Consider the following 55888-nt stretch of genomic DNA (forward strand, 5'->3'; position numbering starts at 1 on the left):
CGTCGCAATCCACACCGAACCGGAAGGCCCTCACCTGTTTCAAGATCCCTCAGCCGAGACCTGCCTCACCGTCCACAACCTCCCAGGACAGAACAGCTAGCGCGCCGAGCCGACCTGGTCGGAGATTTTCGCGGGCTCCGGCCGGGACGAGGTGACCACCTCGGAACGGCGGGTGCCGCGGTCCATCACCCCGCCGGTGACGGCGAGGGCGAGACCGGCCACGGCGAGCGCCGCGCCGACCAGGTTGGGCGAGGTCCAGCCCCAGCCCGCCGAGATCGCCAGGCCGCCGAGCCAGGCGCCGCCCGCGTTGGCGAGGTTGAACGCGGAGTGGTTGGAGGCGGCCGCCATGGTGGGGGCGTTCTCCGCCTTGGCCATGAGCAGCATCTGCACGGGCGTGGTGATGAGGGAACCCATCGCGCCGATGAAGGTGATGGTCACCAGCGCGGGCACCGTGCTGTGCACCGCGAAGTAGAACGTCACCAGGGCCACGGCGAGCAGGGCCATCCCCGCGTAGAGCGTCGGGCGCAGCGCGCGGTCGGTGAGCGGGCCCGCGACGAGCGTGCCGAGGGTCATGCCGACACCGTAGAGCGCGAGGACCAGGGTGGTCGAGGTGTCGGAGACGCCGGTGACGTGCGTGAGCATCGGCACGAGGTAGCTGTAGACGGCGAAGAAGCCGCCGAAGCCGACGACGGCGGTGGCCAGGCCGATCATGACCTGCTTGTTGCCCATGGCCCGCAGCTCGTGCCGGATGCCGGACTGCTTGCCGCGCGGCTGGTGCGGGACGAACAGGGCCAGCGCGACGAGCGCGAGGACGCCGATGACGGCGACCGCCCAGTAGGCGGCGCGCCAGCCGAGGTGCTGGCCGAGGGCGGTGCCCGCGGGGACGCCGACGATGTTCGCGACGGTGAGGCCGAGGAACATCTTCGACACCGCGCGGGCGGCGCGCTCGGGCGCGACCAGGCGGGAGGCGACGACCGCGCCGACCCCGAACAGGGCTCCGTGCGGCAGGCCCGCCAGGAAGCGGGCGGCGAAGAGGAGACCGAAGCCCGGGGCGAGAGCGGACGCGACGTTGCCGACGACGAAGAGGCCGGACAGGAGCAGCAGCAGCCGCTTGTGCGGGACGCGCGCCCCGATGCCGGTGAGCACGGGGGCGCCGACGACGACGCCGAGGGCGTAGGCCGACACGAGGTTCCCGGCGTGCGGCACGGAGACGTCGACCCCGTCGGCGATCTGGGGCAGCAGCCCCATCGTGGCGAACTCGGTCGTGCCGATGCCGAACGCGACAACAGCCAGGGCCAGCAGGGCCAGCGGCATGGTGCAGGAGACCTTTCGAAGACAGCGGTCCGTGGAGAGGGGAGAACCCGAGCCCCGTTGCCCGGCGCCACCAGGTGCGGAGGCGAGCCCACCAGCATGCAGCATCCGGGGAGCGGACCCGCATTCCAAGATCGGCGCCTGCGCCGTCGTGACCTCCGTCACCCCTCGCCGTACGCCCCTGTCACCGACGGGTTCTCAGGCGGTCCGCGCCCGCTCCCGGCACTCCTCGACCACGCTCTTGTCCAGCGCCGCCCGGACCAGGGCCGCCGCGACCCCGGCCCGCGGGGCGTCGCCCGCCAGGCGGACCAGCGCGGCCGGGTCCTTCGGCAGCCCGAGGCGCTCGGCGCCCTGCAAGGTCTTGGCGTCCAGGAACGGCGCGTACTCGGGCCAGACGTCCTGCACCTCGCGCAGGAAGATGTCGGCGCCGGTCGGGCCGAGCCCGGGCATCCGGCGCAGCTCGGCGCGGAGGGCGTCCGCGTCGCCGCCGGCCCGCTCGCGCACGGTCCGCAGGTCGCCGCCCCACGCGTCCAGGACGAGGCGGGCGCCGTCGCCGAGCTGGGTCGCGGTGCGCTCGTCGTAGCGCCGGTAGCCGCCCTCGCCGAGCGCGTCGACGCGCTGCTGCCAGGTGGCGTCGGCCATGCGGCGGGGGTCGCGCAGCCCGGCGTCGTACAGGGCCCGCGCGCTCGCCACCGCGACGGAGGCGCGGATACGGGCGCTGAGCAGGCTGGCGAGGACCAGCGTCCGGTAGAGCGGCTGCGGGGTGTCCTTCAGGCCGATGCCCGCCTCCGCCGCGTAGGTCTGCCCGTGGCCGTCGAGCAGGGCGCGCATCACGGTCTTCTGGTCGGTCATGACTCCGGCTGCTCCCTGACGACGTCGGCGGGCTGCTTGTCGTCCCGCACTCCCTGGTAGCGGGGGTGGCGCAGCATGCCGTCGCGTGTCCACTCCGCGAAGTCGATCTGCACCACGAGGGCGGGGCGCACCCAGTGGGCGGTGCGCTGAGCGAGGCGGCCCGCGAACGGTGAGCGGTCGACCTCCAGCGCGTCGAGCCGCTGCCGCAGGTCCAGCAGGGTGCGCCGGTCGAATCCGGTGCCGACCTTGCCCGCGTAGCGCAGCTCCCCGGCGGCGGTGTCGTCGTAGTAGCCGACGAGCAGGGCGCCGAGGCCGGTGCGGCTGCCCGCGGGTTCGGTGAAGCCGCCCACCACGAACTCCTGGCCCTGGCTGCACTTCAGCTTGAGCCAGTCGTCCGAGCGGCGCGGCTGGTAGGTGCTCTCGGCCCGTTTGGCGATCAGCCCCTCCCAGCCCCGGCGGCAGGCGTCGGCGAGCAGGTCGGGGCCGCCCGCGTTGCGGTGGGTGCTCAGGCGCACCGGCGCCCGGAAGGTCAGCGCGCGGCGCAGCAGGGACTTGCGGTGGCGCAGCGGCAGCCGGCGCACGTCGACGCCGTCGAGACGCAGCAGGTCGAAGACGTAGTAGGTGACGGCGACCTTGCTCGCCGCGACATCGGCGCGCCGGGTGAGTCCCATGCGCTGCTGGAGGAGGCCGAAGTCGGTGCGGCCGTGCCGGTAGGCGACGATCTCGCCGTCGAGGGTGAAGTCCGCGCGGTCCTGGGCGGCGAGCGCCTCGATGATCTCGGGGTACGTGGCGTCGAGGCGGCGGCCCGAGCGGGAGCGGAGGGTCACCTCGCCGTTCTCGCGCACCGCGAGCACCCGGATGCCGTCCAGCTTCCGCTCGAAGACCCAGCCCTCGGGGAACTCGCGGCGGTCGGTGAGCGTCGCCAGCATCGGCGAGGCGGCGAGTTCGACGCCGGGCGCCGCGGGGCGCGTCCGGCTCTCCAGTCCGGGCGGCAGGCCGTCCAGCAGGCCGCTCACTTCTTCTCCTTGCGGTCCGACTCCCAGGTGGGGGTGTCCGGGGCGGCGGCGACCTGGCGCAGGGTGCGGCCGCTGCGGGCCGAGCGCGCGCGCCGGGGGTCGGTGGTGCCGCCGCCCGCCGCTCCCCCGGACCCCGCGGTGCGCACCAGCAGCCAGGTCGGCTTCCGGGCCGCGCCGCCGTCCTGCTCCTCGCGGCCGTGGAACCGGGTGAGGGCGTACTGCCCGCGCAGCTTGCGGCCGTGCAGCTCGAAGGTGACGTGGCCCTTCTCCAGCGCCTCGGCGAACGGCACGGGGCGGTGCCGCTTGTCGTGGCTGGTCGGGGTGTAGGTGCCCTGGTCCCAGACGATCACCGTGCCACCGCCGTACTCGCCCTGCGGGATCGTTCCCTCGAAGTCCCGGTACGCCATGGGGTGGTCCTCGGTGGGGATGGCGAGGCGCTTGTCGTGCGGGTCGGTGGAGGGGCCCTTCGGGACCGACCACGACTTGAGGACGCCGTCGACCTCAAGACGGAAGTCGAAGTGCATCGTGCTGGCGTCGTGGATCTGCACCACGAAGACGGGCTCGTCCGCGGTGCCGCCCTCGTCGTGGCGGCCGGGCCCGCCGCTCGGCTCGTCGGTCCGGTCGAAGTGCCGCTTGCCGCGGTAGGTCCGCAGTCCGTCCTCGTCGCCCACGACGGGCTCCCTTCGCTGGTTCAGGCGGGCTGCTCGTGCCGGGCGGTCCGGGCGGCGTGCTCGCGGACCGAGGCGCAGCTGCGGGTGATGAGCCGGGAGACGTGCATCTGGGAGATGCCGATGACCTCAGCGATGCGGGCCTGCGTCATGTCCTCGAAGAACCGCAGGTAGAGAATGGTGCGTTCGCGTTCCGGCAGGTGCCGCAGGCCGGCCTTGGCGGCCTCGCGGTCGGCGACGAGCTCGTAGCCCGCCTCGGCCGCTCCGAGGGTGTCGGCCAGGCTGTACCCGTCGTCCGTCGCGCCCGTGCCGGCGTCCAGGGACAGCGCGCTGTAACTCTCCAGGGCCTCCAGGCCGTCGCGTACCTCGTCGCAGGTGAGGCCCGTGTGCGCGGCGAGTTCGGCGGCGCTGGGCTCGCCCACGCCGCCCGAGCGGTCCAGGAGGTCGCGGCGCGCGGCGCGGACCTTGTTGCGCAGGTCCTGGACGCGCCGGGGCACCCGCACGTCCCAGGTGTGGTCCCGGAAGTGGCGGCGCAGTTCGCCGGTGATGGTGGGGACCGCGTACGGCTCGAAGGCGCCGCGCCCGACCTCGTAGCGTTCGATGGCTTTCACCAGGCCTATCGCGGCGACCTGTTCGAGGTCCTGGATGTTCTCGCCCTTGTTGCGGAACCGCCGGGCGAGCCGCTTCGCCATCGGCAGCCAGGCCTCCACCAGCTCCTCGAAGAGCAGGTCGCGTTCGCGTCCGGCCGGGCAGCGGGCCATGCGGGAGAAGGCCTGGTCGGTGTCCGGGGCGTCATGGTGCGGCTGGTGCGTGGCCATGGCGATCTCGCTCCTCAACGCGCAACGAACGTCGGAACGCGAGGAGCGGACGCACCCGCCCTCGGGTGTACGGCTCCCCGCGGACGCGCCTGTGGTCTCAAGCACTCGCATCCGGCTGCCCGTCGTCCCCGGGGACAAACAGTGGTGCTTCGCTCACGCTAAGCGCGGGCCGGGAGCTTCGCACGCCGAGCCCAAGCCCGGCGAGGAGCGGCTCGACGTGCCGCCGGGCGTCGCGCTGCCTAGGCTGGCGTCCTCGGGGTCCGACCAGGGAGGTTCGTCATGCCCCGACCCGTGTGGACCGGCGCCGTCTCGTTCGGGCTTGTCACCATTCCGATCCGGGTCATGACCGCCACCGAGGACCACAGCATCCGGTTCCACCAGTACCACCTCGACGACATGGGCCGGGTGCGCAGCCGCAAGGTGTGCGAGCTGGAGGACCGCGAGGTCAGCCAGGACGAGATCGGCAAGGGGTACGAGATCGCCCCCGGCCAGGTCGTCGCGGTCTCCGACGAGGAACTGCGCGAGATCCCGCTGCCAACCGCGAAGGCCATCGAGATCGTCGCCTTCGTGCCGTACGAGTCGATCGACCCGATCCAGATCGGCGAGGGCTACTACCTGGAGGCCGGCGGACAGGCCGCCGCGAAACCGTACGTCCTGCTCTGCAAGGCGCTGGAGCGCAACGCGAAGGCGGCCGTCGCCAAGTTCGCCTGGCACGGCCGGGAGCGGCTCGGGCTGCTGCGCGTCAAGGAGGACGTCATCGCGCTGCACGCCCTGAAGTGGCCCGACGAGATCCGCTCCCCCGAGGAACTGGTCCCCGCCGAGGTCGACATCACCGACGCGGAGATCGACGAGGCCCTGCTGCTCGTCGACTCGATGACGCGCGAGGAGCCGCTGGAGGAGGCCGAGTGGGCCGCCGACCGGTACACGGCCGCCCTCGAAGAGGTCATCCACGCCAAGGCCGGCGGCAAGCAGCCGCCCGCCGCCGAGCCGCGGGAGGCGCCGTCCGGCCGGGTCCTGGACCTGATGGCGGCGCTGGAGCAGTCCGTGCAGCAGGCGAAGAAGTCCCGCGATCCCGACTCGGGCTCCGACTCGGCCGGGAACGCGACCGTGCACGAGATGCCGCAGAAGAAGACCGCGAAGAAGACGGTGCGCAAGGCCCCCGCCAAGAAGACGGCGGCGTCCCGGTCCTCGGCGTCCCGGTCCACGACGGCGCAGTCCACGACGCGGTCCGCCGCCAAGAAGGCCGCGAAGCAGCCGGCGAAGAAGAGCGCCGGGCGGACTCCGCGGTCGGCGTGACGTGCGGGTCAGTGCAGGACGCTCACCGCGCGGGCGATCACCAGGAGCGAGGTCAGCAGCGCCGACACGCTCTGCACGCTCATCAGCAGCTTGGCGCGCGGCGACAGCGGCATGGTGTCCGTCGGGCTGAACGCCGTGGAGTTGGTGACGGAGACGTACAGGTAGTCGACCAGGGTGGGCACCCAGTCGGACGCACCGCTGGCGCCCTCGCTCACTTCCTGCACGGCGTCGTCGTTCTCGTCCTGCGAGAAGCGGAAGTCGGCCAGTGGCAGTTGCGCGCGCGGTAGCTGCGTCCGGCTGACCGGGCCACCGCGGTCCAGCTCCCAGTAGGCCAGGCCGAAGACGATGATGTTCGTCAGCCACACCTGGAACGCGGCGGCGAGCAGGGACCGCCCGTCCTGGACGCCGGCGAAGACCAGCGCGTGGATGAGCAGCCCGAGGGCGAAGAGATTGCTCGCCGCGATGACCGCCACCAGAGTGAGCGACAGGGCGCGGAAGGTCCTGGTCTGCCGGGTGAGGCGGCGCGGGTTGATCGCCACGAGCGGGATCAGGAGGACGAGTTCGAGGGCGGGCACCACGTAACGCGGAGCGATCAGCAGCCGCTGCGGCAGGAAGAGGTAGAGCGCGATCGCGGTGACGGTGGCCACCGCGGCGGGCAGCCGGGCCTCACCCCGCCGCTGGTGCCGGGGGTGCCTGGTCCGGGCCTCCGCCCGCGTACGCGGCATGGGTCGTCCTCCTGTCGCCGGGCCCCGTGAGCAGCTTCTCGCACAGCGCGGCATGCGGGCTCGGGGAGCCGGTACCCAGGAACGCGGTCGGGTCACTTCGTCCGTTCCGTCCGGCGTACGGGGGGTACTCGCCGCCGGGCCAGGTCACCGCATGACCTGCGTCGGGCCCGGGCCCGCCTCCGGTGCACGCCCGGCCCACGACCCCGCGATCCGTTCCGGAAGGCGACCCATGACGACGTACGGCTACTTCCTCTCCTCGGAGGAGTTCACCCCGGCCGAGCTGCTCTCCCAGGCCCGGGCCGCCGAGCAGGCCGGATTCCAGGCGCTGGCCATCTCCGACCACTTCCACCCGTGGAACGACGAGCAGGGCCAGAGCGCCTTCGTCTGGTCGATGATCGGGGCCCTGTCCCAGGTGACCTCACTGCCGGTGACGACCCTGGTCACCTGCCCCACGGTGCGGATGCACCCGGCCCTCAACGCGCAGGCCGCCGCCACCTCGGCCGTCCTGACCGAGGGCCGGTTCCGGTTCGGCATCGGCACCGGCGAGGCCCTGAACGAGCACGTCCTCGGGGACGCCTGGCCCGAGGCGCCCCGGCGCATGGAGATGCTGGAGGAGGCCGTGCACGTGATGCGGCGGCTCTTCACCGGCGAACAGGTCACCCACCGCGGCGCGCACTACACCGTGCAGAACGCGCGGCTCTACACCCGCCCCGACAGCCCGCCCCCGCTCTACGTGTCCGGCTTCGGACCGCAGGCCGCCGCACTGGCGGGCCGGATCGGCGACGGGTTCGTGACGATGAGCCCGGACGCCGACCTGGTGGGGCAGTTCCGCCGGGCGGGCGGCGGGCAGAACCCGGTGATCGGCGGGCTGAAGGTCTGCTGGAGCCACGACCGGGCGCAGGCCGTGAAGACCGTGCACCGGCTGTGGCCCAACGAGCAGCTGCCCGGCGAGCTCGCCCAGGTGCTGCCCACGCCCGCCCACTTCGAGCAGGCGTCCACCCTGGTCACCGAGGAGATGGTGGCCGACGCCGTGGTCTGCGGCGACGACCGGGACGCACACGTCGGCGCGGTGCGGGAGTTCGCCGACGCGGGCTTCGACGAGGTCTACGTCAACCAGATCGGCCCCGACCAGCAGGGGTTCTTCGACTTCTACCGCGCCGAGGTGCTGCCCCGGCTGCGGGAGGCCGGCACCTCCTGAGCCGGTCCGCGCCCCGTCCGGGCATGGGCGCCCCGAAGGCGGACACCCGGAACCCGATGTACCGCACCGAGCCAGAAAGGACGTACCCGTGACGCAGAAGGTCTCCGACCACATCCTCGAGCGCCTGCGCGAATGGGAGGTCGAGCACGTCTTCGCCTACGCGGGCGACGGCATCAACGGCCTTCTCGCCGCCTGGGGCCGCGCCGACAACAAGCCCGAGTTCATCCAGGCCCGCCACGAGGAGATGGCCGCGTTCGAGGCCGTCGGCTACGCGAAGTTCTCCGGCAAGGCCGGTGTCTGCGCGGCCACCTCCGGGCCCGGCGCGATCCACCTCCTGAACGGTCTGTACGACGCCAAGCTCGACCACGTGCCCGTCGTCGCGATCGTCGGGCAGACCAACCGCAGCGCCATGGGCGGCTCCTACCAGCAGGAGGTCGACCTGCTGAGCCTCTTCAAGGACGTGGCCTCGGACTTCTGCGAGATGGTCACCGTCCCCGAGCAGCTCCCCGCCGTCATCGACCGGGCGTTCCGCACCGCCTACGCCCGCCGCACCGTCACCGCGATCATCGTCCCGGCCGACGTGCAGGAGCTGGACTACTCGCCGCCCACGCACGCCTTCAAGATGGTCCCCTCCAGCCTCGGCATGGCGTCCTACGCGCCCGTCCCCGCCGACGAGGACCTGCTCAAGGCGGCGGAGATCCTGAACGCGGGCGAGAAGGTCGCCGTCCTCGTCGGCCAGGGCGCGCGCGGCGCCCGTGCCGAGGTCGAACAGCTCGCCGAGACGCTGGGCGCGGGCGTGGCCAAGGCGCTGCTCGGCAAGGACGCGCTCCCCGACGACCTGCCCTATGTCACCGGGTCGATCGGGCTGCTCGGCACCCGTCCCTCGTACGAGCTGATGCAGGAGTGCGACACCCTGCTCGTCATCGGCTCCAGCTTCCCCTACAGCCAGTTCCTGCCGGAGTTCGGACAGGCGCGGGCGGTCCAGATCGACATCGACCCGCACATGATCGGGCTGCGCTACCCCTTCGAGCTCAACCTCGTCGGCGACGCCCGGGCCACCCTGGCCCGGCTGCTGCCGCACCTGGAGAAGAAGAAGCACGGCAAGTGGCGCAAGAAGATCGAGAAGGACACCGCGCGCTGGTGGGAGGTGATGGAGCGGCGGGCCGCCGTCGAGGCCGACCCGATCAACCCCGAGTACGTCGTGCACGCGCTCGACGCCCTCCTGCCCGAGGACGTGATCCTCGCCGCGGACTCCGGCTCGGCCGCCAACTGGTACGCCCGGCACCTGCGGCTGCGCGGCTCGATGCGCGGCTCCCTGTCGGGCACGCTGGCCACGATGGGCCCGGGCGTCCCGTACGTGATCGGGGCGAAGTTCGCGCACCCGGGGCGGCCCGCGATCGCGCTCGTCGGGGACGGGGCGATGCAGATGAACGGTCTGGCCGAGCTGATCACCGCCGCCAAGTACTGGCAGGAGTGGGAGAACCCGCAGCTGATCGTGGCCGTCCTCAACAACAAGGACCTCAACCAGGTCACCTGGGAGATGCGGGCCATGTCCGGGGCACCGCAGTTCCTGCCCTCGCAGGCGCTGCCCGACGTCCCCTACGCCGACTTCGCCCGCTCCATCGGCCTCGACGGCGTGCGGGTCGAGAAGCCCGGTGACGTGGAGGGCGCCTGGCGGCAGGCGCTCGCCGCCGACCGGCCCTTCGTCCTGGACTTCCGTACGGATCCGGCGGTGCCGCCGATCCCGCCGCACGCCACGCTGGACCAGATCGAGGCGGCGGCCACGGCGATCCTCAAGGGCGACAGCGACGCGGCGGACGTCATGAAGCAGGGCTTCAAGGCGAAGGTGCAGGAGATGCTGCCCGGCGGTCGCCGGGACGGCTGACGCCGGTGCGCGCCGCCCGGCGGCAGGACCGGGCGGCGCGCACCGGACCGGGGCCCGGGCCGCGCCCGAGGGGGACGCGGCGCCGGGCCTTCGCGCGCCACCGGGTGCCTTCTCGCAGGTGGTGACCGGTGGCCGGGACGTGTGCTCCGTACGACGACGGGTACCCAGGCCCGCATCGCCGATCCAAGGAGCACTCCGTGTCCCACCCTCGCCGCAATGTCTTCGTCCTCGGACTCGACGAGGCGAACCTGCCTGCCCTGCAGGCCGTCCCCGGCGCCGGCGACCTGAACCTCCACCCGCTGCTCTCCATCGCGGAGTTGCAGGAGGGCGAGGTCAGCGTCCCGGACCTGATCGACCGGGCCTGCCGGGTGCTCGACGCGTTCGACGGCCGGATCGACGCGATCGTCGGCTACTGGGACTTCCCGGTCAGCACGCTGGTGGCCGTGCTCGGCGAGCGCTACGGCACCCGCGCCCCCAGCCTGGAGTCGGTGGTCAAGTGCGAGCACAAGTACTGGAGCCGGCTCGTGCAGGCGGAGGTCGTCCCGGACCACCCGAACTTCGGCCGGGTCGATCTCGACGCCTCCGAACCACGCCCGCCGGACGGCGTCTCGTTCCCGATGTGGCTCAAGCCGGCCCTGTCGTACTCCTCCGAACTGGCCTACGGCGTCAAGGACATGGCCGGGTTCGAGGAGGCCGTCGGGCACATCCGCGACGGCATCGCGCGGGTCGGCCGGCCCTTCGAGTACATCCTGGACCAGCTCGAACTGCCGCCGGAGATGGCCGGGGTGGGCGCCCAGGCCTGCCTTGCCGAGGAGGCCCTCGAAGGCCTGCAGGTGGCGGTCGAGGGTTACGTCCACGACGGTGAGGTCACCGTCTACGGCGTGCTGGACTCCATCAACTACCCGGACTCCACCAGCTTCCTGCGCCACCAGTACCCCTCTGCGCTGCCCGCGCCGGTGCAGCGGCGGCTGCGGGAGACCTCCATGCGGGTCATGGAGCACATCGGCATGGACGGGGCGACGTTCAGCATCGAGTTCTTCTACGACCCGCACGCCGACTCGATCGCGATCCTGGAGATCAACCCGCGCCACTCGCAGTCGCACGCCGAACTGTTCCAGTTCGTCGACGGGGTACCCAACCACCACTGCATGCTGGCGCTCTCCCTGGGCGAGGACCCCGCGCTGCCGAACCGGCAGGGCCCCTACGAACTGGCCGCCAAGTGGTACTACCGCTGGTTCACCGACGGGGTGGTGCGCCGCATCCCGTCGCCGGACGAGGTCGAGAAGATCGCCGACTCGATCCCCGGTGTCCGCATCGACGTCGTCCCCGACGAGGCGCAGCGCCTGTCGGAGATCGGCCAGCAGGACAGCTACAGCTACGAAGTGGCGCACATCTTCACCGGCGGTGACAGTGAGGAGGAGCTGCGTGAGAAGTACGACCGCTGTGTGGCGGCCCTCCGCCTGAACTTCGACAGCCCGACCGCCCACTCCTCCTGAGAGAGCCATGCGATACGTCGACAACCTCCCGCACGCCACCAAGGAAGAGGACAACGTCAGGATCCCGATGTCGGACGGCATCCACCTGTCGGCCAAGATCTGGCGTCCCCTCTCCTCCGACGGCACCCCGGTCCCCGCCGTCCTGGAGTACATCCCCTACCGCAAGCGGGACCTGAGTTCGGTCCGCGACTCCCTGCACCACCCCTATATCGCGGGGCACGGTTACGCCTGCGTCCGCGTCGACCTGCGGGGCACCGGTGACTCGGAGGGCGTGCTGACCGACGAGTACCTGGAGCGCGAACAGGCCGACGCCGAGGACGTCCTCGCGTGGCTGGCGGCTCAGCCCTGGTGCGACGGCAGCACCGGGATGATGGGCATCTCGTGGGGCGCGTTCGCCGCGCTCCAGGTCGCGGCGCGCCGGCCGCCGAGCCTGCGGGCCGTCGTGCTGTCCTCGTTCACCGACGACCGGTACGCCGACGACATGCACTACATGGGCGGGGCGCTGCTCTCCGACAACCTCGGCGAGGCGGGCACCATGTTCGCCTACTCCACCTGTCCGCCCGACCCGGCGACGGTCGGCGACGCGTGGCGGGCGATGTGGCACGAGCGCCTGGAGGCCGTCGAGCCGTGGGTGCTGAACTGGCTGCGGCACCAGCGGCGCGACGCCTACTGGCGGCACGCCTCGGTCTGCGAGGACTACGCGGCGGTCCGCACGCCCGTGCTGGCCTCCAGCGGCTGGGCGGACGGCTACTCGAACGCGGTGACCCGGCTCCTGTCCCACCTGGACGTGCCTCGCAAGGGGCTCATCGGCCCGTGGTCGCACAAGTACCCGCACCTCGGCGAGCCGGGCCCGGCGATCGGCTACCTCCAGGAGGTCGTGCGCTGGTGGGACCACTGGCTCAAGGGCGTGGACAACGGCGTGATGGACGGCCCGATGCTGCGCGCGTGGATGCAGGAGAGCGTGCCGCCGTCCACGGCGTACGAGGAGCGACCGGGGCGCTGGGTGGGTGAGAACCTGCCGTCGGGCCACGTCGAGGAGACGGCCTACCAGCTGGGCTCGGGCCGGCTGTCGTCGCCGGCGCAGAAGGCCGGGCCGCCGGTCGACTCCGGCATCCAGTCCCCGCTGTCCGTCGGGCAGTTCGCCGGGAAGTGGGCCTCCTACAACGCCCCGCCGGACCTCCCCTACGACCAGCGCGAGGAGGACGGCGGTTCCCTCGTCTACGAGACGGAGCCGCTCGCCGAGCGGCTGGAGATCCTCGGGGTGCCGCGCGTCGAGGTGGAGGTGAGCGCCGACCAGCCCGTCGCGATGGTCGCGGCCCGCATCTCCGACGTGGCGCCCGACGGCAGGGCGACCCGGGTGACGTACGGCATCCTCAACCTGACGCGCCGGGACTCGGCCGACGAGCCGGAGCCGCTGGAGCCCGGCGAGCGCTACCGGGCCGTGGTCAGCCTGAACGGGGTGGCCCAGGCCTTCCCGCCCGGCCACCGCGTGCGGCTGTCGCTGTCGACGTCGTACTGGCCGCTGGCCTGGCCGGCGCCGGCGCCGTCCCCGGCGCGGCTGACGGTGCACGAGGGCGCCTGCCGCCTGGTGCTGCCGGTGCGGCCCACCGAGAGCGACGACGACCCGGCGACGGCGGTGGCGCCCTTCGAGGCGCCGGAGGGCACCCGGCCGCTGGCCACGCGCTCCGTCACGCCGCCGGAGGAGCGCTGGGACGTCACCCGCGACCTGATCGACTACGGCTCCCGGCTGGAGGTCGTGAAGGACCGGGGCATCCAGCACTTCGACGCGATCGACCTCGACGTGGGGCTGCGGGCCGTGGAGCGGTACACGTCCACGGCCGACGACTTCACCTCGCCGGCGGGCGAGTCCACGTGGACGATGCGGTTCCGGCGGCAGGACTGGGACGTGCGGATCCACACCAGCACGACGCTGCGCTGCGACGCCGACTCCTTCCACGTCAACGCCGAGCTGGACGCCTACGAGGGCGACCGCCGGGTCTTCTCGCGCACGTGGAACGAGTCGCTCCCGCGCGACGCGCTGTAGGTCGGTGCCCCGGCCCGGACCCGTCCGGGCCGGGGCAAGCCACCGTCCCGCGCCCCCGGCGTGCCCCTTACTCCCCCGGGACACGCGTCTGCCGCCGCCCCGGACCGGGGCGGCGGCAGCGACGGGAGCGCTCCGGCTCAGGCCTTGTGCTGCATGCTGCTGCGGGCCGGGTTGGCCTGCTCAGCGGCCTTGGGGTCCTTCTCGTCCGCCTTGGCGCGCACACCTTCCTTGATGCGCTCGCCGATGGACTTGTCGATGTTGGACCAGTACTCGAAGGCTCGCTGGAGCACCGGCTCGGTCACCCCGTTGAGCAGGTGGCCCACGACGTTGTCCACGAGCCGGTCGCGCGCGGCGTCGTCCAGGACCTCGCGGACCATCGTGCCCGCCTGGCCCCAGTCGTCGTCCTCGGCGTGGTCGACGTAGGCGGCGCGGGTGATGTCGCCGTCCGCGTACCAGCTCGGCGAGGTGTTGTTGGTGTCCGCGGCCGGGCCGCCCTTGGAGTTCGGCGCGTAGACCGGGTCCTGGCGCTTGTGGTACGCCATGGCCCCGTCCTTGGAGTACGTGTGCACGGGCACGACCGGCGCGTTGACCGGGAGCTGCTGGTAGTTGGCGCCGATGCGGTAGCGGTGCGCGTCGGCGTAGGAGAACAGCCGGGCGAGCAGCATCCGGTCGGGGCTCGGGCCGATGCCGGGGACGAGGTTGTTGGGCTGGAAGGCCGCCTGCTCGATCTCGGCGTGGTTGTCCGTGGGGTTGCGGTCCAGCGTCATCTTGCCGACCTCGGTCAGCGGGTAGTCGCCGTGCGGCCACACCTTGGTCAGGTCGAACGGGTTGAAGCGGTAGTCGGCCGCGTCCTCGTACGGCATGACCTGCACGTACAGCGTCCAGCTCGGGTACTCGCCGTCGCGGATGTGCTCGAAGAGGTCACGGGTGTGGTAGTCCGTGTCCGCCGCGGCCATCTGGTCGGCCTCGTGCTGGGTGAAGCACTCGATGCCCTGGTCGGTCTTGAAGTGGTACTTCACCCAGAACCGCTCGCCCTGCGCGTTGATCCACATGTACGTGTGCGAGGTGTAGCCGTTCATGTGGCGCCAGGTGCGCGGAATGCCGCGGTCCCCCATCAGCCAGGTCACCTGGTGGGCGGACTCGGGCGAGAGGGTCCAGAAGTCCCACTGCATGTCGTGGTCGCGCAGGTTGTTGTCCGCGCGCCGCTTCTGGGACCGGATGAAGTGCTGGAACTTCATCGGGTCCTTGACGAAGAAGACCGGGGTGTTGTTCCCGACCATGTCGTAGTTGCCCTCGGAGGTGTAGAACTTCACCGCGAAGCCGCGCGGGTCGCGCCAGGTGTCCGGGCTCCCGCGCTCGCCGGCGACGGTGGAGAACCGGGCCACCAGCTCCGTCCGGGTCCCCGGCTGGAAGAGCGCCGCCTTCGTGTACCGGCTGACGTCCGCGGTGACCTCGAAGTGGCCGAAGGCGCCGCTGCCCTTGGCGTGGGGCTGGCGCTCGGGGATCCGCTCCCGGTTGAACTGCGCCATCTGTTCGATCAGATAGGAGTCCTGGAGGAGGATCGGTCCGCCGGGTCCCACCGTGAGCGAATGTTCGTCGCTCTCGACCGGAGCACCGGAATCCGATGTGGTCGCTTTGCCTGTGACGTCACTCATGGGTTACGCGTGCCTTTCGGAGTTGTCGTTCTGTAGGCCGCCGAGGGGGACTCTGTCCATCCTGCGGCCTCTGTGCCCGCACGGCCATTTGTCCGGTGCGGGTCATCCCACGGCGAACGTGTCCGGGTCGGCCGCCTTCCAGTCGGCGGCCCAGCTCTCGGGCGGGGCGGCGAGCAGTTCGCCCGGTGAGAGCCACTCGTACAGTTCGGCGTAGGAGCGGAACCTGCCGTCGGTCTCCCGGCGCCGCAGCAGCCGGGGGCCGAGTTCGGCGGGGGTGCTGACGCCCATCGCCGCCATGATCTGCAGCGCGCTGTCGACGGTGGCCCGCTGGTAGCGGGTGACGCGCGCGGCCTTGTCCCCGACGTCCAGGGCGCGGGCGCGGCGCGGGTCCTGGGTGGTCACGCCGGTCGGGCAGTGGTTGGTGTGGCAGCGCTGCGCCTGGATGCAGCCGACGGCGAACATCATCGCGCGGGCCGCGTTCGTGTAGTCGGCGCCCATGGCGAGCCGTTTGACGATGTCGGAGCCGGTGGCCACCTTGCCGCTGGCGCCGATCCGTATCCGGTCGCGCAGTCCCGCGCCGGTGAGGGCGCCGTGCACGGTGAAGAGGCCGTCGGTGAGCGGCATCCCGAGGTGGTCGGCGAACTCCAGCGGGGCCGCGCCGGTGCCGCCCTCCGCGCCGTCCACCACGATGAAGTCCGGGGTGATCCCCTCGGCCGTCATCGCCTTGCACACGGCGAGGAACTGGGTCCGCGACCCCGGGCACAGCTTGAAGCCGACCGGTTTGCCGTGCGTGAGCTCCCGCAGCCGGGCGAGGAAGCGGACCAGTTCGCGCGGGGTGGAGAAGACGCGGTGGTAGGGCGGTGAGATGACGGTCTCGCCCGCGGGGACGCCGCGTACCGAGGCGATCTCGGCGTTGACCTTGGCACCGGGCAGGACGCCCCCGATGCCGGGCTTGGCGCCCTGGGACAGCTTCAGCGAGACGCAGCGCACGGACGGGTGCGCCGCCTTCTCGGCGAACTGCTTCTCGTCGAAGCCGCCGTCCGGGGTGCGGCAGCCGAAGTAGCCGGTGCCGATCTCCCAGACGAGGTCGCCGCCGGGCTCCAGGTGGTAGCCCGAGAGGCCGCCCTCACCGGTGTCGTGGGCGAAGCCGCCGCGGGCCGCGCCCGTGTTCAGGGCGAGGACGGCGTTGGCCGAGAGCGAGCCGAAACTCATCGCGGAGACGTTGAGCAGCGCCATGTCGTACGGCGCGGCGCAGTCGGGGCCGCCGATCCGGACGCGGGGCGGCTCCTTGGCCACGTCCACGGGCGCCATGGACGGTACGAGGAACTCGTAGCCGTGCTCCTGCATGTCGCGCTCGCTGCCGAACGGCTCCTCGGCGTCGACGCCCTTGGCCCGTTCGTAGACGATGCTGCGGGTGTCGCGGTCGTAGGGCCTGCCGTCGTAGTTGCGCTCGACGAAGTACTGCTGGAGCTCCGGGCGGACCTTCTCCATCAGGAAGCGCAGCCGGCCCAGGACCGGGTAGTTGCGCAGGACCGAATGGCGCCGCTGCACGAGGTCGTGCAGGGCGGTCGCCGCCAGGGCCAGCAGGGGCCCCGCGGCCGCCCACCACCACGGGTCGACCAGCAGGGCGAGCAGCGTGCTGCCCACTCCGGCGGCCAGCAGTACGCCTACTGTCGCGAAACGCGTCATGGTCCTCGTCTCACCTGCGTCCGGCAGGACGTACGCGGGCGCGGGCCGGGCCGCGCGGGGCGGCCCGGCCCGCTGTCCTGCCTCTCACCGAGCGGCCGTCAGATCGTCGGACGACCGGACGCCGTCGTCCCCGCACCGGGGGTACCAGGCGTGCCCGGCGGTGTGCCGGGGGTGCCGTGGCCGCCGTAGTACGTGCCGAGCTGCTCGTGGTAGCCGGTGTCGCCCAGGTGCTTGTCCTTGTCGAACTCCGGCGCGTCCTTGATCTCGTCCTTGGTGCGCGCCACCTGGATCGTCTTGGCCTCGGCGTCGATGCCCGTGATGGTGCCGGCGGGCAGCAGGACCTCCTTGCCGAAGATCCATACGCCGGTGTCCACCACGATGTACTGCGAGCCGACGTCGTTGGAGTGTTTGTCCACCTTGCCGATGTGCCCGTCGGTCGCTTCGACCTTGTACCCGGTCAGATCGGCATTCGGAGTGTGACCAGCACTGGCCGGGTAGTTCCAGATGTTCTCGGTCATAGTGCTACCTCCGTACATCAGTCGCGTCAGGCAGGCGGTGCAGGGCTGCACCGTGCGTCCTGCTCCGGCGACTCCACCCGACTATCCGGGCGGCCCGCCTTCAAACGGGCCGCCTCCCACATGGCCGGAAGGGACGGGGCTTTCCGGTCGCGGGCGCGGCGGCCCGCCGCCGGATCACCGCCGGCGTCCGCCCCGGGTCACTCCTGGCCGTCGGCGAACCATTGGGCCAGGTCGGGGGCGACCCGCTGGACGGTGACGGGACGCCCGTCGCCGCGCAGCGACTCCGTCGCCGCGACGCCGGCGGCGACGGCCTCGCGGGCCGCGACCGGGCTGGTGTCGGTGGCCCCGCCGGAGCGCACGAAGCGCAGGAACTCGGCCACCAGCATCGGGTCGGAGCCGCCGTGGCCGCCGTCCCCCGGCGGCGGCATGGGCACGACGAGGTCGGCGTCGGCCCGGTATCCGCTGCGCCGCTTCCAGACCCGGACCTCGGCGCTCTCCCCGTGGTCGCCGAAGTTCTCCAGGCGGCCCTCGGTGCCGATGACGGTGTAGTTGCGCCAGTAGTCGGGGGTGTAGTGGCACTGCTGGTAGCTGGCGTGCACGCCGCCTTCGAGCCGCATGACCATCATCGACAGGTCCTCGACGTCGACGACCGGGTTGAGCCCGGTCAGGCTCAGCGGCGGCCAGTTGTGCTCGGGGTCGTACCAGTCGGGCATGACCGCCCCGGGCGCCTGGCCCGAGCGGTCGGCGATGGAGCCGTAGACGGTGAGGCCGCCCAGGGCGCTGACCCGCTCGGTGTAGGCGCCGGCCAGCCAGTGGATGACGTCCAGGTCGTGGGCGCCCTTCTGCAGGAGCAGGCCGGTGGTGTTGCGGCGGTCGGCGTGCCAGTCCTTGAAGTAGAAGTCGCCGCCGTGGCCGACGAAGTGGCGGCACCAGACGGCCTTGACCTCGCCGATCTCGCCGCGCTTGATGAGGTCGCGCATGACGCGGACGACGGGCATGTGGCGCATGTTGTGGCCCACGTACAGGCGGGCGCCGCCCGCGCGGGCCGCGGCGAGGACGCGGTCGCAGCCCTCGGTGGTGATGGCCAGCGGCTTCTCCACGAAGACCGCGACCCCGGCCGCCAGCAGGTCGACGGCGAGGGCCTCGTGGGTGTGGTCGGGGGTGATGACGAAGACGGCGTCCAGCTCCTCGGCGGCCAGCATCTCCCGGTGCCCCGGGTAGGTGCGGACGGCGTCGCCGAACCAGGTGCGGGCCCGGTCGAACATGGCGGGCGCGGTGTCGGCGACGGCCACCACCGCCGAGCCCTCGCCGGGGTGGTGGGCCTCCTGGGCGAGCGTGGCGCGCAGACCGAGACCGATGACGCCGAGGCGCAGGTCGCGGGTGGGCGTGCGGCCGCCGGAGGGTGCGGTGGAGACGGAGGAGGTGTCGCTCACGCGTACTCAGCCCTTCATGCCGGAGAAAGCGATGCCCTGGATGAACTGGCGCTGCATGGCGACGAACACCACGATCACCGGGAGCGTCGCGAGGAGGGACCCGGCCATCAGGACCGGGTACTCGGTCAGGTGGGCGCCCTGGAGGGAGGCGAGCCCGGCCGACAGCGGCATCTTCGCCGGGTCGGTGTTGACGATGAGCGGCCACATCAGGTCGTTCCAGGACCACAGGAACGTGAGGATGCCGAGGGCGAGGAGCCCCGGGCGGGCCAGCGGCAGGGCGATGCGCCAGAAGACGGTGAAGGGGTTGGCGCCGTCGAGCCGCGCCGCCTCCTCCAGCTCCCCGGGCAGCCCCATGAAGAACTGGCGCAGCAGGAAGGTGCCGAAGGCGGAGAACATGCCGGGGACGACCAGCGCCTGCATGGAGTCGAGCCAGCCGAGGCTCTGCATGATCTGGTACTGGGGCAGCAGGAAGAGCTGTCCGGGCACCATCAGGACGGCGAGGAAGCCGAGGAAGATCGCGCCGCGTCCGGGGAAGCGGATGCGGGCGAAGGCGTAGGCCGCCATCGAGCAGAGCAGCAGCTGGGCCGCGGTCCGCAGCACCGCCATGACCAGGGTGTTGAGGAACTGCTGTCCGAACGGGACGCCGTCGAAGACCTTCGCGTAGTTCGAGAAGTCCCAGTGGGCGGGCAGGATCGTCGGCGGTACCTGTACGGACTCGCCGAAGCTCTTGAAGGAGGTGAGCAGCTCCCAGACGAGGGGGAAGACGGTGACGACCGCGCCCAGGGTGAGCAGGACGTGGGCGGGCCACATCCGGCCCTCGCGGCGTGCCGCCGCGCGCCGTGTCGGTTCAGGCATAGTGCACCCACTTCTTCTGCAACCGGAACTGGAGGGCCGTCAGCGCCATGATCAGGACGAACAGCACACAGACGATGGCCGCGCCGTAGCCGCGCTGGTTGTCGAAGAACGCCTTCTGGAAGAAGAGCATCACGACGGTCTGGCCCTCGCCGAAGGCCGGGTTCTGGAGCGAGTTGGTCGTGTTGGCGCCGATGATCAGGTACACCAGGTCGAAGACCTGGAGGGACTGGATCACCGAGAGCACGGTGGTGAAGAACAGGGTGGGGCTCAGCAGCGGCAGGGTGACCGAGAAGAACTGCCGGACCCGGCCGGCGCCGTCGAGCGCGGCCGCCTCGTAGTAGTCGCCCGGGATGCTCTGGACCCCGGCGAGCAGCAGGATCATGTTGTAGCCGACGGTCATCCACACGCCGACGACCGCGACCGCGAAGCGGATGGTGTGCGGGTCGGAGACCCAGTAGGTGCCGTCGACGCCGATCAGCGACAGGGCGTGGTTGAGGATGCCGGCGTCGCCGTTGTAGAGCCAGCGCCAGACCACCGCGACGGCGGCGGGCATGGTGACCACGGGCAGGAAGTAGAGCGTGCGGTACACCCCGGTGCCGCGCAGCCCCTTGATGTTGAGCAGGACGGCGAGGGCCATCGACAGCGGGATGCCGAGCAGGACGAGACCGGTGTAGATGCCCGTGTTGCCCAGGGACGTCCAGAACTCGGGGTCGCCGACGAGCGTGCGGTAGTTGTCCAGGCCGATCCAGGTGGTTCCGCCGAAGGCGCCCCACTCGGTGAGGCTGTAGTAGACGGTCTGCACGACCGGCCAGAGGTAGAACACGGCGAGGCCGAGCCCGGCCGGGGCGATCAGGGCGTAGCCCCACCACTTGTCGCGGTGGCGGAAGCGGCGTTCACGCCGGCGCAGCTCCCGCTGGTCGAGGCCGGCGGGCCCGCCGCGCTGGGCGGGGACCGCGGCGCGTCGCGTCCGCACGTCGAGGCTCATCAGGACCGGCCCTTCCTCTCCTGCGCGAGCAGCTGGTTCATCGCGTCGGTCAGGGAGCCGGTGGCGCCCGTGAGGGTCTCGTCGCCGCTCCACGCCTTGGCCAGCCACATCTGTTCCTTGTGCTGCCAGGCCGCGCTGTTGGCGGAGCTGGGGAAGGGCACGGCGTAGTCGAGCGCGTCCAGGTGCACCTGGAGGTCGAAGCGGGGCATGCCCGCGGCCCAGGGCCGCGCGGTGCCGTTGCGGGCCGGGATGGCGGTGCCGTACTTGCCCTGGAGCAGGGAGGCCCGCTCCCCGCCGAGGAACCGGACGAACTCGCGGGCCAGTTCGGGGTGGGGCGTGCGGGCGTAGACGACGTTGGCGAGGCCGTGCAGGACGGTGGCGCGGCGGCGGCCGCGGGGCATCGGGGCGACGTCGACCTTGGCCCGCAGTTCGGGGTCGGCGTAGAACGTCGCCGCGTTGTACGAGGCCTCGTAGGTCATGGCCAGCGTCCCGGACTGGAACATCTGGGTGGGGTCCGTGTCGGTCATCTGCTGCAGCGACGGCGAGGCGCGGTAGCGGTGGATCAGGTCGATCCACAGCCGCAGTCCCTCGCGGGTGCGCTCGTCGGCGTAGCCGGAGTGCCGCTTGTCCGGGGAGATGACGTACCCCCCGGCCTGCGGGACGGAGTTGTAGTAGTTCTCCTGGGCGCGGACGGGGGCGCCGACGCCGTAGACGCCCCGCTTGCGGTCGGTGAGCCGCTGGGCGTTGGCGATCAGGTCCTGCCAGGTCCAGGTGGCGTCGGGGTAGTCGACCTTGGCCCGGTCGAAGAGCTCCTTGTTGAACCACAGGGCGACGGTGTCGAAGTCCTTGGGGACGCCGTACTGGACGCCGTTCCAGCGGTAGAGGGAGACGAGGTCGGCGGGGAAGTCGCCGGGGCGCAGGGCCGCGTCGGCCCCGGTGGTCTCCAGGGGCAGCAGCTGTCCGGCGGCCGCGTAGAGGCCGAAGTTGGGGCCGTTCATCCAGAAGACGTCCGGGGCGCTGCCGCCCGTGCAGGCGGTGCGCAGCTTGGTCCAGTACGTCCCGTTCGGCGTGAGCTGGACGTCGACGGTGACCCCGGGCCGGGTCCGCTCGAACTCGCGCGCCGCGCGCTTCATGGCGGGCAGTTGGTAGACGTCCCAGACGCCGTAGGTGAGCCGGCCGCGCCGGGCGTCGCCGCCGGAGCGGGCGGGGGGCGCGGAGGAACTGCAGCCGGACGCGAGCGTCGTGGCGGCAGCCGCGGTGAGGAGAGAACGTCTGCGCACGCGGGGCCTTCCCTGGGGGGAGCGGAATGCCCCGACGCTATTTGCTCGAAGTTGACGCGTCAATGGCTGTTTGAAGCAGCTTTACGCATTCGATGCCGACCGTCCGCGCGGGGCCCCGCCGGTCCGGGACGGGCTCCGCCGGGACTCCTCCCCCCGCCGGACGCGCGGCGCGGCGCGGACCGCCGCCACCGGGAGGCGTACGACGCCCAGGGCGGGACAGGGAACACGCGTACGGGCAGCGCGCCGTGCGGCAGGACCGGGCCAGGAGGACACCGTGGACCACAGCGAGACCGGGCACGAGACCGACCCGGGCGCCCATACCGGCACCGCGCGCGATGGCGGGGTCGCCGGTGACGGCGGGACCGCGCGCGACGGCGGGGTCGCCCGTGACGGCGGGGCCGCCGGTGACAGCGGGACCGCCGGTGACAGCGCACCGGCCCCCGGAGACCCGGCCGAAGGCGCGAGCCCGGACCCTCCCGCGGCCGGTTTCGACGCCTTCACCGCCCTCGTCGACTCCCCCGTCTACGTCGTCACCACGGCCGCCGGGGGCGAGCGCGCGGGCTGTCTGGTGGGGTTCGCCGCGCAGTGCTCGCTGGCGCCCGCCCGGTTCGCCGTGTGGCTGTCCAAGGCGAACCACACCTACCGTCTCGCCCGAACGGCGCAGACCCTCGCCGTGCACCTGCTCGACCGGCACGGGCACGCTCTCGCCGAGCGGTTCGGGGGGCACTGCGGCGCCCGCGAGGACAAGTTCGCCGGGCTCGACTGGACCGAGGGGCCCGGCGGGGCGCCCGTCCTCGCCGGCGCGCTCGCCTGGTTCGCGGGCCCGGTCCGCGGCCGGTTCGACGGCGGCGACCACGTCGCGTTCCTGGTGGAGCCGGCGCACACCTGGACCTCCCCCACGGCCGAGGGGCCCGCCCTGTCGCTGCGCGACGCGCTCGACATCACGGCGGGCCACCCGCGCTGACCGCGCGCCGCAGCTCGGCGTGCCGCGCGGCGCCGCCTGCCCCAGGCTGGTTACGCACCCCGTCCGTCCCCGCGGACGCCCCACCCGAGGAGCCGTGCACGATGCCCACCGACGCCTTCCGTTCGGACGTGTCCCTGACGGTCAACGGCAGCCCGCACCGCCTGCCCCTGGACCACCGCACCACGGTCCTGGACGTGCTGCGCGAACACCTCGGCCTCGTCGGCGCCAAGAAAGGCTGCGACCACGGCCAGTGCGGCGCCTGCACGGTCCTGGTCGACGGCAGGCGCGCCAACAGCTGCCTCCTGCTCGCCGTCGCCCACGACGGCGCCGAGATCACCACGGTCGAGGGCCTGCACGGTGCGACCCAGGACGCGCCGCACCCCCTCCAGGAGGCCTTCCTGGAGCGGGACGCCTTCCAGTGCGGCTACTGCACGCCGGGCCAGCTCTGCTCCGCCGTCGGCGCCCTCGCGGAGGCCGGGGCCGGGGACGCCTCCCACGTCACCGAGCCCGGCGCCGCCACCGGCGCGCCCGTCGTCCTCACCCGGGACGAGATCCGTGAACGGCTCAGCGGCAACCTGTGCCGCTGCGGCGCCTATCCGCACATCGTCGAGGCCGTCGAGGACGTGATCCGGTGAAACCCTTCAGCTATCTGCGCGCCCGCACCGTCGAGGAGGCGACCGCCGCCCACGCCGGCCGGCCCGGCGCCCGCTATCTGGGCGGCGGCACCAACCTGGTCGACCTGATGAAGCTCGGCGTGGAACAGCCGGAGGCCCTGATCTCCGTCGCCGACCTGCCGCTCGACGCCGTCGAGGAGCTCCCCGACGGCTCCCTGCGGGCCGGCGCGACCGTCCGCAACAGCGTCCTCGCCGCCCACCCCCTGGTCCGTGACCGCTACCCCGTGCTGTCCCAGGCGCTGCTCGCGGGCGCCTCGGGCCAGCTGCGGAACATGGCGACGACCGGCGGCAACCTCCTCCAGCGAACCCGCTGCCCCTACTTCCAGGACACCGCCAAGCCGTGCAACAAGCGGGCGCCCGGCTCCGGCTGCGGCGCCCGCGACGGCGTCCACCGCGACCACGCCGTGCTGGGCCACTCGCCGCAGTGCATCGCCACGCACCCCTCCGACCTCGCCGTGGCGCTCGCCGCGCTCGACGCCCAGGTGGAGCTGAGCGGGCCCGCGGGCGCCCGCTCCGTGTCCGCCGCGGCGTTCCACCGGCTCCCCGGCGACCGGCCGGAGCGGGACACCGAGATCGAGCACGGTGAGCTGGTCACCGGGGTCCTGCTGCCGTCCGCGACCGCCGGAGTGCCCTCCGCGTACCGCAAGGCCCGGGACCGGGCGTCGTACGCGTTCGCGCTGGCCTCCGTGGCCGTGGTCCTCGACGTGCGGGACGCGGTCGTGCGGGACGTGCGGATCGCGTTCGGCGGGCTCGCGCACCGGCCCTGGCGCGCGCACCTCGCCGAGGCGGCGCTCACCGGCGGACCCGCGACGGACGACGCCTTCCGGCAGGCCCTCGACACGGAACTGGCCGCCGCCGCGCCGCTGCGCGACAACGCCTACAAGGTGCCGCTCGCCCGCAACCTCGCCCACGACGTGCTGCGCCGCCTGTCCGGCGCCCCCGCCGCCCGCTGACCCGCCGCCCCGCTTCCCAGGGAGAATCCCATGCCGGACACCGCCAGCGCCCTCGGCTCACCCGCCGGACGCAGGGAGGGCCCCGCCAAGGTGACGGGGGCCGCCCGCTACGCCGCGGAACACCACCCCGGGGGCTGCGCCTACGCGTGGCCGGTCCCCGCGACCGTGGCCCGCGGCACGGTGACGGCGGTCGACGACACACCGGCGCTGGCGCTGCCCGGCGTCGTCGGCGTCCTCAGCCACCACAACGCGCCGCGCCTGGGCGAACCGGAGGACGCGACGCTCGCCGTGCTCCAGGACGCGCGGGTCCCCCACCGCGGCTGGTACGTGGCGCTCGTCGTCGCCGACACCCTGGAGACGGCGCGCGAGGCGGCCGCCGCCGTGCGGATCTCGTACGCCGAGGAGCCGTTCGAGGTGGAGCTGACGGCCGACCACCCCGGCGGCTACGTCCCGCAGGACACGGACGGCACCTCCGGCGAACACCTGCGCGGCGAGGCGGACAACGCGTTCGCCGCCGCGCCCGTCCAGGTCGACGCCGCGTACCGGGTGCCGCCGCTGCACAACCACCCGATGGAGCCGCACGCCGCGACCGCCGCCTGGCAGGACGGGCGGCTGACGGTGCACGACTCCAGCCAGGGCAGCACCACGGTGCGCGACACCCTCGCCGGCCTGTTCGACCTGCCCGCGGACCGGGTCACGGTCGTCTCCGAACACGTCGGGGGCGGCTTCGGCTCGAAGGGGACGCCCCGCCCGCACGTGGTGCTCGCCGCGATGGCCGCCCTGGTGACCGGACGGCCCGTCAAACTCGCACTGCCGCGGCGCCAGTTGCCCGCCGTGGTCGGCCACCGCGCGCCCACCCTGCACCGGGTGCGGCTCGGCGCCGAGCCCGACGGCACGCTGCTGTCCGTCGTGCACGAGGTGACCGCGCACACCTCGCGCGTCAAGGAGTTCATGGAGACGGGCGCCGCCGCCACCCGGATCGTCTACCCGTCGCCGCACGCCCGGACCACCCACCGCGTGGTGCCGCTGGACGTGCCGACCCCCTCGTGGATGCGGGCCCCGGGCGAGGCCCCGGGCATGTACGCGCTGGAGTCCGCGATGGACGAACTGGCCGTCACGCTCGGCCTCGACCCCGTCGAGCTGCGCCTGCGCAACGACACGGACACCGAGCCGGACAGCGGCCGGCCCTTCAGCAGCCGCCACCTCGCCGAGTGCCTGCGCGAGGGTGCCCGGCGCTTCGGCTGGCAGGAACGCGACCCGCGCCCCCGTGCGCGCCGCGAGGGCACCGTGCTGACCGGCACCGGGGTGGCGGCGGCGACGTACCCGGTGCTCGTCTCCCCGAGCCGGGCGAGCGCCCGCGCCCACCCGGACGGCGGCTTCGAGATCCGGGTCAACGCCACCGACATCGGCACCGGTGCCCGCACGGTCCTCGCCCAGGTCGCCGCCGACGCGCTCGGGGTGGCGTTGGACCGGGTGCGGATCGAGATCGGCGACAGCGACCTGCCGTCGGCGCCGCTCGCGGGCGGCTCCTCCGGGACGGCGTCCTGGGGCTGGGCCGTGCACGCCGCGAGCACCCGGCTCGCCGAGAGCCTCGCGGAGCGCGCGGGGCAGCCGCTGCCGCCCGAGGGGCTCGGCGTCACCGTCGACACCGCGGGAACCGCCGACGCCGACAGCGACTACGCCCGGCACTCCTTCGGGGCCCACTTCGCCGAGGTCGGCGTGGACACGGTGTCCGGGGAGGTACGGGTGCGCAGGCTGCTCGGCGTGTACGCGGCCGGGCGCATCCTCAACCCCCGCACCGCCCGCTCCCAGTTCATCGGCGCGATGACGATGGGCCTCGGGATGGCGTTGACCGAGGGCAGCACGATGGACGCGGCCTTCGGTGACTTCACGGAGAGCGACCTGGCCGCGTACCACGTGCCCGCGCACGCGGACGTGCCCGCCGTGGAGGCGTACTGGATCGAGGAGGACGATCCCCATCTGAACCCCATGGGCAGCAAGGGGATCGGCGAGATCGGCATCGTGGGCACCGCCGCCGCGATCGGCAACGCCGTGCACCACGCCACCGGGGTCCGATACCGCGAGCTGCCCCTCACGCCCGACCGGGTACTGACCGGCGAGGGGTGAGGGGCAGCGGGGCCGGGCCAGGCGGGGCTCAGGCCACGTAGTCGGGCCGGAAGCAGGCCGTGACGTCTTTGCCGCGCGGGCACGGGTGGGCCTCCCAGGTCTCCGCCAGCGCGTCGATCAGGAGCATCCCGCGCCCGCCGAGCGCGTCCTCGTCGGGTTCGCGGGGCTCGGGGGGCTGCGGCGAGGAGTCGTGCACGGTGACGTGCAGGCAGTCCCCGTCCCAGGTCAGGACCAGCAGGGCGGTGCTCTTGGCGTGCACGTGGGCATTGGTGACCAGCTCCGAGACGGCCAACAGCACCGCGTCCACCGTGTCGGGCGCGCTGTCCACCCACCCCAGCGCGGCCAGGTGGTCACGGGTCCAGTCCCGGGCCGCCTTCACACCACTGCTCAGCGGCAGGGAACGGGCCCACCCCACGGCGCGCAGGGAGGATTCGTCCATGGTCGTCGCTCCTAGTTTCTCGAGGGTCCCCCTTCGTGTGCCCTCGAAGCGCGGGATGAGACGACCCGGTCCCGGTGCGGCGCCGCGCGGGCCCGGCTCAGTCCCGGCGGTCCGACTTCCCGGACTGCCCCCGGCCCCTGCCACCGAGCGGGTGCCACAGACGCAGCCAGACGTCACGCGCGTGGCGTCCTGCCTCGGTGCGGCTGCGCGCCACGAGGGCGCGGGCCTCGCCGTGCGTCTCGACCATCGGCCCGGAGCCGCGCAGGGGCCGGCCCGCCGTCTCGTGCAGGAAGAACGTCGACACGAGCCCGACCGCCCCGGCCACCATCAGGTAGTACGCCGGCACCAGGGTGTCGCCCGTCTGCTCGACGAGGAAGGAGGCGAACAGCGGGGTGGTGCCGCCGAAGACGGAGACCGAGATGTTGAAGGCGATGGACAGGGCGCCGTAGCGCAGCCGGGTGGGGAAGAGGGCCGGGAGGGTGGCCGCCGAGGTCCCGGCGAAGACGACCAGGAGCAGGCCGAGGATCACGCAGCCGAAGGCGGGCCACAGGATGCCGCCCTCCCTGATCAGCAGGAACGCGGGCACGGCCAGGGCGATCATCGCGATGCTGCCGCCCATGAACATCGGCCGCCTGCCCCACCGGTCCGAGCTGCGGCCCACGACGGTGATCGTGAGCACCACCAGCAGCATGGTGCCGAGGACCAGGAGCTGGGCGGTGGTGTCGCTCTCCCCCAGCGTCACGGTCATGAAGGTCGGCAGATAGGACGTCACCATGTAGTTCGTGACGTTGTAGAGCAGGACGAGTCCCATGCAGATCAGCACGGCCTGCCAATGCCGGGTGAAGATCTCCTTGAGCCGGCCCTTGCCGGACTGCCGGGCGGCCTCGACCGGGTCCGTCTCGGCGGCTTGCTCCCCCGGTTCCCCGGCCCCGCGCTCCGCGGCCTCGGCGGCCGCTTCCTTCTGGAAGGCCGGGGTCTCCTCCAGCTTCAGCCGCATGTACAGGCCGATGAGCCCGAGCGGTCCCGCGATGAAGAAGGGGATGCGCCATCCCCAGTCCTCCAGCCCGTCGGAGCCCAGGGTCAGCGTCAGCACGGTGACCAGGCCGGAGCCGAGCGAGTAGCCGACGAAGGTGCCGAAGTCGAGCCAGCTGCCGAGGAAGCCGCGGCGCTGGTCGGGGGCGTACTCGGCGATGTAGGTGGTGGCGCCCGCGTACTCGCCGCCCGTGGAGAAGCCCTGGACCAGCCGGCACAGCAGGAGCAGCAGGGGCGCCGCGAAGCCGATGGAGGCGTACGTCGGCAGGAAGCCGACGGCGAAGGTGCTCGCCGCCATCATGATCATGGTGGCGGCGAGCACGCGCTGGCGGCCGATGCGGTCCCCGAGGGGGCCGAAGACGAGCCCGCCGAGGGGCCGGACGAGAAAGGCCGCGGCGAAGGTCGCGAAAGTGGAGACGACCTGCGCGCCGGGTGAGCTGGAGGGGAAGAAGACTTTTCCGATGGTGCCCGCCAAATAGGCGTAGACGCCGAAGTCGAACCACTCCATGGTGTTGCCGAGCGCGGCGGCCGTCACGGCGCGCCGGACCATCGGCCGGTCGGAGACCGTCACGTCCTCGGCGCTCAGCGCCTTCTTGCGGCGGCGCAGAAGGGTGCGCACCATCCGGTCGGTCGCCGCGGTGCCCTTCTCCTGCTGCTGCCGTCTCTGCGTCCGCTTGAGCGTGCCGTGCGGAAAGCCTTTCGCCATCAGGCTTTTCACTCCCTGTGCCGGTGCCGCTCCTGGCCTTCAGCTCCTGAAAGTCGTCTGGGCGCAAAATTAAGCCGGGCGGAAAAGAGCGGCAACTTCTCCGCTCGCGGTCCCGGACGCGACGAGGGACTTTGGTCCTGTGTACGGCGCACGGAACGGGACAGAAGGACAGAGCTTCACTCGACGTACGGAAAGGACGACCTCGTGGGCATCATCGCCTGGATTCTGATCGGGCTCATCGCGGGAGCGATCGCCAAGGCCCTGACTCCCGGAAAGGACCCGGGCGGCTGCCTCGTCACGATGCTGATCGGCATCGTGGGCGGCCTCCTCGGCGGCTGGCTGGGCAAGGTGATCTTCGGGGTCCACTCCATCAACGGGTTCTTCCACCTGTCCACATGGATCGCGGCGATCGTCGGTTCGGTGATCGTGCTGCTGCTCTACCGGCTGGTGACCGGCCGCACCTCCCGCTGATCCGCACGCACCCGCACGCCGCGCGCCGGGCCGCTGACCATGCGGCCCGGCGCGGCCGTGTCTGCGCGGCCCCTCACCTTCCCGGACGGCGGAGCGGCGGACGATCCCGCCCGTCCCACCCGTTGACGCAGGTCCAGGCAGGGTCCAAGAATGAGCGGCATCCTTTTTGACAACGTTGTCGACAGAGAGAGGCGCCGCTCGTGCCGCAGATATCCCTCCCGGTGGACCGCCGACGGTTCCTGCAACTCCTCGGCGCCACCGGCGCCCTGACCGCGCTCCCCGCGGTCCTCGGCGCCTCCCCGGCACGGGCCGCCGGCCGTGCCGACACGCCCCCGGACGCGATCGCGGCGACGTACCACCGCGTCCTGCTGCGGCACACACGCTGGTCCGAGACCCAGTGGGACGAGGCCCAGGGCCACTACACGGACAAGGACTTCGGGTTCGCCGTCGTCCTCGGCAACGCCGTACTGCTGACCCATGGCAGCTACGACAGCGGCCTGGCCGGGCTCGACCGCGACACGCTGAAGCGCCGCACGCTCGCCACGCTGCGCCACTTCGCCGCCTCGAACCGGCTGACGGGCGGCACCCAGTGGGGCCGCAAGCTCTTCTTCGACACCACATTCCAGTCGTACTTCATCCTCGCCGCCCGCCTGCTCTGGGACGACCTCGACGCCGCGACCCGGACCGCCGTCGACACCATCACCCGGGAGCAGGCCGCCTACACCACGGGCCTGGGCACCGGCGACGACCCCGACTCAGGCGACTGGACGCCGAACGGGCTCCAGGGCGGGCACGTCGGGGACACCAAGCTGGAGGAGATGGGCCTGTACGCGCAGACGCTCGCGCCGGCCCTGGCCTGGGCCCCGGACGACGCGCGCCGCTCCGCGTGGGCGACCGCCTACGGCACCTGGTCGCGCAACGAGGCGGGCCTGCCCCCCGCCGACCTCGCCAACCCCGCGCGCGTGGACGGCGTGCCGGTCCACGACAACACGGCCCGCAACCTCTACGACACCTTCATCGTCGAGAACCACGGCTCCTTCGGGCCGCACTACCAAGAAGAGCTGTGGCGCACCTCGGGCCGGAACGCGGCCCACTTCCTCGCGGCGGGCCGGCCGCTGCCCGAGGTGCTGACCTCGCAGCCGAACGCCGGGCCGCTGTGGCGCACCCTGCTGGGCGTCATGAGCGACGCCGGCGAACCGCTGATGCCCATGGTGAACGACCGCGAGCACCTGTACGGGCGGGACGTGATCCCGCTGGCCTTCCTCGCCCAGGTGACCGGCGACCGGGCGGCGGCCCGCGCGGAGGAGGAGCTGGCGGCGCGCCTGGAGGCGTACCAGACCTATCCGCCCGAGTACCGGCTGGCGAAGTTCTCCGGCGAGCCCAAGTACGAGCCGGAGGCGCGCGCGGAGATCGCGATCAGCTATCTGCTGCACGTGTGGGCGGCCGCCGCGGGCCGGCACGTGCGGCCGCTGTCGCGCGCGGAGCTGTTCGCGCAGGCGGCGGGCGTCACCGACTTCGGCACCGGCCCCGGCCTCGTCTCCCACCAGACGCCGGACGCGTGGGCGGGTGTCGTCACCAAGCCGGGCTTCGTGAAGTTCGCCTGGCAGCCCGCCCACGACGACTGGCTGTTCCGGCTCAGCGGCGGAAACCCGATGTTCCTGCCCGCGACCGCCACCGCGGTCACCACCCGGACGGTGCGGCTCTACGAGTCCCTGCGCGACGGCTTCGACGGCAGCGCGACCGTGCTGCGCCTGGCCACCGGGTTCGCCGGGTACACGACGCTGCCCTCGGGCGCGGTCGTCTACGCGACGTCCGGCACCGCCGCCGGGGAGGGCCACCTCGACGTGCACAACCTGACGATGCCGGGGGTGGCGGGGCTCGACGGCGCCCGTTCCTACCGCTTCGAGGAGGGCGCCGTCACCGTCCGGGCCACGGACACCGCGCCCGCCGCGTCCACCGGGCGGGTGGACGAGCTGACCTTCGACCGCGCCTCCGTGCGCCACGTCCGCGTGCTGGGCGTCCGGCCCGACCCGGCGTACGGCTACTCGCTGTACGCCGTCGAGGTCCGTGCCGGGGCGGACGGGCCCGACCTCGCCCGCGGCCGGACGGCGACGGCGTCCTCGGCCGACACCGGCAAGGGCCCCGCCCTCGCGGTGGACGGGGACCCGGCGAGCCGCTGGGCCGTCGCCAAGGCCGACCGGGCGCGCGCCGACAGCTGGTGGGCCGTGGACCTCGGCTCCGCCCAGGACGTCGCGGCCGTCACCCTGCGCTGGGAGGCCGCCGCCGGGCGCGCCTACCGCGTGCAGGGCTCGGCCGACGGCGAGCGGTGGCAGGACCTCGTCTCCTGGCCGGTACCGGCGCTGAGCAGCCGCGGCGGCTGGCTCGACGTCGACGGCCGGGCCGGTCTCGTCGTCCGCGGCGAGCACCCGCTCGCGGTCTACGCCGACACGGTCGTGCTGGGCGACGGGCCCGCCGCGCCGCTCCTCGTCGAGGGGTACCCCGGCGCCTCGGCCACCGCGCTGCGCGCCCTCGCGCGCGCGGCGGCGCCGACGGCGGACGACGACGCGGTGCGTGCCGCGCTGACCGACCGTCACCTGAGCCTGTTCAACCTTTCGGAGCGGGCCGTGTCCACCCGGGTCCAGGTGGCGCAGGCCGGTACAGCCCGGGCCGTCTTCGAGGGCGTCCAGACCGTGACGCGGGACGGGATCGCCTACGAGGCGGCGCTCGACCCCGCGGCGGCGCGGCTGCTGGCGCCCCGGTTCACCCTGAGGCCGCTGTCCGGGGGCGCGCTGCCCGCCGGGCTGCGGGTCGAGGTCGTCGACGGCGCGACCCTTCGCCTCACGGGCCCGTCCTGCCGGCTGCGCGTGGAGGGCCAGGGGCACGCCACCACCGCCGCGGTCCGCTCCGGGCGGCGGACGGCGGTCACCCTGCGCGGCGCCGCGGCCTTCCCGCACGACGATCTGGCCCTGGGCCGTGCCGTCTTCCCGACCGCGCCGCTGCCCACGGGCATGTCCGACCCGGCCGCGGTGACCGACGGCGACCCGCACACGGCGTGGACCCCCGGTCCCGCAGGCAGGCTCGTCGTCGACCTGGGCGCGGAGCACGCGCTGCGGACGGTGGAGGCCGAGTGGAACCACGGCACCGCCCCCGCGGCGGAGGTCGAACTGAGCCGCGACGGTCTCACCTACGAGAGCGCGGGCCGCGTCACGGGCCGCGGCCACACGCGCCGCCTCACGCTCACCGGCACCGCGCGCTATGTCGCGTTCCGGGTGAGCGGGACGGCGCGGTCCGGCACCCGGCTGGTCCGGCTGACCGTGCGGTGACCTTGTGCCCTTCCTTCCGGGCGGCGATGGGCTGAGACCCGCTCAGTGGCCCGTGCGCTCCGCGTAGACGATGAGGTTGTCCACGGGGTGGCCCTGGGCGTCGTAGGTGCCGTCGCACGTGATCAGGCGCAGGGCACGGGTGGTGGTGGCGCCGTAGACCTTCCGCGTCGGGAAGGCCTTCTTGGCGACCGTCTCGGTCGCCGTGACCGTGAAGTGGGTGGTCGCGCCTGCCGTGTCGCGCACGGCGATGTCCGCTCCGGTGCGCAGCGTGCGCAGGTCGTGGAAGACGGCCCGGCCGTACCGGGTGTCGTTGTGCCCGATGATCACGGCGGCGCCGCGCTCGCCCGGGGCCGGGTTCCCGGTGTACCAGCCGGCGGTCATGCCCTTGTCGGCGGGCGGGACCTCGACGGTGCCGTCCTCGTTCAGGCCGAGCGGGAGGAGGGCGCTGTCGACGCCGATGGAGGCGATGGTCACCCGCTCGGGGTCGGCCACGGCCCGGTCGGAGGCCGGGGCCCCGCTGGACGCGGCGGCGCGCGGCACGCTGCGCGCGTCACCGCTGACGCGGGCCCCCGCGCCGGACGAGCACGCGGTGAGGAAGGCGAACAGGACGAGCAGGACCGCGGCGGCCGGACGCCGCCTGAGCTGGTGCACGACTGACTCCAGGGGAACGGGGAGGGGCGCCGCCCGGGAGGACGGGCGGCGCCGGGGGCGGTGGGTGGTCGGCGCCGCCCGGAACAGCTGCACCGGGAACCGTCCGGGACCGGCAGGCACCCGGCGCCGCCCCGCAAGGGCCGGCCGCACCCGCGGACCGTCCCGAGCGGCGAACGCTCAGTGCTGCGCCGCGCGGCAGCGCAGCACCACCGTGCCGGCGCCCGCCAGGAGCGCCGACGCGGCGAGCGCGCCGACGAGCGTCGTGGTGCCGGCGTCGTCGGAGGCCGGGCGTTCGCCCGCGGCCACGCCGCCGCGCGGGGCGGCTGCGGCGGCGGCCGCCCGGTCGCGGGCCGCGTCGGACTCCCGCGCGGGGACGGGCGACGGCGACGCGTCGGCCCGCTGCGCGGCGGCGCGGTCGCTCGGCACCGGTGAGGGGGTGGTGTCGGAGGCGAGCGCGGCGCCGGCCGGGGCGAGCACCGCGGCGGCCACGGCGGCGCCGACGGCTGCCGTGCGCAGGGACGGGCGGAGGTGCGGTCGGTGGAACACGGTGACTCCCATGCCTAGGGGCTCACGACCGGCCGGCCGTGAGGTGCCGACCGCCGGGCGGGGCCCCTTGATCGACGCCCCCAGGCTCGCGCGGAGTTGTGAAGAAGCTGTCAGACGGCTGTGGCCATCGGATCAGGGCCGCTCGGCGCGGGCCGGTCCCGGTCCGCCGAGCGGCAGCCGCAGCGTGAACACCGATCCCTCGCCCTCCGTGCTGGCGGCCGTCGCCGAACCCCCGTGGGCCTGGGCGAGTTTGCGCACGATGGACAGGCCGAGGCCGCTGCCGCCGGTCCGCCGGTTGCGGGACTTCTCCGCGCGCCAGAACCGGTCGAAGACGTGCGGCAGGTCCGCGGCGGCGATGCCGCTGCCGGTGTCGGCGACCTCCACCACGACCTCGTCGCCGGGGTCGGCCGCGTACGCCCGCAGGGTGACCGTGCCGCCCGGGCCGGTGTGGCGTACCGCGTTCGACACGAGGTTGGCGACCGCCTGCCGCAGCCGGACCGGGTCGGCGGTGATCTCCGGGACGGGCGTCACGGGGTCCACCACGGACAGGGTCACGCCGGCCGTCTCCGCGCGGACGTGGTGGGCGGCCGCGACCTGGCCGAGCACCTCCTCCACGCGCACCGGCCGCGGGTGCAGGCGCAGCGTGTCCGCGTCCGCGGCGGCGAGGTCCTGGAGGTCGTCGATGAGGTGCTGGAGCTGTAGGGCCTCTTCGAGGAGCGAGTCGATGAAGGCGGGGTCTGGCTCGGCGAGACCGTCCTGCGCCGCCTCCAGCCAGCCGCGGATGGTGCTCAGTGGTGTCCGCAGTTCGTGGGCGACGTCGCTGACCAGCGCCTTGCGCTGCTCTTCCAGGCGTGTGCGGTGCGCCGACATGTCGTTGAAGGCCGCGGCGAGCCTGCCGATCTCGTTGTCGGCCGTCACCGGTACGGGCTGCGGTGCCCGGCCCTCCCGCAGCCGCTGGGCCGCGCCGGTCAGGGCGTACAGCGGCCGGACCAGGCGGGTACCGGCGAGGACGGACGCGCCCACGGTCAGCGCGAGGACCAGGGCGGCCACGCCCGCGATCTTCGCGGTGTTGTGCGGGGAGAGGTCGAAGCCCGGCACGGTGGCGTCGCCCTGGCCGCCGATGAACAGCAGCACGGGCGCGGCGACGAAGGAGGTGAGCTGTTCGCGGCGGGCCGTGCTCACGCAGGAGACGACCGTGCGGTCGTCCTCGAGACCGGTCACCGCGGGGACGGGGACCGGCGCGGGCGCGGGGGTCGGGGCCGTCCGCGGGGAGGCCTGGGCCGCCGCCCTCCTGTCCACCGGGACCGGTCCCTCCTGCCAGGACAGGTCGAGCGCGAGGTCGACGCGTCGGTGGCTCTGGCGCTTCAGGCAGGCGTTGGTGAGCCGGGTCAGCGCGGCGAGCGCCTTGTCCTCGGTCGCCGTCGGCGCGTCGAGGGCGTCCGGCGCGCACGCCCGGTCGCCGGGCGCGCCGGAGCCGGTCCCGGCCGCCTCAACCCGGGGGCGGCCGCTCGGGCCCACCACGATGTCGGCGCCGACCCCGGCGGTCCGCAGGCACGAGCGGTACCGCTCGGCGAGGCCGCGCAGCCGGGTCCGCTCCGTGGCCGGCAGCCGGAACGGGCCGACCGCGCGGGCGTCGATGCGGTCGGCCGCGGCGGCCGACGTGCCCGTCGTGCGGTCGCGGGCCAGCGCGGTGTCCACGGAGAGCGGGTCGACGGTGGCGGAGGCCTGGGCGGGCAGGGCGGCGGCCGGGGTGTGCCCGGCGGAGTCGGCCAGCGGCCTGCGGGCCTGTGTGGTCAGGGTGATGTGCCGGCCCGTGGTGCGGGCGAGGTCGCGCACGGTGGTGTCGACGCCGTCCCAGCCGGGGTGCGTGGCGGCGTACCCGAGGAGCGTGTCGTAGATCCTGGTGTCGTCGGCGAGGTTCTGGCCCTGCTCCTGTCTGATGGCGCCGGACGTGGTCTGCACGGCGAGCCACGCGGTGGCCGCGACCGAGCAGGTGGCGACGAGGACGGAGACGCCGAGGAGCCGGCCGCGCAGGCTCTTGCGCAGCGGCGGCCGGTCGCCGCGTGCGGTCGCGCGGGCGCCGCCGTCCCGGTCACGCCGACGCACTGCGGGCGTCCTTCGCCGGGCCGGCCGGCCCGGCCGGGTCGGTCAGCTTGTAGCCGACGCCGAACACGGTGAGCAGGCGTATCGGGCGGCGCGGCTGGGGTTCGATCTTCTTGCGGAGGTTCATGACGTGCACGTCGACCGTGCGGTCGCTGATGTACCGGTCGAACCCGTGCAGCTCCGCGAGGAGTCGCGGCCGGCCGAAGACCCGGCCCGGCTCCGCCGCCATCGCCGCGAGCAGCCGGAACTCGCCCGGGGTGCACTCCACCGGCGTCCCGTCGACCGACACCTCGTGCCGGTCGGGATCGATGACCAGCGAACCGACCCGCAGCAGCGGGGAGGCGGGCGCGGCGGGGCCGCCCCGGCGGGTGCGGCGCAGCAGGGTGCGCACCCGCGCCATCAGCTCGCGCGGGCTGTACGGCTTGGTCATGTAGTCGTCGGCGCCGAGGTCGAGGCCGAGCAGCAGGTCGTCCTCGGTGGTGCGAGCCGTCAGCATCAGCACCGGCAGCTCGCGCGCCTCGGCCCGCAGCACCCGGACGACGTCCAGGCCGTCGGCCCGCGGCATCATCACGTCCAGGACGAGGAGGTCGGGTTCGCGGTGCCGGACCTCCTCGATGGCCCGGCGCCCGTCCGGTACGACGGTGACGGCGTGGCCTTCCCGCTCCAGATAGCGGCGGACCAACTCGGCCTGTTTCGCGTCGTCTTCGGCGACCATGACATATGCGCACACGTCGCCGATCGTAGGCGAGCCGCGCCGGGCCGCGGCAGGCGGCGGGTCCTCAGCGGCCGGTGTCCGCGGGGCGGCGGGCGAGGAACAGCTCGCGGGTGGAGCGCACGTCGAGGTCGCCGCGGTGGCGCACGTCCTGCGCGCCGCCGTCCAGGAGGGTGTCGAGCGCCGCGAGGTCGGTGGCGTCGACCAGGCCGTCGACGGCCTCGCGGATGCGGCGCAGTGCGAGGTAGGCGTACTGGCCCGCGCCCGCGGGCGACGGGGTCCGCGCGTCGAGGCGCAGTTCCTCGGTGTGGGCGTACTCGACGGCGAATCCGGCCGCCTCCAGCGTGCCGCGCCAGTCGGAGCCCATGTGGGGTACGTGCTCGGTCTGGAGCGCGGTGAGCGCCGCGCGGCAGCGGGCCTCCAGGCCGGGGCGGTCCGGGACGGCGTCGTCGGGCAGGAACCGGGGCATCCCGTCCAGTTCGGCGACGGCCAGGAGCCCGCCCGGGCGCACCGTGGTGAACAGGCCCTTCAGCGCCGCGGCGGGGTCGTCCAGGTGGTGCAGGGACGCGGAGGCCCAGACGAGGTCCGCCGCGTCGATGCCGGGCAGGGGCTGTCCCGCGTCGGCCCGGAGCGGCTGGACCCGGGCGGCCAGGCCCCGGGCGACGGCGGTCCGGGTCAGCCGGTCCAGCATGGTGGCCGAGCTGTCGACGGCGGTGACCCGGGCCTCGGGGAACCGCTCCAGCAGGGCGAAGGTACCGGTGCCGCTGCCGGCTCCGAGGTCCACGACGTGCCGGACGCCGCCGGTGGCCAGGTCGGCGATCCTGCGGGTCGTGGCCGCGAGGTGGTCGGCGAACAGCTCGGCGTCGAGGTCGAGGATCTGGGCGAGCTCGTCGTCCTGCGGGGCGGCGTCGTGGGCGTGCGCGTGGCCGGGGGCTCCGTGGTGACCTGCGGGTCCGTGGTGCGTCATGCCTCCGACCGTACGCGCGTTCTCCACTGACGCATAAGGTCTTGCGGATCACGCAAGAGACGTCTGCTTCTATGGGCGCCAGGCGCAAGGAAACGCAGGTGAGAGCAGGTCAGGCCCGTCCTGCGCCCCGCAGCCGGAACGGCGCGTAGACCACGAGCGCGGTGACGAAGGCGACGTAGTAGCCGAGGTCCGCGCCGTGCAGCGCCTCGGCCACCGGACCGACGTAGAGACTCGTGTTCATGAACGGCACGGTCGCGGCGAACGCGGCCAGGAAGGCCGCCAGAGCGGGCAGGAAGGGCCGCGTCCGGGCCTCCTCCGCGGCCAGCTCGACGGGGGCGCCGCCGCGGGCGCGGGCCCGGGCCCGCCAGTCGACGAGGACGACCGCGACGAAGCCGGGGATCCAGTAGCCCACGAACAGCAGCACGTTCTGGAAGCGGGCGGCGGTGTCCGCGGCGTGCATCCACAGGACCAGCGGGAAGCCGAGGAGCGCGGCGAGCCCGGCGGCGAGCGGGCGCGGCACGCGGACCCCGATCACCTGGAGGGCGAGCGAACCGCTGTAGTCGTTCATCGCGTTGCTGCACAGCGCGGCGAGCGCCACGGCCAGCAACCCGACCGAGCCGACCGCACCCCCGCCCAGCAGCGAGTCGACCCCTTGCGCGGTCTGGTCGGTGAAGACGGAGGCGCCCCAGAGTCCGAGCGCCTGCACGGCGGTGAACGACACGACGACACCGGCCAGCGTGCACCAGAACATGCGGGGGGCGGAGGTGGCGCGGGGCAGGTAGCGGCTGAAGTCGCTGGCGTAGGGCGCCCAGGAGATCGCCAGGCTCAGCGCGATGGTGGCGGTCAGGACGAACGCGCCGGCCCGGTCTGCGCCGTGCGCGCCGCCCTGGCCCGCGGGGGTGACGCCCGCGTGGGCCAGGCGCAGCGCCAGGGCGCAGAAGGCGACCGCCAGGACGGCCGTCATCCACTTCTGCAGGCGGTGGATCGCCTCGTAGCCCAGCGCGCCGAACGCGCCCTGGGCGGCCATCATCACGAGGGCCCCCAGCCAGAACGGCCAGCCGCAGAGCCGGGCGAGCGCGTCGCCGCCGAACAGGCCGATGAGCGCGTCCCAGGCGATGGACGACAGCCATTGCAGCGCGCCCGGCACGACGACGGCCCGGCCGAACGCCAGGCGCGCCAGCGGCAGTTGCCCCGCTCCGGTGCGGCTGCCCCAGGTGCCGAGGTACGCGGTGGGCACGGCGCCGAGCACGGTGCCGAGGACCACGGCCGCCAGCGCGGTGGCGAAGTCCAGGCCGAGGGCGACGCCGACGGTGCCGGTGAAGACACCGCTCATGGTCAGGTTCGGCGCGAACCACACGGTGAACAGCCGTCCCGCGCCGCCGTACCGGTGGCTCTCGGGGACCGGGGCGATGCCGCGCGCCTCGGGCCGCCAGTCCCCGGGCGCGGCGGGCATCCGCCCGTCGAAGGCGGTCGCGCCCGGCCGCCGGGCGGCGTGCGGTTCCGTGGAAGCGTGCGGCATCGACATCGCTGACATCCCTCCGCCAGTGCTAACTGGTTCAGGTTCTACGGGTGTGATCTCAGCCCCGTCGTGTGCGGGGCACCCCGTGTCGGGCAGTACCGCTGCGAAGACTAACCGCTGCCCAGGATGAGACCGACGGCGGCCCCGGACAGCGGCCGCGGGAGTTGCCCGTGCCCCGCCCGCGCCGCGTAGAGTCGCCGGATGCGGATGCGGACCATCGGGCTGATCGGCGGCATGAGCTGGGAGTCGACGGCGGAGTACTACCGGCTGCTGAACGAACTGACGCGGGAGCGGCTGGGCGGACTCCACTCGGCGCGGTGCGTGCTGTACTCCGTCGACTTCGCGGAGATCGAGCGGTTGCAGGTCCGCGGCGACTGGGAGGCGGCCGGCCGGATCCTCGCCGACGCCGCGCGGCGCCTGGAGGCGGCCGGCGCCGACCTGTTGCTGCTGTGCACGAACACCATGCACAAGGTCGCCGACCGGATCGAGGCCGCCACGGCCGTGCCGCTGCTCCACCTGGCCGACGCCACGGCGCAGGCGGTGCGGGCGGCGGGCCTGACGCGGGTCGGGCTGCTGGGCACCGCGTTCACCATGGAGCAGGACTTCTACCGGGGCCGCCTCGCCGCCGGCGGCCTCGACGTGCTCGTCCCCGATGCCGCCGGCCGGGCGCTCGTCCACCGCGTGATCTACGAGGAGTTGTGCCTCGGCGTGGTCCGTGACGCCTCCCGCGCCGCCTACCAGGAGGTCATCGGCGCGCTGGTGGCGGCGGGCGCCGAGGGCATCGTCCTGGGCTGCACCGAGATCGAGCTGCTGATCGGTGCGCAGGACAGTCCGGTGCCCGTCTTCCCCACGGCACGGCTGCACGCGCAGGCGGCGGTACGCGAGGCACTGCGCGACCTGACGCCCTGAGGGGCCCGCCACGCCGCCGCGACCCGGCACCCGACGGGCCCGCCAGGTTTCGGCCCCGTCTTTCAGGGGAGTCCGTGCCACAGCGGCCGCGTCCGAGTTCCTCCCGGGAGGGTTCGGCAGTGAGCTCGCCGCCCCGTTCTCCGCTCCCGGGCGGAGAACGGGGGCCCCGGGATCCTGTGCGGCAACCGTCCGGGTGACCTGGACGCCGTACGGGGCAATCGGTCGGCATGAAGGCAGCGATGAAGTCATCCGCCCGGCACCTGGCCGCCGCGGCCGCCGCACTGGCCGTCCTCCCCCTCCTCGCCGGCTGCGGAGGAGACGGCGGGCGCCCCGCGTCCCCGGCCGAGGGCGCCGCCCCGGCCGCGTCGGACCTGCGCCTGACGGTCACCACGGACAACGGGGTGCGGCTGCGGCCGACGGACGGCGACCGGGTGGGCGTCGACCCGGCCGCCACCCCGCACTGGTCCCGGCAGGGCCGCACCCAGGTCCTCGACCTGTCGTGCCACGGGCGCGACCAGCAGGACCAGCAGGACCAGCAGGACCAGCAGGAACCAGCCCGGCCGTGCCCCCGCATGCCGGAGGTCGACGTCCCGGCCGGCGCCTCGGTCACCGTCACCGCCCGCAACGCCGGGATCGACGTCGCCGGGGTGACCGGCGCCCTGGACCTGACCACCGTCAACGGCGATGTGACGGTGGCCGGTTCGGGCGCGAAGGACGCGACCGTGCGCCTCGTCACCCGCAACGGTTCCGTGCGGGCGACCACGGTCCGGGCCGCCGCCCTGCACGCGCGGACGGTCAACGGCGATGTCACGCTCGACTGCGCCACCGCCCCCGGCCAGGCCTCCGGGCGGACCGTGAACGGCTCCGTGGACGTCACCGTCCCGCACGACTCCCCCGCCTACCGCGTCGCGGCCACCACCGACAACGGCCGGCCCGCCGTCACCGTGCCCACCGACGGCGCCGGCTCCGACCGCACCATGACGCTCGCCACGGTCAACGGCGACGTCCGGGCCGCACGGGAGTGAGCGGCCCGGCCGGCCCTACGAGCCCTGGGGCCGCAGACCGAGCACCAGATCCCGGGGCAGCCCGTGCGTGTCGTGGAGGTAGTGCAGGTCCTCCTCGTCGAGCGGACCCCGGAACCGGGGGCGGGAGAGCACCTGCCGTCCGCGGTCGAGGAGCCGGCGGAAGCGGTCCTCCTCGTCGAGGAGGACGCGGCGCACGTCGTCACCGCGCGGCGTCTGGCCGAAGCGCTCCCGCGTGTGCTCGTACAACTCGCCCGGCAGGTCGCCGAGGCGACGGGTGGGGTCGTCGCGCCACAGGACGGTGAGGGCGCGGCGCATCAGACGCCGCAGGACGTACTCACGGCCCGTGTTGCCGGGCCGCACCCCGTCCCCGACGACCACCATGGCGGAGCGCAGATGGTCGCTGACGAGGCGCAGGGACGGCTCGTCCAGGTGCCACAGGCCGGGCAGCTGCTCGCGCCAGGGGGTGAAGACGTCGCACTCGAAGACCGACCTCCTGCCCTGGAGCAGGCCGGCCAGCCGCTCCAGGCCGAGCCCGGTGTCCACGTTGCGCTGCGGCAGCGGGACGAGCGAGCCGTCGGGCAGCCGGCGGTGCCGCATCCTCACGTGGTTCCACACCTCGACCCAGCGTTCGTCGCCGGAGGGTGTCGAGCGCGGCGGCGTGTCACCGGTCCACAGGAAGATCTCCGAGTCGGGGCCGCACGGGCCGACGGGCCCGTTGGACCACCAGTTGTCCTCGACGGTGTGCTCCACCGGGACCCCGCGCTCCTGCCACACCCGCAGCGAGTCCTGGTCCGGGCCCACCTGCTCGTCGCCGCCGAAGACCGTGGCGTGGAGCAGCCCCGGATCGATGCCGAGCCCCTCGGTGAGCAGGTCGTAGCCCCATTCGAGGCTCTGGGGTCCCTCGTAGTCGCCGAGCGACCAGGTGCCGAGCATCTCGAAGACCGTCAGGTGGGTGGGGTCGCCGACCTCGTCGACGTCGGTGGTGCGCAGACAGCGCTGTACGTTGACCAGCCGCCGCCCCAGCTCGTGCGGGCGCCCCTCCAGGTACGGGGTGAGGGGGTGCATGCCGGAGGTGGTGAAGAGGACGGGGTCGCCGGGCGGCGGCAGCAGGGTCGAGCCGGTGACGCGGCGGTGGCCGCGCTCCTCGTAGTACTCGACGAACGTCTGGATGATCGTCTCGGTCTGCATGGGGTGCTCCTTCGCGGCTGGGCGGGGAGGCACCGGACACGGGTCCGCACGAGCGTCGGGAACCGGGGTGAGTGCGGTGTAGCTGCCACGGAACCATCGGCGGGCCGTCTCCGGTCGCCGATGGGTGGGGTGAAGGTCAGGCGGCGGCAACCGGCGAGCTGGTCGCTCGCGCGGTCGCGGTGCTGGTGCGCATGGCCGTGACGTTCATGCGGACCAGGGTAACGCGGGCCTCTTGGGCAGGCACCTGATTACTCGCGGGCCGGGTCACCCGGGCGGGTGAAGTGCCGTAGGTCACGCATGAGGCGGATCGGAACGGGTAGGAGGGGTCGTGCTCGCCTGGACTGTTCCAGGGAGAACCACAAGAATCACCGACCCTGGAGGTAGCGATGTCCTCGAAGCGACGCCGCAAGAAGAAGGCCCGCCGCAAGAACGGCGCCAACCACGGCAGCCGTCCCCAGTCCTAGGGGGCGCAGAGCAAGAGAAGCGGGACGGTACTCAGGTGCCGTCCCGCTTCTGTCTGTCCACCGACCCGTCCGGCACCGCCCTTTTGCCGGTTCTTTTCATTTCTTCGCACAACCCTTTTTCTCCGCCGCCCGGGACCAGCGCAGGAGGAAATTCCTCGGAATTCCTGGAACTGACCCGGCGCACCGGCCATCTTTCCCAGTGACCGAGCCGCTCGGGGCGTCAAGCAAAAGGCCACCGAGCACGTCGAACGGGGAAGGCACCATCATGCGCAAGAACATTCGCAACCGTTTCATCGCCGCCGGCGGCGTCGCCGCACTGCTGGCCCTGGGAGCCGTCTCGCCGGCCCTCGCCGGGACAGCGCCGAGCGGGACCACGCAGACCGGCGCGCGCCCCGTCGCGGCGGTGAGCAGCGCCGCGGCGGGCGACCCGCGCAACACCACCGACCGCGTCGGGGACTTCTACGGCGCGTACATCGACGCCGTCTGGGACACCGAGGCCGCGGGTGCGGGCGCCCAGAAGAAGGCACTGCGCGGCTTCTATCTCTCCGTCGCGGCCCAGAAGAAGGTGGCGGCGTACGAGGCCCGGGAACACGCGGACGGAATTCTCTTCGCGCAGAATGTGCCGGTGAAGTGGTCGGTGGCGTACACCGGCTCGGGGGCCGGGCATTCCACCGCGCTGGTGACGCTCACGTGGAACGACGGAAAGGGCGCCGACACCAGCACGATCAAGGTCGAGTCCGATCTCGCCACGCGGAAGATCATCGACCTGGCACCGGCCGAGTAGGGCTCGCAACCGCCCGGCGGGGACTCAGCCGTCCGGGACGACGAAGTCGCACCAGACCGCCTTGCCCTCGCCGCGCGGTTCGATGCCCCAGCCCGACGCGATCGCCTCCACCATGAGCAGTCCCCGCCCGGAGGTGGCGGTCTCGCCGGGCGACCTGCGGCGCGGGCGGGTGCTGGAGCGGTCCTTCACCCACAGGCGGACCCGGCAGGGCGGGCCGGAGAGCACTTCGAGGGTGAGGATGGCGCCGCCCTCGGTGTGGACCAGGGCGTTGACGAGGAGTTCACCCGCCGCCATCTCGACGTCGTCGGCCACCGCACCGAGCCCCCACGACGCGAGGTGTTCGCGCAGCGCCGCCCGGGTGTCGGCGAGCCCCTCGGGGTCCGCCTGGTGGACGTAGCGGTGGATGCGCGGCTCCTGCGGGGTGCCCGGGTCGGGCCGCCGGCGCAGCACCAGGAGCGCCACGTCGTCGCTGCCGCCCCACCTCTTCCAGAGCGCGCGCGAGAGGTGGTCCGCGAGTTCCTCGGCCGGTTCGGGGCCCGCGCGCAGCACCTCGGCGAGGTTCTCGATGCCGGTGTCGAGGTCGAGCGCCGAGTCCTCCACCAGCCCGTCCGTGCACAGCACCAGCGTCTCGCCGGGCACGAGGTCGAGCCGCACCTCGGGATAGTCCTCCATGCCGAACTCGGTGGCGAGGCCGAGCGGGAGTCCGCCGCGTACCCGTGGCACCCCGACCTGGCCGTCGACGTGCCGCACCAGGGGCGGCAGGTGCCCGGCCCGTACCGCCCGCACGATGCCGGTGGCCGGGTCGAACTGGCCGTAGGTGCAGGTCGCGAACCGGTCGGTGTCCAGCTCGGCGAGGAAGCGCGAGGCGCGGGAGAGCACCGTCGCGGGCGAGTGCCCCTCTCCGGCGAAGGCGCGCAGCGCGATGCGCAGCTGCCCCATGATGGCCGCGGCGTGCGTGTCGTGCCCCTGCACGTCGCCGACGACCACGCCGATGCGGCCGCGGGGCAGGGCGATGACGTCGTAGAAGTCCCCGCCGACGTCGCGGCCGCCCCAGGCGGCGTGGTAGCGGACGGCGACCTCGGCGTCCGTGACCTCGGGCAGGTCGCGCGGGAGCATGGTGGCCTGAAGGCTCTTGGCCAGGTCCCGCTCCTCGTCGAAGAGCATGGCGCGCTGGAGCGACTGGGCGACGATGCCGGACAGACCGATGCAGAGGTTGCGGTCCGCGTCGGTGAACTCCTTGCGGCCCCGGTAGAAGAGCGCGAGCCCGCCGATGGCGCGGTCCTGCGCGACCAGCGGCATGAAGGCCGCCGAGTCCAGCTTCATCTCCTCGATGTAGGGGCCGAGGCGGGTGAAGGTCCTGGCCACGGCGGGCAGCGTGGTCATGAAGCGCGGCTGCCGATCCGTGACCGCCTGGGCCAGTGGCAGCGAGGCGTCGACCTTGTGCAGCTTCAGTTCGTCGAGCGCCTGCATGGTCTGGCCGACGAGGGCGATCAGTTTGAGTTGGTCGCCCTCGACGAGGCCGAGGACGAGGCCGTCCGCGGCGAACCGGTCGAGGCCGCTCGCGCCCGAGAGCACGGCCACCACGTCGTCGACGGTGACCGCGCGCGACAGGGCGTCCGTGGTCCCCTGCACCATCAGGGCGATGCCCTGGCGGCGCTCCTCGCGGGGGTCGACGGCAGCGAGTTCCTCGCCGTCGCCCGAGGCCGGCCGGATCACTCCCACCGCGCGCACGGGCCGGCCGTCCTTGTCCCGCAGGATGCGCCCGCGGGCGTGGTCGAGGTGGAGCGCGCCGTCGCGGCGGCGGACCCGGAAGTAGACGCCGTAGCAGTCGGCGCCCGAGGTGATGGCCTCCGTGACCGCGAAGGTGATCCGGACGATCTCTTCGGAGGACACGCGTGGCTGGAGCCCCGACACCGTGCCGCCGAACTCGGCCGGATCGAAGTCGAGCAGCGCGAGGGCGGCGGCGTCGAGGCTGACCTCGCCGCTCTCCAGGTCCCAGTCGAAACTGCCGGTGCCGGTCAGGGACATGCGCTGTTCCAGACCGATGGGGGGCTTTCGTGACTTCCTGGCTGACGTCATCGCTCTCTCCGGTCTGCCCGCTCGGCCACCATAAGCGCCCCGGGCGCCCGGCGCGCGGCCACACCACCGCTCACCCGCCCCGCACGGCACACAGAAGTGAGAAACGCCCTTCCGGTGAGGTGTCGGGCACGTCGGGTATGCGGGGCGTTCCGCGGCCCCGACGGCCGCGGCACGAGCAGAGGGGCCCGTCCGGGCCCGCGGGAGGGAGTGGGGTCCATGAGGATGCGCAGCGCCATATCGGTCACGGTCGCCGCAGCGGCGTTACTGACGGTCGCGGGGTGCGGGGACGGCGACGGGGGCGGGGACGCCAAGCCCTTCGCCGGCAAGAGCGCCGACGAGATCGCCGCCGACGCGGTCAAGGCCACCGAGCAGGCCGACTCGATGCACATGAAGGGCACCGTCCGCCCGTCCGGGTCCGCGGGCGCGTCGGGGTCCCCCGTCACGGTCGACCTGTCCGTGGACCAGCGCAAGAACTGCACCGGCACCATCCGCAACGGGGACACCAGCGCCGACATCCGGCACACGGACGCCACGATGTACCTGCGGGGCGACGAGAAGTACTGGCAGAACGCCCTCAAGAAGCAGCCCGGCGGCGAGAAGATCGTGCCGAAGGTGGCCGACAAGTGGGTGAAGGCGCCCGCCGACGACGCGATGACGCAGGGACTCTGCGACAAGCAGGGGCTCGTGGCGTCCATGGACGAGAACAAGTCGGAGCGCACCGGCATGAAGAAGGGCTCGACGACCACAGTCGACGGCGCCGAGGCGATCCGGCTGACGAAGAAGACCGCGGGGGGCGAGACGCTCACGCTGTACGTGGCCACGGAGGGCAAGCCGTACATCCTGCGGACGACGTCGAGCGGCGGCGAGGACCCCAACACGGCCACCTTCAGCGACTACGGGAAGCCGGTCCGCCCCCAGGCGCCGGAGGCCGGGGAGACCGTCGACCTCGAGGAACTCGCCGCGGACGCGCAGAAGGCGTGACGCCGCCCTGCGTGGTGCCGCCGCCAACGGGTACCGGAGCCCCGTGCCGCGCGGGCCCGAACCGCCCGTGACCGCCCGCTTCACGGGAAAGACCACAGGAAAGAGGTGCGCATGTCCGCGTCCCTGCTAGAGTCCGTCGACCTCCAGGCCCCCGTCTCCGTCGCGTGGGAGCTGTGGAGCGATGTGTCCCGGTGGCCGTCGTTCCTCAGCCACGTACGCCTGGTCGAGCCGATGGACGAGCGACGCTTCGCCTGGCAGCTGGAGCTGCCGGGCGCGGAGAAGAACTTCGTCGCCGAACTCACGGAAGTGGTGCCGCAGGACCGGATCGCCTGGCGCACCGTCGAGGGCGTGCACCACGCCGGAGTGGTGACCTTCCACCGGCTCAGCGACACCACGAGCCGGGTGACACTGCAGATCGAGTACGACCCCAAGGGGTTCGTGGAGCGGCTCGGCGCCGTCACGAATCTCGACTCCACGCTGGCCAACTACGACCTCGGCGAGTTCCAGAAGCTCGCCGAGACGGTGGCCCGCGAGCGGTCGCCGCAGGCCTGAGCCGAGCGACGCGGCGCCCGTCCCGGCCGGGACGGGCGCCGCGTCGTGTCAGCGTCCTTCGGGCCTGTCGGGCCGGTCCGGCCTGTCGAGCCGGTCGGGCTGGTCGGCCGCGTCCGTGGCGTCTGCTGCGTCCGCTGCGTCCGCTGCGTCCGCTGCGTTCTCATCGTGGGGATGCTCCCAGGAGTCGGCGCGGGGCTGCGGGGCCTGGGGCGGGTCGGGGCGCCGGCTGAGGCGGCGCCTGCCGTTCCACAGCAGGGCGAGCAGCGCCAGCACGATGAGGATGCCGACGACGATGAACCACCAGGAGTTTCCGCCGCCGACGGCCAGGACGTATGAAGGACTCATACGCTGCGTGTACCGCGCGGCGGCGTCCGCCACCGCCCCGCCGCCCGCACATCACCCGTTCGGCGAGCCTTGCGGCCCGCCGAACGGGACCGGGTCAGGCGGGGTTGTCGATCCCGGTCACGGCCGGGGGCCCGAGCGGGGCGTCGTCGGCGCCGAAGCCCGCGGCGCGCAGCGCCTCCGCGGCCGTCCGCTCCGCCTTGTGCTGGGCTTCCTCGCCCGCTCCGGCGGAGACTTCGAGGCGCATGCTGAAGGTGTTGTCCTCGTTGACGGTGAGCAGGTCGAGGTCCTCCTCGCGGCCCAGCTCCGTCTGGTGGGGGTCCGCGGACCGCAGGCGCCGGGCGATGTCGGCCCGCGTCTGCTCGTCCGCGTCGCGCAGGAACGTCCCCGGGATGGTGATGACAAAGGTGGTCACGGGAGAGTCCTTTCCTCGTTCGGGGCCGGCTCAGAGGTGGTCGGAGACGGCCCGGCGTGCGGTGGCCGGCAGGGCGCGCACGGTTCCGGAGGCCCCGCGCAGGGTGTGCGCGGCGTCCCGCTGGGCCCGTCGCGCGCTCTTGCGTCCGGCCGCCGCGGCGCCCCGGGTGCGGTAGGCCAGAGACGGCTTGCCGTGGGTGTCGGCCGCCGCGATGAGCAGGCCGCCGAAGAGGGAGAGGTTCTTCATGAACTGCGTGCGCTGCTGTGCGCGCCGCTCGGGGTCCTCCTCTTTCCACCAGGCGTGGCCGGCCAGCGTGGTCGGCACGAGGGAGCCCGCGAGCGCCAGGGAGGCCACGCGGGGCCACTTGCCGGCGGCCAGCAGCGCTCCCGCGCCGACCTGCACGGCGGCGTTGATCCTGACGAGTTGCTCGGGGTCCTCGGGGAGCCGCGGGATGCGGGCCGCCACCGGTGCCGCCACCGGTTCGGCGGCGGGCGCGACGCGCTTCGGATCGCGGAGTGTGGAGAGCCCGCCGGTGACGAAGACCGAAGCGAGCAGGGGACGTGCGGCTTTCCTCAGTACGGTCATGCCCGGTCGCGTTCCCCGACTTCACGCGGTCAGTCCGCGCAGTTGCGGGGGGCGTACCGTGGCGGGAGACGGAGCCCGGCACGCGCCACTATCCCGCGTTTGCAATTAACCCGCGCACGCAATTATTGTGGTCGCTCGTCAGGCGCTGCCGCGGGAAGCGGCGCGCGCCACCTTCGCACCACACAAGGGACTCCCCCATGCCCAGCATTCCCACCGTCACCCTCAACAACGGCATCACCATGCCGCAGCTCGGCTTCGGCGTCTTCCAGGTTCCCGACGAGGAGACCACGGCCGCTGTGAGCACCGCTCTCCGCGCCGGTTACCGCAGCATCGACACCGCCGCGATCTACGGCAACGAGCGCGGTGTGGGCCGCGCGCTGGCCGACTCCAGTATCCCCCGCGACGAGCTGTTCGTCACCACCAAGCTCTGGAACGCCGACCAGGGGTACGACGCGGCGCTCACCGCGTTCGACAGCTCGCTGGAGAAGCTGGGCCTGGACCACGTCGACCTGTACCTGATCCACTGGCCGACGCCGGCCCGCGACCTCTACCCCGAGACCTGGCGCGCCCTGGAGAAGCTCCTCGCCGACGGCCGCACCCGCGCCATCGGCGTCTCGAACTTCCAGCCGGCCCATCTGGAGCGGCTGCTGAGCGGCGCCTCCGTCGTCCCGGCCGTCAACCAGATCGAGCTCCACCCGGGCCTCCAGCAGCGCGAGCTGCGCGACTTCCACGCCCGGCACGGCATCGCCACCGAGGCCTGGAGCCCGCTCGCGCAGGGCGCCGTACTGGGCGACGAGGCCGTCACCACGATCGCCGCGCGGCACGGCAAGAGCCCGGCCCAGGTCGTCCTGCGCTGGCACCTGCAGCTCGGCAACGTGGTGATCCCCAAGTCGGTCACCGAGGCCCGCATCCGCGAGAACCTCGACGTCCTCGACTTCGAGCTGAGCGCGCAGGAGCTCGACGCGCTCGCCGCGGCCGACCGCGGCCTGCGCACGGGCCCGGACCCCGACACCCTCAACTGACCGCACCGGGACCCCCGGCTCCCACCCCTCCCCATCTCCCCCACGCAGTACGGATCGAGGCACCACCATGAGCATCCGCTCCCTGCTGCCGGGCCGCATCGGCTTCGGCACCGCACCGCTCGGCAACATGTTCCGCGCCATCCCCGACGAGGAGGCCGCGGCGACCGTCCAGGCCGCCTGGGACCAGGGCATCCGCTACTTCGACACCGCGCCCCTGTACGGCGCGGGCCTCGCGGAGCTCCGCCTCGGCGAGGTCCTGTCCCAGCAGCCGCGCGACGCGTACGTGCTCTCCACCAAGGTCGGCCGGGTCATCCTCGACGAGGTCGAGGACCCCGCGAGCCGCGCGCTCGGCGAGAAGGGCGCACTGTTCGAGCACGGCCGCCCCAACAAGATCGTCAACGACTACAGCGCCGACGCGACGCTGCGCTCGGTCGAGGACAGCCTCACCCGCCTGAAGACGGACCGCCTCGACATCGTCTGGGTGCACGACGTCGCCCAGGACTTCTACGGCGACGAGTGGGTCGGCGTCTACGAGAGCGCCCGCACCGGCGCCTTCCGTGCCCTGACCCGGCTGCGCGAGGAGGGCGTCATCAAGGCCTGGGGCCTCGGCGTCAACAAGGTCGAGCCGCTGGAGATGACCCTGGACCTGGAGGAGCCGCGCCCCGACGCGTTCCTGCTCGCCGGCCGCTACACCCTGCTCGACCACGAGCGCGCCCTGCAGCGGCTGCTGCCGGCCGCCGCCGAGCAGGACGTGGACATCGTCGTCGGCGGCCCCTACAGCTCCGGCATCCTCGCGGGCGGCAGCCACTTCGAGTACGCCGAGGCGCCCGCCCACATCGTCGAGAAGGTCGCCCTGATCAAGTCCCTCGCCCAGGAGCACGGCATCGGCATCAAGTCCGCCGCCCTGCAGTTCGTGCTCGCGCACCCGGCCGTCGCCGCCGCCATCCCCGGCGCGACGCGGCCCGCCCGCATCGCCGAGGACCTGGGCGCCCTCGCCGAAGAGGTCCCGTACGCCTTCTGGAAGTCGCTGCGCGAGCGCGGCGTCATCGCCCACCAGGCGCCGGTGCCCGTGCGGGACGCGTCCTGACCCGGCCCGCGCCGCGCCGGGCGTGCGCCGGCCGAGTTGCGGGCCGGGCGCTCACCGGCTGAGCAGCGGGCCGGGCGCGGGGTCAGCCGAGGGCGTGGCCGCCGTTGACCCGTATCCGCTCGCCCGTGACGAAGGCCGCCGCGGGCGAGACGAGGTAGGCCACGGCGGCGGCGACGTCCCCCGGCTCCCCCATCCGCCGCAGCGGCACCGCGGCGGCGTAGTCGGCGAGCGCGGCGGACGAGGCGCCGGCGTGCCGCTCGACCGGGATCCACCCCGGGGCCACGGTGTTGACCGTGATCCCGTCCGGGCCGAGGGCGCGGGCCCAGCACTCGGTCAGACTGTGCTGGGCCGCTTTGGCGGCCGTGTACGCGGACATCTCGGGCAGGACGCGCTCCAGCACGTCCGAGCCGATCTGCACGATGCGGCCGCCGCCGCGCTCGCGCATGGCGGGAAGGACCGCCTGCATCAGCAGCGTGGGGCTCTTGACGAAGAAGGTGAGCTGGTCGAGGTGGTCCTGCCAGGTCACCGCGGCGGGGTCGCGCTCGGGCTGGGGCCCGGTGGCGTTGACGACGAGCGTGGTGACCGGGCCGAGCCGGGCGGCGACGTCCGCGACGAGGGCGGTCACCGCGGCCTCGTCCGTCACGTCGGCGGCGAACGCCTCGGCGGTCCCGCCCGCCGCGCGGATCTCCCCGACCACCGCGCGGGCCGCCTCGGCCCCCGAGCGGTAGACGACCGCGACCGGGTGCCCCTCGGCCGCGAGCCGCCGGGCGATGACGGCCCCGAGCCCGCGGGAGGCGCCGGTGACCAGGGCCACGGCAGGAGCGGGCGCATCAGTATGTGTCATGGCGACAAGGTATGCGGGCGGGCGGGGGCGGCACCAGGGTCGGTGGCGCTGCGACGGGACGGGACGGGACCGTGCGCGCCACCCGGGCCGCGCCGCACGTCAGCCGGGCCTCTCAGCCTTCAGCCCCCAGCCCCCAGCCCTCAGCTCTCAGCTCTCAGCCGAGAACGAGAGGGAGCTTGAGCGCGACCGCGTCCAGCGCGGCCGCCTGCTCCGCGGTCGGTGTCCCGCGGCCCGTGCCGATCAGCAGGGCGTCCGTATCCGTGTACGAGGCCGGGAACGCGGCGCCCGCGACCCTCTCCAGCAGGGCGCGCGCCGCCGCGAGGCTCTCGGGGGCGGGCCCGGGGACGGCCGGCAGGTGGGCGACCAGGTCCAGGTGGTGCAGGGTCCATTCGAGGACGTAGGCCGCGAGGTAGTCGGCGACGGTCAGCGCCTTGTCCTGGGTGGCGACTCGGGCGGCGGGGTCCGCGAGTGCGGCGGCGCGGCCCGCGGCGGACCCGACGTCGTCGAGGTGGAACGTGAGCAGGTGCGGCTCGCCGTAGGCCGCGGCGAGCCGGGGGATCAGCGCGTCGAGGGGGTCGTCGCCGGCCGGGAGCGCGTCGCTGAGGTCCCAGTACCCGGCGGCGTCCACGGCGCGTTCGGCTGCGGCGGGCGTGACCAGGGTGATGAGGACGTCCTGGGCGTCGATGACCAGGTGGCAGACGAGGTCCCGGACGAGCCACCCGGCGCAGCCGGAAGGCCGGGCGAAGTCCGCGACGGCGAGCCCGGCGACCGCGGCGCGCAGGTCCGCCCAGGAGCGGGAGAAGGTGTCCACCCGGGCACGGTAGGCCCCGCGATCCGGCCGCGCCAGCCGTTTGTGGGGCCCTTGAGGACCGCTCCGGAAGCACTCAAAGTCGATCTATGCCATCCCATAACTCGGGCTTATGGGCTCATAGAGCGGACCCGCCTGCCAACTAAGGGCAGCCTTACTTTAAGATTCTCCGGAGTACTCCGCTTTTTCCTTCGAAGGGAACCTGAACATGCCTCGCCCTCTGCGGGTCGCCATTGTCGGAGCGGGCCCCGCCGGCATCTACGCCGCTGACGCTCTGCTGAAGTCCGCGGCGGCCGCCGAACCCGGCGTGTCCATCGACCTCTTCGAGCGCATGCCCGCCCCCTTCGGCCTCATCCGGTACGGCGTCGCGCCCGACCACCCGCGGATCAAGGGCATCGTCACCGCCCTGCACCAGGTGCTCGACAAGCCGCAGATCCGGCTCTTCGGCAACGTCGACTACCCGCGCGACATCGACCTCGACGACCTGCACAGCTTCTACGACGCGGTGGTCTTCTCGACCGGCGCCACCGCCGACCGGCACCTCGACATCCCGGGCCTCGAACTCGACGGTTCGTACGGCGCCGCGGACTTCGTCTCCTGGTACGACGGGCACCCCGACGTCCCCAGGACCTGGCCGCTCGACGCGGAGAAGGTCGCCGTCATCGGCGTCGGCAACGTCGCCCTCGACGTCGCCCGCATCCTCGCCAAGACCGCCGAGGAGCTGCTGCCGACCGAGATCCCGCCGAACGTGCACGAGGGCCTCAAGGCCAACAAGGCGCGCGAGATCCACGTCTTCGGCCGCCGCGGACCGGCGCAGGCCAAGTTCAGCCCGATGGAGCTGCGCGAGCTCGACCACTCCCCCACCATCGAGGTCATCGTCAACCCCGAGGACATCGACTACGACGACGGCTCGATCGCCACGCGCCGCGCCAACAAGCAGGCCGACATGGTCGCCAAGACCCTGGAGAATTGGGCGATCCGCGACATCGGCGAGCGCCCGCACAAGCTGTTCCTGCACTTCTTCGAGTCGCCCACCGAGATCCTCGGCGAGGACGGCAAGGTCACCGCGCTGCGCACGGAGCGCACCGAGCTGGACGGCACCGGCAACGTCAAGGGCACCGGCGCCTTCACGGACTGGGACGTCAGCGCCGTCTACCGCGCCGTCGGCTACCTCTCCGACGAGCTGCCCAAGCTCCCCTGGGACGTCGCCTCCGGCACGGTCCCGGACGAGGGCGGCCGGGTCATCCAGGAGAGCGGCGAGCACCTGCGCTCGACGTACGTCACCGGGTGGATCCGGCGCGGTCCGATCGGGCTCATCGGGCACACCAAGGGTGACGCCAACGAGACCGTCGCCAATCTGCTGGACGACCACGGCAACGGCCGGCTGCACACCCCCGCGTCCCCGGACCCGGAGGCCGTCGACGCCTTCCTGGGCGAGCGCGGGGTCCGCTACACCACGTGGGACGGCTGGTACCGGCTCGACGCGGCCGAGAAGGCGCTCGGGGAGCCGCAGGCGCGCGAGCGCGTCAAGATCGTCGAGCGTGACGCGATGCTCGACGCCAGCGGCGCCTGAGCGAGGCCCTGGAGGAACGGGAGGTCCCCGCCGTGCGGCGGGGACCTCCCGTTCTTTCCGAGCTTGGTCGGCGCGCCTCAGGCCGGTTCGTCGGCGGGCGTCACCCGGCGGTACGCGGCCCGCGCGTGCAGCACCCGGCCCGCGACCGTGCCGACGACCGCGGCGGCCAGCAGGCACGCCATCCATCCGGGGTCGCGGTGCCCGGCCCAGGAGAGCTCACCGGTCGGCTCGGTGCCGACCACGTTCAGGCAGGTCCAGCAGAGCAGCGCCGTGCCGGGTGCGGCGACGAAGCGGCCCCGCATCCCGAGGAGCGCCGCCAGCAGCGAGAGCACGAGCAGCGCCAGCCCCGTACGGTCGAGGAAGCCGAGCAGGCTGAGCAGGCCCACGAGCGCGAAGGCGCCCAGGTAGGCGGCGGTCCAGATGAGGGGTGTCGCCCACGGCTCCGGGACCTGCCGCACCCCGCGGCCGATGCGTCTCCACTCCACCGATCCGGCCATCGCCGACTCCCTCCCGCGCACCTCTTCCGACCGGGGCGCGGCGGCCGGCCCCCTCGAACGGCGCCCCGCAGAACGCTACCGTCCTGCGGGGCCGCCACGTCAGCCGGTGGCCGGCTCCGTGCGCTTCGGCAGCTTCCAGCCGGGGCGCGGGAAGTGGCAGGTGTAGCCGTTCGGATAGCGCTCCAGGTAGTCCTGGTGCTCCGGCTCGGCCTCCCAGAAGTCGCCGAGCGGCGCCACCTCGGTGACCACCTTGCCCGGCCACAGGCCACTGGCGTCGACGTCGGCGATGGTGTCCTCGGCCACCGCACGCTGTGCCTCGTCGGCGTAGAAGATGGCCGAGCGGTAACTGCGGCCGATGTCGTTGCCCTGGCGGTCCCGGGTCGTCGGGTCGTGGATCTGGAAGAAGAACTCCAGCTGCTCCCGGTAACTGGTGACCGCCGGGTCGTAGACGATCTCGATCGCCTCGGCGTGGTCCCCGTGGTTGCGGTAGGTGGCGTTCGGGGTGTCGCCGCCGCTGTAGCCCACGCGCGTGGAGACGACGCCCGGCTGCTTGCGGATCAGGTCCTCCATGCCCCAGAAGCAGCCTCCGGCCAGCACGGCCCTCTCGGTTCCCACGGTCATGCGAAACTCCTGCCCACGTCGGTACGGACGGTCCCTTCTCGCTGTCGGGACCGCAGCAGTTGTAACGCGCGACGAGGTCAGCCGATTCCCTCCCGCAGCCGCGCCACGTTGGCCGCCACGTCGCCCTTGGTCAGATCACTGCCGATGCTGACGAGGAAGGCGCCCGCGGCCAGCCACTGCGGCGCGTTGTCGACGGTGACCCCGCCGGTGGCCGCGATACGGGCGCCGGGCAGCACCGAGAGCACCGACTTCAGGTACGGGACGCCCCCGACCTGGGCGGGGAAGAGCTTCGCCACGCCCCGGCCTGCCGCGGTCCGCAGTTCGCTCGGGGTGAGGCCGCCCTCGATCAGGAGCCGTCCCGCGGCGTCGGCGACCGGGCGGACCTCGGGCACCTGGAACGGGCTGACCAGGAACTGGGCCCCCGCCGCCAGCGCCCGTTCGGCGATCTCGGGCGAGGTGACGGTGCCGAGCCCGAGGGTCACCCCGGGCGCCTCGCGCGACCAGGCCGCCACGAGCTGCTCCCAGCCGGGGGTGGTGGCGGTGAACTCGAAGGCGGTGATGCCGCAGTCGACCAGGGTGCGGGCGACGCGGTCGGCGGTGTCGGCGTCGGCCTCGCGCACGGTCGGGGTGGCCCGGGCCAGGCGCAGCCGTTCGATGACGTCGGCGGCGGTGGAACTCAATGGACTCTCCGGAAGGGTGGGGGCCGCGTCACTCATGCCGGGTCCGCGATGCGGGCGAGCGCGTCCAGGGTGGACTCGGCGTCGGTGCCGCTGGCGCGCAGCACGATGGCGTCGCCGCAGCGGATGTTGAGGGTCATCAGGGACAGCACGCTGCGGGCGGGAACCTCCCGGCCGTCCTCCCGGGCGACGGTGACCTCGGCCTCGCTGCGGGCAGCGGTCTGCGCGAAGGCGGCGGCCGGGCGGGCGTGCAGGCCGGCCTCCTCGGTGACGATCAGGCGGCGCTCGACGACGGTCATCGGCCTTCTCCTTCGAGCAGTGCGGTCAGCTGGGCCACGAGGCGCTCCTCCTCGCCGGGGCGCAGCGGCCGCGGGTCGACGTAGAGGCGGCCGGTGGCGGCGTGGTGGTCCCGCAGGTGGACGCCGTGCGCGGCGAGTTCGGCGGCGAGGCGGGCCGCGTCGCGGCCGGCCGCCGCGGGGTCCACCGTCAGTTCGGTGCGGTGGATGGCGCGCCCGGCCTCGTCG

At 73.3% G+C, this 55888-nt stretch carries 52 protein-coding genes, 1 pseudogene and 1 riboswitch (1 of these 54 cut by a window edge); of the genes and pseudogenes, 20 read left to right on the forward strand and 33 right to left on the reverse strand.

Going from position 1 to position 55888, the window contains the following annotated elements:
- Window positions 1-96 precede the first annotated feature (96 nt).
- From ACIBW6_RS28700 to ACIBW6_RS28720, 5 genes are all read right to left on the reverse strand, one after another.
- Entirely contained in the window at window positions 97-1314 is a 1218-nt protein-coding gene (locus ACIBW6_RS28700) for an MFS transporter (protein ID WP_399064575.1), read from the reverse strand.
- Between the two features lie 195 nt (window positions 1315-1509).
- Window positions 1510-2163, reverse strand: a complete 654-nt coding sequence (locus tag ACIBW6_RS28705; RefSeq protein ID WP_399064577.1) for an endonuclease — start codon at window positions 2161-2163, stop codon at window positions 1510-1512.
- Complete coding sequence (gene ligD, locus ACIBW6_RS28710; protein WP_399064579.1) at window positions 2160-3179, reverse strand: non-homologous end-joining DNA ligase; 1020 nt, start codon at window positions 3177-3179, stop codon at window positions 2160-2162. The genes ACIBW6_RS28705 and ligD overlap by 4 nt, the downstream gene beginning before the upstream one ends.
- Window positions 3176-3850 (reverse strand): DNA polymerase ligase N-terminal domain-containing protein, encoded by a 675-nt coding sequence (locus tag ACIBW6_RS28715; protein WP_399064581.1) that lies wholly within the window; start codon window positions 3848-3850, stop codon window positions 3176-3178. The genes ligD and ACIBW6_RS28715 overlap by 4 nt, the downstream gene beginning before the upstream one ends.
- A gap of 20 nt (window positions 3851-3870) precedes the next feature.
- A complete protein-coding gene (locus tag ACIBW6_RS28720; RefSeq protein WP_399064583.1) occupies window positions 3871-4665 on the reverse strand; it encodes a SigB/SigF/SigG family RNA polymerase sigma factor in 795 nt (264 codons plus the stop codon).
- 279 nt (window positions 4666-4944) lie between these two features.
- Between ACIBW6_RS28720 and ACIBW6_RS28725 the strand changes: the two genes are divergently transcribed.
- Window positions 4945-5961 carry a Ku protein gene (locus ACIBW6_RS28725; RefSeq protein ID WP_399064584.1) on the forward strand — a complete coding sequence of 339 codons (1017 nt, stop codon included), beginning with the start codon at window positions 4945-4947 and terminating at the stop codon, window positions 5959-5961.
- A gap of 8 nt (window positions 5962-5969) precedes the next feature.
- Here ACIBW6_RS28725 and ACIBW6_RS28730 read toward each other — a convergent pair whose 3' ends face one another.
- Window positions 5970-6686: a hypothetical protein gene (locus ACIBW6_RS28730; protein WP_399064586.1), complete on the reverse strand. Its 717-nt coding sequence runs from the start codon at window positions 6684-6686 to the stop codon at window positions 5970-5972.
- Window positions 6687-6915: 229 nt separating this feature from the next.
- On the opposite strand from ACIBW6_RS28730, the gene ACIBW6_RS28735 reads away from it, so the two are divergent.
- The 4 genes from ACIBW6_RS28735 (at window position 6916) to ACIBW6_RS28750 (ending at window position 13309) form a co-directional block, all read left to right on the forward strand.
- Window positions 6916-7884: an LLM class F420-dependent oxidoreductase gene (locus ACIBW6_RS28735; RefSeq protein WP_399064588.1), complete on the forward strand. Its 969-nt coding sequence runs from the start codon at window positions 6916-6918 to the stop codon at window positions 7882-7884.
- A gap of 88 nt (window positions 7885-7972) precedes the next feature.
- A complete protein-coding gene (locus tag ACIBW6_RS28740; RefSeq protein WP_399064590.1) occupies window positions 7973-9769 on the forward strand; it encodes a thiamine pyrophosphate-requiring protein in 1797 nt (598 codons plus the stop codon).
- A 197-nt stretch (window positions 9770-9966) separates the two neighbouring features.
- The gene (locus ACIBW6_RS28745) at window positions 9967-11265 is read left to right on the forward strand and encodes an acetyl-CoA carboxylase biotin carboxylase subunit family protein (RefSeq protein ID WP_399064592.1); all 1299 of its coding nucleotides are present in this window, start codon (window positions 9967-9969) and stop codon (window positions 11263-11265) included.
- 7 nt (window positions 11266-11272) lie between these two features.
- Complete coding sequence (locus tag ACIBW6_RS28750) at window positions 11273-13309, forward strand: CocE/NonD family hydrolase (RefSeq protein WP_399064594.1); 2037 nt, start codon at window positions 11273-11275, stop codon at window positions 13307-13309.
- Window positions 13310-13446: 137 nt separating this feature from the next.
- On the opposite strand, the gene ACIBW6_RS28755 is transcribed toward ACIBW6_RS28750, so the two are convergent.
- The 7 genes and pseudogenes from ACIBW6_RS28755 to ACIBW6_RS28785 form a co-directional block, all read right to left on the reverse strand.
- A complete protein-coding gene (locus ACIBW6_RS28755) occupies window positions 13447-14964 on the reverse strand; it encodes a catalase (RefSeq protein ID WP_399064596.1) in 1518 nt (505 codons plus the stop codon).
- A gap of 102 nt (window positions 14965-15066) precedes the next feature.
- Window positions 15067-16653: an FMN-binding glutamate synthase family protein gene (locus tag ACIBW6_RS28760; protein WP_399064598.1), complete on the reverse strand. Its 1587-nt coding sequence runs from the start codon at window positions 16651-16653 to the stop codon at window positions 15067-15069.
- Window positions 16654-16829: 176 nt separating this feature from the next.
- Window positions 16830-17171, reverse strand: a pseudogene (locus ACIBW6_RS28765) (PRC-barrel domain-containing protein); the annotation flags it as partial.
- A 197-nt stretch (window positions 17172-17368) separates the two neighbouring features.
- On the reverse strand, window positions 17369-18604 hold the full coding sequence (locus ACIBW6_RS28770; RefSeq protein WP_399064600.1) for a Gfo/Idh/MocA family protein: 1236 nt from the start codon (window positions 18602-18604) through the stop codon (window positions 17369-17371).
- A 6-nt stretch (window positions 18605-18610) separates the two neighbouring features.
- Window positions 18611-19459, reverse strand: a complete 849-nt coding sequence (locus tag ACIBW6_RS28775) for a carbohydrate ABC transporter permease (protein WP_399064602.1) — start codon at window positions 19457-19459, stop codon at window positions 18611-18613.
- Window positions 19452-20444, reverse strand: a complete 993-nt coding sequence (locus ACIBW6_RS28780) for a carbohydrate ABC transporter permease (protein ID WP_399064604.1) — start codon at window positions 20442-20444, stop codon at window positions 19452-19454. The genes ACIBW6_RS28775 and ACIBW6_RS28780 overlap by 8 nt, the downstream gene beginning before the upstream one ends.
- A complete protein-coding gene (locus ACIBW6_RS28785) occupies window positions 20444-21724 on the reverse strand; it encodes an ABC transporter substrate-binding protein (RefSeq protein ID WP_399064606.1) in 1281 nt (426 codons plus the stop codon). The genes ACIBW6_RS28780 and ACIBW6_RS28785 overlap by 1 nt, the downstream gene beginning before the upstream one ends.
- 274 nt (window positions 21725-21998) lie before the next feature.
- On the opposite strand from ACIBW6_RS28785, the gene ACIBW6_RS28790 reads away from it, so the two are divergent.
- The 4 genes from ACIBW6_RS28790 to ACIBW6_RS28805 all read left to right on the forward strand — a co-directional run bounded on the left by ACIBW6_RS28790 (window position 21999) and on the right by ACIBW6_RS28805 (window position 26442).
- Window positions 21999-22688, forward strand: coding sequence for a flavin reductase family protein (locus ACIBW6_RS28790; protein ID WP_399064608.1), 690 nt, complete (start codon window positions 21999-22001; stop codon window positions 22686-22688).
- Window positions 22689-22789: 101 nt separating this feature from the next.
- Complete coding sequence (locus ACIBW6_RS28795) at window positions 22790-23323, forward strand: 2Fe-2S iron-sulfur cluster-binding protein (RefSeq protein ID WP_399064610.1); 534 nt, start codon at window positions 22790-22792, stop codon at window positions 23321-23323.
- Complete coding sequence (locus ACIBW6_RS28800; RefSeq protein ID WP_399064612.1) at window positions 23320-24315, forward strand: FAD binding domain-containing protein; 996 nt, start codon at window positions 23320-23322, stop codon at window positions 24313-24315. The genes ACIBW6_RS28795 and ACIBW6_RS28800 overlap by 4 nt, the downstream gene beginning before the upstream one ends.
- A 30-nt stretch (window positions 24316-24345) precedes the next feature.
- Entirely contained in the window at window positions 24346-26442 is a 2097-nt protein-coding gene (locus ACIBW6_RS28805) for a xanthine dehydrogenase family protein molybdopterin-binding subunit (RefSeq protein ID WP_399064614.1), read from the forward strand.
- Window positions 26443-26470: 28 nt separating this feature from the next.
- On the opposite strand, the gene ACIBW6_RS28810 is transcribed toward ACIBW6_RS28805, so the two are convergent.
- Both ACIBW6_RS28810 and proP read right to left on the reverse strand, forming a co-directional pair.
- A complete protein-coding gene (locus ACIBW6_RS28810; protein ID WP_399064616.1) occupies window positions 26471-26881 on the reverse strand; it encodes an ATP-binding protein in 411 nt (136 codons plus the stop codon).
- 97 nt (window positions 26882-26978) lie between these two features.
- Window positions 26979-28535 (reverse strand): glycine betaine/L-proline transporter ProP, encoded by a 1557-nt coding sequence (gene proP / locus ACIBW6_RS28815; protein ID WP_399064892.1) that lies wholly within the window; start codon window positions 28533-28535, stop codon window positions 26979-26981.
- A 288-nt stretch (window positions 28536-28823) separates the two neighbouring features.
- On the opposite strand from proP, the gene ACIBW6_RS28820 reads away from it, so the two are divergent.
- Together ACIBW6_RS28820 and ACIBW6_RS28825 are read left to right on the forward strand one after the other, a co-directional pair.
- Window positions 28824-29090 carry a GlsB/YeaQ/YmgE family stress response membrane protein gene (locus tag ACIBW6_RS28820; protein WP_399064617.1) on the forward strand — a complete coding sequence of 89 codons (267 nt, stop codon included), beginning with the start codon at window positions 28824-28826 and terminating at the stop codon, window positions 29088-29090.
- A 200-nt stretch (window positions 29091-29290) separates the two neighbouring features.
- The gene (locus tag ACIBW6_RS28825; RefSeq protein WP_399064619.1) at window positions 29291-32413 is read left to right on the forward strand and encodes a discoidin domain-containing protein; all 3123 of its coding nucleotides are present in this window, start codon (window positions 29291-29293) and stop codon (window positions 32411-32413) included.
- A gap of 42 nt (window positions 32414-32455) precedes the next feature.
- Here the strand turns inward: ACIBW6_RS28825 and ACIBW6_RS28830 are convergent, their stop codons facing one another.
- The 6 genes from ACIBW6_RS28830 to ACIBW6_RS28855 all read right to left on the reverse strand — a co-directional run bounded on the left by ACIBW6_RS28830 (window position 32456) and on the right by ACIBW6_RS28855 (window position 38917).
- On the reverse strand, window positions 32456-33064 hold the full coding sequence (locus ACIBW6_RS28830) for a class F sortase (protein WP_399064621.1): 609 nt from the start codon (window positions 33062-33064) through the stop codon (window positions 32456-32458).
- A gap of 177 nt (window positions 33065-33241) precedes the next feature.
- Window positions 33242-33610 carry a sortase-dependent protein gene (locus tag ACIBW6_RS28835; RefSeq protein WP_399064623.1) on the reverse strand — a complete coding sequence of 123 codons (369 nt, stop codon included), beginning with the start codon at window positions 33608-33610 and terminating at the stop codon, window positions 33242-33244.
- A gap of 132 nt (window positions 33611-33742) precedes the next feature.
- Entirely contained in the window at window positions 33743-35716 is a 1974-nt protein-coding gene (locus ACIBW6_RS28840; RefSeq protein ID WP_399064624.1) for a sensor histidine kinase, read from the reverse strand.
- Window positions 35703-36443, reverse strand: coding sequence for a response regulator transcription factor (locus ACIBW6_RS28845; protein WP_399064626.1), 741 nt, complete (start codon window positions 36441-36443; stop codon window positions 35703-35705). Before ACIBW6_RS28845 ends, ACIBW6_RS28840 begins: the two co-directional genes overlap by 14 nt.
- A gap of 49 nt (window positions 36444-36492) precedes the next feature.
- Window positions 36493-37392, reverse strand: a complete 900-nt coding sequence (locus ACIBW6_RS28850; RefSeq protein ID WP_399064628.1) for a class I SAM-dependent methyltransferase — start codon at window positions 37390-37392, stop codon at window positions 36493-36495.
- Window positions 37393-37501: 109 nt separating this feature from the next.
- Complete coding sequence (locus tag ACIBW6_RS28855; protein ID WP_399064630.1) at window positions 37502-38917, reverse strand: purine-cytosine permease family protein; 1416 nt, start codon at window positions 38915-38917, stop codon at window positions 37502-37504.
- Window positions 38909-39007: riboswitch (TPP riboswitch) on the reverse strand. It overlaps the preceding gene by 9 nt.
- A 111-nt stretch (window positions 39008-39118) precedes the next feature.
- On the opposite strand from ACIBW6_RS28855, the gene ACIBW6_RS28860 reads away from it, so the two are divergent.
- Together ACIBW6_RS28860 and ACIBW6_RS28865 are read left to right on the forward strand one after the other, a co-directional pair.
- Window positions 39119-39820, forward strand: coding sequence for an aspartate/glutamate racemase family protein (locus ACIBW6_RS28860; protein WP_399064894.1), 702 nt, complete (start codon window positions 39119-39121; stop codon window positions 39818-39820).
- A 239-nt stretch (window positions 39821-40059) separates the two neighbouring features.
- Entirely contained in the window at window positions 40060-40845 is a 786-nt protein-coding gene (locus tag ACIBW6_RS28865; protein ID WP_399064632.1) for a DUF4097 family beta strand repeat-containing protein, read from the forward strand.
- Between the two features lie 15 nt (window positions 40846-40860).
- Here ACIBW6_RS28865 and ACIBW6_RS28870 read toward each other — a convergent pair whose 3' ends face one another.
- Window positions 40861-42033 carry an alanine--tRNA ligase-related protein gene (locus ACIBW6_RS28870; RefSeq protein ID WP_399064634.1) on the reverse strand — a complete coding sequence of 391 codons (1173 nt, stop codon included), beginning with the start codon at window positions 42031-42033 and terminating at the stop codon, window positions 40861-40863.
- A 386-nt stretch (window positions 42034-42419) separates the two neighbouring features.
- On the opposite strand from ACIBW6_RS28870, the gene ACIBW6_RS28875 reads away from it, so the two are divergent.
- Window positions 42420-42497, forward strand: coding sequence for a 50S ribosomal protein bL37 (locus ACIBW6_RS28875; protein ID WP_370443954.1), 78 nt, complete (start codon window positions 42420-42422; stop codon window positions 42495-42497).
- A 265-nt stretch (window positions 42498-42762) separates the two neighbouring features.
- The gene (locus ACIBW6_RS28880; protein WP_399064636.1) at window positions 42763-43281 is read left to right on the forward strand and encodes a hypothetical protein; all 519 of its coding nucleotides are present in this window, start codon (window positions 42763-42765) and stop codon (window positions 43279-43281) included.
- A 24-nt stretch (window positions 43282-43305) separates the two neighbouring features.
- On the opposite strand, the gene ACIBW6_RS28885 is transcribed toward ACIBW6_RS28880, so the two are convergent.
- The gene (locus ACIBW6_RS28885) at window positions 43306-45309 is read right to left on the reverse strand and encodes a SpoIIE family protein phosphatase (RefSeq protein ID WP_399064638.1); all 2004 of its coding nucleotides are present in this window, start codon (window positions 45307-45309) and stop codon (window positions 43306-43308) included.
- A gap of 267 nt (window positions 45310-45576) precedes the next feature.
- Between ACIBW6_RS28885 and ACIBW6_RS28890 the strand changes: the two genes are divergently transcribed.
- Together ACIBW6_RS28890 and ACIBW6_RS28895 are read left to right on the forward strand one after the other, a co-directional pair.
- A complete protein-coding gene (locus ACIBW6_RS28890) occupies window positions 45577-46341 on the forward strand; it encodes a hypothetical protein (RefSeq protein WP_399064639.1) in 765 nt (254 codons plus the stop codon).
- 111 nt (window positions 46342-46452) lie between these two features.
- Window positions 46453-46893, forward strand: coding sequence for an SRPBCC family protein (locus ACIBW6_RS28895; protein ID WP_399064641.1), 441 nt, complete (start codon window positions 46453-46455; stop codon window positions 46891-46893).
- Window positions 46894-46941: 48 nt separating this feature from the next.
- On the opposite strand, the gene ACIBW6_RS28900 is transcribed toward ACIBW6_RS28895, so the two are convergent.
- The 3 genes from ACIBW6_RS28900 to ACIBW6_RS28910 form a co-directional block, all read right to left on the reverse strand.
- Window positions 46942-47238, reverse strand: a complete 297-nt coding sequence (locus ACIBW6_RS28900) for a DUF6479 family protein (protein WP_399064643.1) — start codon at window positions 47236-47238, stop codon at window positions 46942-46944.
- A 94-nt stretch (window positions 47239-47332) separates the two neighbouring features.
- Window positions 47333-47650 (reverse strand): hypothetical protein, encoded by a 318-nt coding sequence (locus tag ACIBW6_RS28905; RefSeq protein ID WP_399064645.1) that lies wholly within the window; start codon window positions 47648-47650, stop codon window positions 47333-47335.
- A 30-nt stretch (window positions 47651-47680) separates the two neighbouring features.
- Complete coding sequence (locus ACIBW6_RS28910; RefSeq protein WP_399064647.1) at window positions 47681-48235, reverse strand: DoxX family protein; 555 nt, start codon at window positions 48233-48235, stop codon at window positions 47681-47683.
- A gap of 197 nt (window positions 48236-48432) precedes the next feature.
- Here ACIBW6_RS28910 and ACIBW6_RS28915 point away from each other — a divergent pair, with 197 nt between their 5' ends.
- Together ACIBW6_RS28915 and ACIBW6_RS28920 are read left to right on the forward strand one after the other, a co-directional pair.
- On the forward strand, window positions 48433-49257 hold the full coding sequence (locus ACIBW6_RS28915; protein ID WP_399064649.1) for an aldo/keto reductase: 825 nt from the start codon (window positions 48433-48435) through the stop codon (window positions 49255-49257).
- 67 nt (window positions 49258-49324) lie between these two features.
- Window positions 49325-50344: an aldo/keto reductase gene (locus ACIBW6_RS28920; RefSeq protein ID WP_399064651.1), complete on the forward strand. Its 1020-nt coding sequence runs from the start codon at window positions 49325-49327 to the stop codon at window positions 50342-50344.
- Between the two features lie 82 nt (window positions 50345-50426).
- Here the strand turns inward: ACIBW6_RS28920 and ACIBW6_RS28925 are convergent, their stop codons facing one another.
- Together ACIBW6_RS28925 and ACIBW6_RS28930 are read right to left on the reverse strand one after the other, a co-directional pair.
- Window positions 50427-51188, reverse strand: a complete 762-nt coding sequence (locus tag ACIBW6_RS28925) for an SDR family NAD(P)-dependent oxidoreductase (protein WP_399064653.1) — start codon at window positions 51186-51188, stop codon at window positions 50427-50429.
- 154 nt (window positions 51189-51342) lie between these two features.
- Window positions 51343-51999: a maleylpyruvate isomerase N-terminal domain-containing protein gene (locus tag ACIBW6_RS28930; RefSeq protein WP_399064655.1), complete on the reverse strand. Its 657-nt coding sequence runs from the start codon at window positions 51997-51999 to the stop codon at window positions 51343-51345.
- 205 nt (window positions 52000-52204) lie between these two features.
- On the opposite strand from ACIBW6_RS28930, the gene ACIBW6_RS28935 reads away from it, so the two are divergent.
- Entirely contained in the window at window positions 52205-53569 is a 1365-nt protein-coding gene (locus ACIBW6_RS28935) for an FAD-dependent oxidoreductase (RefSeq protein WP_399064658.1), read from the forward strand.
- 77 nt (window positions 53570-53646) lie between these two features.
- Here ACIBW6_RS28935 and ACIBW6_RS28940 read toward each other — a convergent pair whose 3' ends face one another.
- The 5 genes from ACIBW6_RS28940 to ACIBW6_RS28960 all read right to left on the reverse strand — a co-directional run.
- On the reverse strand, window positions 53647-54066 hold the full coding sequence (locus ACIBW6_RS28940) for a hypothetical protein (RefSeq protein WP_399064660.1): 420 nt from the start codon (window positions 54064-54066) through the stop codon (window positions 53647-53649).
- A 99-nt stretch (window positions 54067-54165) separates the two neighbouring features.
- Window positions 54166-54687, reverse strand: a complete 522-nt coding sequence (gene msrA, locus ACIBW6_RS28945) for a peptide-methionine (S)-S-oxide reductase MsrA (RefSeq protein ID WP_399064662.1) — start codon at window positions 54685-54687, stop codon at window positions 54166-54168.
- A gap of 77 nt (window positions 54688-54764) precedes the next feature.
- A complete protein-coding gene (locus ACIBW6_RS28950; protein ID WP_399064665.1) occupies window positions 54765-55367 on the reverse strand; it encodes a bifunctional 4-hydroxy-2-oxoglutarate aldolase/2-dehydro-3-deoxy-phosphogluconate aldolase in 603 nt (200 codons plus the stop codon).
- 32 nt (window positions 55368-55399) lie between these two features.
- The gene (locus ACIBW6_RS28955; protein ID WP_356490011.1) at window positions 55400-55663 is read right to left on the reverse strand and encodes an HPr family phosphocarrier protein; all 264 of its coding nucleotides are present in this window, start codon (window positions 55661-55663) and stop codon (window positions 55400-55402) included.
- Window positions 55660-55888: the 3' end of a DgaE family pyridoxal phosphate-dependent ammonia lyase gene (locus ACIBW6_RS28960; RefSeq protein WP_399064668.1), read on the reverse strand. Its footprint extends 872 nt past the window's final position; only the last 229 of its 1101 coding nucleotides appear in the window; its start codon lies off the right edge, out of view; its stop codon occupies window positions 55660-55662. Before ACIBW6_RS28960 ends, ACIBW6_RS28955 begins: the two co-directional genes overlap by 4 nt.

The sequence above is a fragment of the Streptomyces sp. NPDC049813 genome (assembly GCF_044465085.1).
GTDB lineage: Bacteria > Actinomycetota > Actinomycetes > Streptomycetales > Streptomycetaceae > Streptomyces.

Excerpts from the sequence above, each read along its gene's own strand:
- ACIBW6_RS28775 (WP_399064602.1), bottom strand. The coding sequence starts at position 19,459 with ATGCCTGAACCGACACGGCGCGCGGCGGCACGCCGCGAGGGCCGGATG.
- ACIBW6_RS28890 (WP_399064639.1), top strand. The coding sequence starts at position 45,577 with ATGAGGATGCGCAGCGCCATATCGGTCACGGTCGCCGCAGCGGCGTTA.
- ACIBW6_RS28885 (WP_399064638.1), bottom strand. The coding sequence starts at position 45,309 with ATGTCCCTGACCGGCACCGGCAGTTTCGACTGGGACCTGGAGAGCGGC.
- msrA (WP_399064662.1), bottom strand. The coding sequence starts at position 54,687 with ATGACCGTGGGAACCGAGAGGGCCGTGCTGGCCGGAGGCTGCTTCTGG.
- ACIBW6_RS28850 (WP_399064628.1), bottom strand. The coding sequence starts at position 37,392 with ATGACGCACCACGGACCCGCAGGTCACCACGGAGCCCCCGGCCACGCG.
- ACIBW6_RS28795 (WP_399064610.1), top strand. The coding sequence starts at position 22,790 with ATGCCCACCGACGCCTTCCGTTCGGACGTGTCCCTGACGGTCAACGGC.
- ACIBW6_RS28870 (WP_399064634.1), bottom strand. The coding sequence starts at position 42,033 with ATGCAGACCGAGACGATCATCCAGACGTTCGTCGAGTACTACGAGGAG.
- ACIBW6_RS28725 (WP_399064584.1), top strand. The coding sequence starts at position 4,945 with ATGCCCCGACCCGTGTGGACCGGCGCCGTCTCGTTCGGGCTTGTCACC.
- ACIBW6_RS28760 (WP_399064598.1), bottom strand. The coding sequence starts at position 16,653 with ATGACGCGTTTCGCGACAGTAGGCGTACTGCTGGCCGCCGGAGTGGGC.
- ACIBW6_RS28865 (WP_399064632.1), top strand. The coding sequence starts at position 40,060 with ATGAAGTCATCCGCCCGGCACCTGGCCGCCGCGGCCGCCGCACTGGCC.
- ACIBW6_RS28730 (WP_399064586.1), bottom strand. The coding sequence starts at position 6,686 with ATGCCGCGTACGCGGGCGGAGGCCCGGACCAGGCACCCCCGGCACCAG.
- ACIBW6_RS28805 (WP_399064614.1), top strand. The coding sequence starts at position 24,346 with ATGCCGGACACCGCCAGCGCCCTCGGCTCACCCGCCGGACGCAGGGAG.
- proP (WP_399064892.1), bottom strand. The coding sequence starts at position 28,535 with ATGGTGCGCACCCTTCTGCGCCGCCGCAAGAAGGCGCTGAGCGCCGAG.
- ACIBW6_RS28915 (WP_399064649.1), top strand. The coding sequence starts at position 48,433 with ATGCCCAGCATTCCCACCGTCACCCTCAACAACGGCATCACCATGCCG.
- ACIBW6_RS28880 (WP_399064636.1), top strand. The coding sequence starts at position 42,763 with ATGCGCAAGAACATTCGCAACCGTTTCATCGCCGCCGGCGGCGTCGCC.
- ACIBW6_RS28720 (WP_399064583.1), bottom strand. The coding sequence starts at position 4,665 with ATGGCCACGCACCAGCCGCACCATGACGCCCCGGACACCGACCAGGCC.
- ACIBW6_RS28750 (WP_399064594.1), top strand. The coding sequence starts at position 11,273 with ATGCGATACGTCGACAACCTCCCGCACGCCACCAAGGAAGAGGACAAC.
- ACIBW6_RS28895 (WP_399064641.1), top strand. The coding sequence starts at position 46,453 with ATGTCCGCGTCCCTGCTAGAGTCCGTCGACCTCCAGGCCCCCGTCTCC.
- ACIBW6_RS28860 (WP_399064894.1), top strand. The coding sequence starts at position 39,119 with ATGCGGACCATCGGGCTGATCGGCGGCATGAGCTGGGAGTCGACGGCG.
- ACIBW6_RS28940 (WP_399064660.1), bottom strand. The coding sequence starts at position 54,066 with ATGGCCGGATCGGTGGAGTGGAGACGCATCGGCCGCGGGGTGCGGCAG.
- ACIBW6_RS28855 (WP_399064630.1), bottom strand. The coding sequence starts at position 38,917 with ATGTCGATGCCGCACGCTTCCACGGAACCGCACGCCGCCCGGCGGCCG.
- ACIBW6_RS28920 (WP_399064651.1), top strand. The coding sequence starts at position 49,325 with ATGAGCATCCGCTCCCTGCTGCCGGGCCGCATCGGCTTCGGCACCGCA.
- ACIBW6_RS28955 (WP_356490011.1), bottom strand. The coding sequence starts at position 55,663 with ATGACCGTCGTCGAGCGCCGCCTGATCGTCACCGAGGAGGCCGGCCTG.
- ACIBW6_RS28780 (WP_399064604.1), bottom strand. The coding sequence starts at position 20,444 with ATGAGCCTCGACGTGCGGACGCGACGCGCCGCGGTCCCCGCCCAGCGC.
- ACIBW6_RS28910 (WP_399064647.1), bottom strand. The coding sequence starts at position 48,235 with ATGACCGTACTGAGGAAAGCCGCACGTCCCCTGCTCGCTTCGGTCTTC.
- ACIBW6_RS28875 (WP_370443954.1), top strand. The coding sequence starts at position 42,420 with ATGTCCTCGAAGCGACGCCGCAAGAAGAAGGCCCGCCGCAAGAACGGC.
- ACIBW6_RS28935 (WP_399064658.1), top strand. The coding sequence starts at position 52,205 with ATGCCTCGCCCTCTGCGGGTCGCCATTGTCGGAGCGGGCCCCGCCGGC.
- ACIBW6_RS28755 (WP_399064596.1), bottom strand. The coding sequence starts at position 14,964 with ATGAGTGACGTCACAGGCAAAGCGACCACATCGGATTCCGGTGCTCCG.
- ACIBW6_RS28705 (WP_399064577.1), bottom strand. The coding sequence starts at position 2,163 with ATGACCGACCAGAAGACCGTGATGCGCGCCCTGCTCGACGGCCACGGG.
- ACIBW6_RS28735 (WP_399064588.1), top strand. The coding sequence starts at position 6,916 with ATGACGACGTACGGCTACTTCCTCTCCTCGGAGGAGTTCACCCCGGCC.
- ACIBW6_RS28700 (WP_399064575.1), bottom strand. The coding sequence starts at position 1,314 with ATGCCGCTGGCCCTGCTGGCCCTGGCTGTTGTCGCGTTCGGCATCGGC.
- ACIBW6_RS28810 (WP_399064616.1), bottom strand. The coding sequence starts at position 26,881 with ATGGACGAATCCTCCCTGCGCGCCGTGGGGTGGGCCCGTTCCCTGCCG.
- ACIBW6_RS28900 (WP_399064643.1), bottom strand. The coding sequence starts at position 47,238 with ATGAGTCCTTCATACGTCCTGGCCGTCGGCGGCGGAAACTCCTGGTGG.
- ACIBW6_RS28925 (WP_399064653.1), bottom strand. The coding sequence starts at position 51,188 with ATGACACATACTGATGCGCCCGCTCCTGCCGTGGCCCTGGTCACCGGC.